The following is a 55916-nucleotide window of genomic DNA, read 5'->3' on the forward strand; positions in this document are numbered from 1 at the left end:
GTCGGGGCGCTCCTTGGCGATGATCTTCTCGACGTACTCGGGGGTGATCGGCTCGACGTAGGTGGCGTCGGCGAACTCGGGGTCCGTCATGATCGTCGCCGGGTTGCTGTTGACGAGGATCACGCGGAACCCCTCGTCGCGCAGCACGCGGCAAGCCTGGGTGCCGGAGTAGTCGAACTCGCACGCCTGTCCGATCACGATCGGCCCCGAGCCGATCACCAGGACGGACCTGATGTCATCACGCTTGGGCACGGCTCATGACCTCACAGAACTCGTCGAAAAGGTAGGCGGCGTCGTGGGGCCCGGCGGCGGCCTCCGGGTGGTACTGCACGCTGAAGGCGCGCCCGTCGAGCAGGCGCAGCCCTTCCACGCAGCGGTCGTTGAGGTTGACGTGGCTGACCTCGGCCCGGCCGTAGGGCGTGTCGAACGGCTCACCCAGCGGCGCCTCGACGGCGAAGCCGTGGTTGTGCGCGGAGATCTCCACTTTTCCGGTCCGTACGTCCTGGACCGGCTGGTTGACCCCGCGGTGCCCGTAACGCAGCTTGTACGTGGACAGCCCCAGGGCGCGGCCGAAGATCTGGTTGCCGAAGCAGATGCCGAAGAACGGCACCCGGGCCTCCAGCACCCGCCGCAGCGGCGTGACGTCGACGGTGGCCGGGTCGCCCGGCCCGTTGGACAGGAACACCCCGTCCGGCTCGACCGCCATGATCTGCTCGAACGTGGCGCCGGCCGGCAGCACGTGCACCTCGCAGCCGCGCTCGGCCATCCGGTGCGGCGTCATGCCCTTGATGCCCAGGTCGACAGCCGCGACCGTGAACCGCTTCTCGCCGATGGCGGGCACGACGTAGGGCTCGGTCGTGGCCACTTCGGCGGACAGGTCGGCGCCCTCCATGCGCGGCGCCTGTCGTACGCGCTCGACCAGGTCCTCGACCGGCTCCGCCGGAGCCGTGAAGATGCCGGCGCGCATGGCGCCGCGCTCGCGCAGGTGGCGGGTGAGCGCGCGGGTGCCGGGCATCGCGATGCCGACGACGCCCTGCTCCTTGAGGTAGTCGTCGAGCGAGCGGTTGGCCCGCCAGTTGGAGACCACGCGGGACGGCTCGCGTACGACGTAGCCGGCCACCCAGACGCGGCCCGACTCGGGGTCCTCGTCGTTGACGCCGGTGTTGCCGATGTGCGGGGCCGTCATCGCGACGATCTGCCGGTGGTAGGACGGGTCGGTGAGGGTCTCCTGGTAGCCGGTCATCCCGGTGTTGAAGACCATCTCGCCGAACGTCTCGCCCTCGGCGCCATAGGGGGTTCCGTGGAAGACGCGACCGTCTTCAAGAACGAGTAGCGCTGAAGTCACACCAGCTTCCCTTCAAGTACTGTCGGCTTGCCGCGCAGGAACGTCGCCACGACCCGGCCGGGCAGCGTCATCCCCTCGTACGGCGTGTTGCGGCTCTTCGACGCGAAGGCGGACGGATCCACCTCGGTGCGTACGGACGGGTCGTACAAGGTGAGGTTGGCCGGCACCCCCACCTCGATCGGCTGCCCGTGCCCCGACAGGCGGCCGATACGCGCGGGCACGATCGACATGCGATCGGCGACGCCCGCCCAGTCGAGCAGCCCGGTGTCCACCATGGCCTCCTGCACCACGCTGAGCGCGGTCTCCAGGCCGACCATGCCCATGGCCGCGGCCGACCACTCGGTCTCCTTGTCCTCGACCGGGTGGGGGGCGTGGTCGGTGGCGACGATGTCGATCGTGCCGTCGGCCAGCGCCGCGCGCAGGGCCTCGACGTCGGCGCGGGTGCGCAGCGGCGGGTTGACCTTGTAGATGGGGTTGTAGGCGCCGACCGGCGAGTCCTCGACGAGGTCGTCGGTGAGCAGCAGGTGGTGCGGGGTGACCTCGGCGGTGATGTTCCAGCCCTTGGACTTGGCCCAGCGCAGGATCTCCACCGAGCCGGCCGTGGAGACGTGGCAGACGTGCAGCCGGGAGCCGACGTGCGCGGCCAGCAGGCAGTCGCGGGCGATGATCGCCTCCTCGGCGACGGCCGGCCAGCCGGTCAGGCCGAGCCGGCCGGAGACGACGCCCTCGTTCATCTGCGCGCCGCCGGTCAGCCTGGGCTCCTGGGCGTGCTGGGCGATCACGCCGTCGAACGCCTTGACGTACTCCAGGGCGCGGCGCATCAGCACGGCGTCGTCGACGCACCTGCCGTCGTCGGAGAAGACGCGAACTCGGGCGGCGGAGTCGGCCATCGCGCCGAGCTCGGCCAGTTGCCGGCCCTCCAGGCCGACGGTGACCGCGCCGACCGGCTGGACGTCGCAGTGGGCGAACTCGCGGCCGAGCCGCCAGACCTGCTCGACCACTCCGGCGGTGTCGGCGACGGGCGAGGTGTTGGCCATGGCGTGCACGGCGGTGTAGCCGCCGCGGGCGGCCGACTGGGTGCCGGTCTGCACGGTCTCGGCGTCTTCGCGGCCGGGCTCGCGCAGGTGGGTGTGCAGGTCGACGAGGCCGGGCAGCACGATCGCGCCGCCGCCGTCGATCCCCGGCTCACCGGCGATCTCCGGCGCGATCTCGGCGATCACCCCGTCCTCGATCCGGATGTCGACGGGCTCTCCGCCGAGGATCCTGACGTTGCGAACGATCATGCGGTCTCTCCCCCGAGGAGCAGGTACAGGACGGCCATGCGGATGGTCACACCGTTGGCGACCTGCTCGACGATGGTCGAGCGCGGCGAGTCGGCCACTTCGGCGGCGATCTCCATGCCCCGGTTCATCGGGCCGGGGTGCATCACGATGGCCTCGTCGGGCATCTTGGCGAAGCGGTCCCGGTCGAGGCCGTAGCGGCGGGAGTATTCGCGCTCGCTCGGGAAGTAGGCGGCGTTCATCCGCTCCTTCTGCACCCGCAGCATCATCACCACGTCGGACTTGGGCAGCACCGCGTCGAGGTCGTAGGAGACCGCGCACGGCCAGGTGTCGACCGCGACCGGCAGCAGCGTGGGCGGCGCCACCAGGGTGACGTCGGCGCCGAGCGTGGCCAGGAGCAGCACGTTGGAGCGGGCGACCCTGCTGTGCAGCACGTCGCCGACGATCGTGACCGTGCGGCCGTCGAGGGCGCCCAGGCGGCGGCGCATCGAGAAGGCATCGAGCAGCGCCTGCGTGGGGTGCTCGTGGGTGCCGTCGCCGGCGTTGACGACGCTGCCGTGCACCCAGTTGGCCAGGCGGTGCGGCGCGCCGGAGGCGCCGTGGCGGATGACGACCGCGTCGGCGCCCATCGCCTCCAGCGTCAGCGCGGTGTCCTTCAGCGACTCACCCTTGGAGACGCTGGAGCCCTTGGCGGAGAAGTTGATCACGTCGGCCGACAGCCGCTTGGCCGCCGCCTCGAACGAGATGCGGGTCCGGGTGGAGTCCTCGAAGAACAGGTTGACCACCGTACGGCCGCGCAGCGTGGGCAGCTTCTTGATGGAACGTTCCGAGACCCTCGCCAGCTCCTCGGCCGTGTCGAGGATGAGCAGGGCGTCGTCCCTGCTGAGGTCGCCCGCGGAGATGAGGTGGCGGTTCACTTGGCGTCCTCCTTCATGAGGAGCACGGCGTCACGCCCGTCGGTCTCCTGCAGGTAGACCTTCACCTTCTCGCTCTTGGCGGTCGGTAGGTTCTTGCCGACGTAGTCGGCGCGGATGGGCAGCTCGCGGTGGCCGCGATCGACCAGCGTGGCCAGTTGTACGGCGGTCGGGCGGCCGAGGTCGTTGAGCGCGTCGAGCGCGGCGCGGACGGTGCGGCCGGAGTAGAGGACGTCGTCGACCAGGACGACGATCCTGCCGTCGATGCCGTCGGGCGGCAGCTCGGTGTGGCCGAGCGGCCTGGCGGGCTTGAGCCGGAGGTCGTCGCGGTACATCGTGATGTCGATCGAGCCGACGGGGATCTTGACGCCTTCGAAGCGCTCGATGCGGTCACCCAGCCGGCGGGCCAGGGTGGCGCCGCGGGTCGGGATGCCGAGGAGGACGACGCCGTCGGCGCCCTTGGTTCGTTCGAGGATCTCGTGCGCGATGCGGGTCAGCGCACGATGGATGTCCGGGCCCTCCAGGACGGCCCTTGAATGGGGCGTCTGGTCGGACGAGAAGTCGGACACGGCAGAGCTCACCACCTTTCCCGCCTCACGGGACGGGTCTTAAAAGGGTGTTGGTCGGGACACACAGTACCAGGGGCTACCAGCCAGAACTTGGGCGGGCCACTGCCCGTGGCGCCCCGCGATTCGGTAATTTCCCGCCCTTTTCCCGTGTTGGCACCGTCCGCGCGGGGCACGTCATCGGCATCGCGGGCGGTGCCGGCGCGTTGACGTCCGCCTGCTTCGAGGGGATACAGAGACAATGACCTTCCATGTCGACTCCGAGGTGGGCAAGCTCTACCAGGTGCTGCTGCACAAGCCTGACCTGGCGCTCAAGCGGCTCACCCCGACCAACAAGGACGCGTTCCTCTTCGACGACGTGCTGTGGGTGCAGCGCGCGATGGAGGAGCACGAGGAGTTCCAGCAGGTGCTGCGGGAGCGCGGCGTCAAGGTCCACATGCTCGCGGACCTGCTTCAAGAGACGATCGAGATCCCCGAGGCGCGCAAGCACATCCTCGACGGGATTCTCGACGAGCGCTTCATGGGCCCGCTGGCCGTCGACGACATCCGCAACACCCTCGACGCCATGGACTCCAAGACCCTGCAGCTCTACCTGACCGGCGGCATCACCAAGCGCGAGATGGTCGAGGCCGGCTGCGACCCGAAGTCGATGTCGTACCACGCGGCCGGCGACGACGACTTCATCCTGCCGCCCCTGCCGAACCACCTGTTCACCCGCGACACCTCCTGCTGGGTGTACGACGGCGTCTCGATCAACGCGATGAAGAAGAAAGCGCGGATGCGCGAGACGGTGAACATGGAGGCCGTCTACGAGTTCCACCCGACGTTCGCCGACGGGTTCGGCCGGCCGCAGAAGGACGGCTACCACGTGTGGCTGCCCGGCCAGTCGATCGCCCCGGCCACGCTGGAGGGCGGCGACGTGCTGGTCCTCGGGCGCGGCGTGGTGCTGATCGGGATGAGCGAGCGCACCCAGCCGCAGGCCATCGAGATGCTCGCGCAGCGGCTGTTCCAGGCCGGCTCCGCGCGGAAGATCATCGCCCTGAACGTGCCGAAGGCCCGCGCGTTCATGCACCTGGACACCGTGATGACGATGGTGGACGTGGGCGTGTTCACCAAGTACGCGGGGCTCGGCATGCTGGCCTCGTACACGATCGAGCCGGGTGACACCGACAAGGAGCTCAAGGTCACCGACCACCCGCCGGAGGACATGCACCGCGCCATCGCGCGGGCCCTGGAGCTGGACGACATCAAGGTCCTCACCCCCACGCAGGACGTCTCCGCCGCCGAGCGGGAGCAGTGGGACGACGGCTGCAACGCGCTCGCCGTCGAGCCGGGCGTGGTCATCGCCTACGAGCGCAACACCACGACCAACAACTTCCTGCGCGACAACGGCATCGAGGTCATCACGATCCGGGGCAGCGAGCTCGGCCGGGGCCGCGGCGGCCCGCGCTGCATGAGCTGCCCGCTTGAGCGAGACGGCATCTGACCGATGAGGGTCATCGTCGCTCTGGGAGGCAACGCGGTGCTGCGGCGCAGCCAGAAGGCCGACGCCGAGCCGCAGATCGCCAACGTCGCCAACGCGGCCAAGACGCTGGCCAAGCTCGCGGAGAAGCACGAGCTGATCATCACCCACGGAAACGGGCCGCAGGTGGGCCTGCTGGCGCTGGAGAGCGCCAACGACCCCCGCCTGACCAAGCCCTACCCGTTCGACACGCTCGGCGCCGAGACCCAGGGCATGATCGGCTACTGGATGCTGCAGGCCCTGCAGAACGCGCTGCCCGGCCGTCAGGTGCTGGCCATGGTGACCCAGACGCTCGTGTCGGCGGTCGATCCGGCCTTCGAGAACCCGACCAAGTTCGTCGGCCCCGTCTACGAACAGGACGAGGCCGCCAAGCTGGTCAAGGAGTACGGCTGGACGGTCGCGGCCGACGGCCGCTACTGGCGGCGCGTCGTCCCCTCCCCCACCCCGCAGCGCGTGGTGGAGACCCGGCTGATCAGCAAGATGGTCCGCGAGGGGGTCGTGGTGATCTGCGCGGGCGGCGGCGGCATCCCGGTCATCCGCGACGAGCACGGCCGCCTGTCCGGCGTCGAGGCGGTCATCGACAAGGACTCCACGGCGTCGATGCTGGCCGAGGCGCTCGAATGCGACGCGTTCCTCATCCTGACCGACGTGCCGCGCGTACTGAAGGACTTCGGCACCGCGCGGCAGAGCGAGATCGCGAACACCACCCCGCACGAACTACGCGCCCTCGACTTCCCAGCGGGCTCCATGGGGCCGAAAGTGGAAGCGGTCTGCCGTTTCGTGGAGACCACCGGCGACATGGCGGCCATCGGCGAACTCGGCCAGGCGGAGCAGATCCTGGACGGCTCCGCGGGCACGATCGTCACGCCGAACGCCCGCTGGCCGCTGACCAGCACGCTTTAGGGCTCAAGGAGGTCTCGAGTGGCACTCGCCCAACGGCTCTTCCGTACCAAGCCCACCGAACAGATCGTGGCCGAAGGCGGCCACGGCGAGGGCGGTGAGCTGCGCCGCACGATGACGCTGTGGCAGCTCACGCTGTTCAGCGTCGGCGCCACGCTCGGCACCGGCATCTTCGTCATCCTCGGCCAGGCCGTGCCGAAGGCGGGCCCCGCCGTCGTGCTGGCCTTCGTGCTGGCGGCGATCACCGCGCTGTTCTCCGCGCTGTCCTACGCGGAGCTGGCCGGCTCGATCCCGGTGTCCGGCTCGTCCTATTCCTACGCGTACGCGACGCTGGGCGAGCTCGTCGCCTGGATCTGCGGCTGGTGCCTCATGCTCGAGTACGCGGTGTCGGTCGCGGCGGTGTCCGTCGGCTGGGGCGAATATCTCAACTCGTTCCTGCACGGCCTGTTCGGCTGGTCGCTGCCCGATGCGATCACCCGCTCCCCCGGCCAGGACGGCGGCGTGGTCAACGTCACCGCGATCCTCATCGTGCTGCTGGCCACCTGGCTGCTGCTGCGCGGGGCCTCGGAGAGCGCCACGGCCAACGCCGTGTTCGTGCTCATCAAGATCGCCGTGCTGATCTTCTTCTGCGTGGTGGCCTTCAGCGCATTCAGGGCCGGGCACTTCTCGCCGTTCGCGCCCATGGGGGTCGCGGGCATCACGGCCGCCGCCTCGCAGGTGTTCTTCTCCTACATCGGCTTCGACGCGGCCTCCACCGCCGGCGAGGAGGCCAAGAACCCCAAGCGCGACCTGCCGCTGGCCATCATCCTGTCCCTGGCCATCGTCACGATCGTCTACGTCCTGGTGGCGGTGGCCGCGATCGGCGCCATGCCGTGGACCGACTTCGACCCCGAGCGCACCGAAGCCAGCCTCTCCTACATCGTGAACCTCGCCACCGGTGCCACCTGGCCGGGCCTGATCGTGTCCTTCGGCGCGGTCGTGGCGATCGCCAGCGTCGTCCTGACCGTCATCTACGGCCAGACCCGCATCCTGTTCGCGATGTCCCGCGACGGGCTCATCCCGCACATCTTCCAGAAGGTGAACCCGCGCCACCAGGTTCCGGTCGCCAACACCCTCATCGTGGCGGCGTTCATCTCGGTGCTGGCCGGGCTGGTGCCGCTGGGCCAGCTCGCCGAGGCCACGAGCATCGGGACGCTGTTCGCGTTCGCCATCGTCAACATCGGCGTGCTCGTACTCCGCTACCGCAGCCCCGACCTGCCGCGCAGCTTCCGCACGCCGTTCTTCCCCGCCACCCCGATCCTCGGCACGATCTTCTGCGTCATCGTGATGGCCGGTCTCGCCGGCGTCACCTGGCTCGCGTTCGGCCTCTGGATGCTGGTGGGCCTGATCTGTTACTTCCTGTACGGCTTTAGCCACTCGCGGTTGAACACCGAGGTGCCCAGATGAAGCTCGAAAGCGTACTGGTCGGTTTCATCCCCGAGCCGAGGGGGCGTGACGCACTGGCACTGGCCGTACTCCTCGCCAGGCAGGCCAAGGCGCGCCTGCTGGTGGCGACCGTGCAGCCGCCCGTGTGGACCACGCCGGGGCCCGCCCGTGCCGACCTGAGCGAGTGGCGCATGTACCTGAAGGAGCAGGCGGACGCCACACTCGAGCAGGCGCGGTCGCTCACCGGCGACGAGGCCGACTACGTCGTCCACACCCACAAGGGCAGCGGGCGCGGGCTGGTGGAGCTGGCCCGCCGGCGCGCGGCCGACGTCGTCGTGATCGGCTCCGCGCCGCGTGGCGGCAAAGGCCGCATCTCGGTCGGCAGCACCGCCGACCAGTTGCTGCACTCCTCGTCGGTGCCGGTCCTGCTGGCCCCGCGCGGCTACGCGGACGCGCCGACCTCGGCCTTCGAGCGGATCACCGTCGCCTACCGCCGGGGTCCCTGCGCCGACGCCGCCGTCAGGGACGCCGCCAAGGCGGCGGTCACCCTGGACGTGCCGCTGCGGCTGATCACGCTGGTGATCCGCGGCGTACGCCGCGCCAAGGTCGAGGAGGACATGCTGACACGGCTCCGCGACCAGGTGGCGGCCGACCTCACAGAGGCGGCCAGCGGGCAGCGGCCGCACATCCGGGCGGAGTTCGAGATCCTGGAGGGCCGCGACGTGGCACAGGCCATGGGGCAGACGTCATGGCTGCCGGGCGAACTGCTCATCTGCGCCTCCAGCAACGCGGGGCCGTTGCGGCGGGTGTTCCTGGGGGACACGTCGCTCAAGATCGTACGCGCTGCCACGTGCCCGGTCATGATCCTAACGCGCCAAGCCTGACCCCGGCACCACGCGCTTCGCCGCCCGTCGCCGCCCGTCGCGCCCGTCGCCTGTCGCCTGTCGCCTGTCGCCTGTCGCCCCGACGTCTGTCGGGCCCATCGGGTCTGTCCGACGTCCACCGTCGCGTGCCCGCCCGGCCGGGACGGCGCCTTTCCCACCCTGCCGCGCCCTCTTGGTCGCTCGCCGCCGACCCTCCTCTGCCCCCTCTCACCGCCCCTCACCTCGGCCTCTACGCGATCACTGACACGGGTTTCGAGGAGATTTCACCATGTATGTCACTGGGGCAAACAGTGACGAAGTATTGTTGCCAGTGGGACAAGAGGGGCGATTAAGTCGTTCCATCCCGGATCGGATTCGGCATCTTTTTTCCAATCAGCTTGACCTTAGGCGTCCACCCCTTTACCGTCACTGTGCGTAACCACACTGCGCGGCGTTATGGGGTAAACCCAGAGCCATGGCTACCGATGGTGCCGAGCCAGGCACCACACCCCCCGGTGGCCGGGGCATTCGCCGCAAGGGAGCACAATCTACTGAGAGCGCTACATACGAGAGCCGGGGGGCCACACGATGCCGTCTGAGTACGCAAAGTCGCTGGGTGCACGACTCCGCGCCATCCGCACCCAGCAGGGGCTTTCCCTGCATGGAGTCGAAGAGAAGTCGCGTGGCAGGTGGAAAGCCGTTGTCGTAGGTTCGTACGAGCGTGGCGACCGCGCTGTAACGGTTCAGAAGCTTGCCGAGCTTGCCGACTTCTACGGGGTGCCCGTCTCCGAGCTGCTGCCCGGCGGTGCCGCGCCCAGCCCGCTCGGCCCGACACCCAAGCTTGTGATCGACCTGGAACGCCTTGCGACGCTGCCGAAGGAGAAGGCCGGGGCACTCGCCCGTTACGCGGCCACCATCCAGAGCCAGCGTGGTGACTACAACGGGAAGGTCCTGTCGATCCGCCAGGAAGACCTGCGCTCCCTGGCCGTGATCTACGACAAGTCGCCTAGCGAACTGACGGAGGAGCTCATCAGCTGGGGCGTCCTCGACGCAGAGGCCCGCCGAGCCGTCGAGTCCTTCTGACCACTCCTGTTTTTCGGGGCGCGCCATGTGATCGGCGCGCCCCGCTTTCATGCCCTCTTTCGCATGAGCGACCTCTTGTACGGCGGCGCGAGAACCCCCACTTCACCCGGCAAGCCCGCGACCTCGCTGTGTAGGGGCCTCCAGCCTGCCTCCTCTGCGCTGCTGCGGAACCGACGTCAGCTCGGAACGGTTGCGGAAACGGGCATCAGCCGGATCCCCCCGCCCTCCCGGTGATGGCGTAGCAATGAGCTGCGGCGGGTGTCGTCCGCCATGCGCAGGGAAGACACCGCCGGCCCGTCGGTTGCTTGCGGTCGGCCATACAACCGATCGGCGGAGACAACACCGCACGAGCCCGCCGCACGGGCCCGCCGCATATCCCCGCCGCGCAGCCGCCTCACGCAGACACCCCGTGCAGACACCCCGCACAAGCCCGGCCACGCACACCCCCGGCGGCCCACCCTCGCGTCCTCGCGTCCTCGCAGCCCCGCAGCCCCGCAGCCCCGCAGCCCCGCAGTCCCGCAGGCTCGCGTCCCCGCAGCCTCGCGTGCCCGCGTCCCTGTCTCCACGTCAAGCCACGCCGCGCGCATCCACCCGCAGGTCCAATCGCGGGCCTCTCCCCCTTCACGGATCTGCCAACGCGCACATCCGCCCTCGCAAGGCCAGCCGCGCAAGTTCACCGCGTAGACGCAGCCACGTAGGTCCACCCGCGGCGCACGCCCAGTCGTCGCCCAACCGTGTCCACCCAGATCGGGAGAGGGAAGCGATCTCGCTAGCGATATCGAACTCCAGTTCGTATAATGGACCAATGCATCTCGACACGAAAGGCCTACCAGGATTGTGGCGACCGCCCATCGTCGAACATGCCGCGTCGATGTTCCCGACCACCGGCAGCGGTGAGGCGCGATACCTGCTGGCGTGGGGCGATGCGGAAGGAGAACGGTGGGGCTTCCTGCTCTGGCCCCCGCAGACGGTGAACACCGATGACGGCAGCGAGCACATGGGCCAAGCCCACTGGGTGCGCTGGCAAGACATCCGCCCAGTAGCCGGCGAGGACTACAGCACCGTACCGCTGTGCGATCCGATGTGAACGACCTCCCGCCGCGCCACCGAGGACACGCAGGCAGACCCGCCGGGACATCGCGTGTTGATCAAGTTGGGATTCGCACGCACGCGAGTCGAGACATGTAAGTCGGATCTGGACGAGCAGGACAAGCAGATCAGCGCGGCGACGAAGGCGGGACACGGGCTCGCTTTCGCCGCCGCGTGGCCGTATCTAGCATGTCGGGGCCGGCACGGTCACAGCGTCCAGGACATTCGACCTGGCCCGCGTCGGCACGTCCTGCACCCTCGAGGCCGCCCCGCTCCCCCTCTACCAGACTGATGTGGTCACCCATCTGCGGGACGTTCGGCCTCACCTGCCCTGGCGCTATCCGCGCACATGCGCTGGCGTCATCCGCGCATACTTGGGGCGTTCCGCTGCAAGGGGTTGCCGTGGTCATCGGCTCTCGGCCTCGCTGCGTACGTCGATCGCATGCGGGCTGAGGCGCTCAGTCCCGATTTGTGGCTTAGCGGTCACTCACGTTTGGAATCGGCACGCCCGCGTCGGCGCGTTCGCGCATGCTTGAGGCGTCTCGCTTGCCTCCTACCGGTTTGGCGTGGTCACCAACGTTCGGGACGTTGACGCTGGCGTGCGTCGGTGTGTTCGCGCACGCTTGGAACGTCTCGCTCCGCCTTTGCCGGTTTGGCGTGGTCGTACGTGGTCGGGGTGTTTGGTGGTCCCTCGCCTGCATCGGCGTGTTCGCTCGTGTTGGGGTTGTCCGGCTGCCCACTCGCCGCTGATGTCGGCGGCGCGAGCGGTGTGGTCAGCCGGCCAGGGGGACCTCGACCGGGAGTTGGGGTTGAGCGGGGACGCCCAGGATGTCCTGTACTACGGCGACAAAGGTGTCCGCCTCGGCCAGGAGTTCGTCCGCGTCGGCTGCGCTGACGCCACGGACCATGCCGGCCTCGGCGGCGGCGCGCTTGGCGGCGCTCACCGAGAAGTAGGCGGCCCACTCCGCGAGCCTGGGCTCCGCCTCTGGGAGCAGCTCCCACGCGCTGCGCAGGCGGCGCCTGCGGCCTTCCATGGGGCGGGGACGGGCGGCCAGGATCGCCGCCGCCGCTCGCAGAGCTGCCAGATGTGCTGCCACATATCGGGATGCCGGGGTGCGAGCGGTCGCCGCCTCCGCCAGGCAGGAACGTGAATCCGTCAGGTGTGCCCGAACCGCGGGCGACAGCCGGGGCCCCTGCGTATCGCCGAGCCGTTGTGCCATCTTGCGCGCCTCCTTGGAGTCATGGCGGCTCCCGGCGTCTCCGCCGGTGGAGTTAACGTTCGCAGACTCCACCGACAATTCCGCCGGGCTGGCTGGACGAGGAGCTTCCCCACTCCCCGTCCAGCCAGGACGCGCCCACTCGTCTCCGCCGACGACGAGGACACGCCCTTCGCCCTGGAGCCTGATCGCGGGTCTCGCTTGGGGGAAGCGAACGGCCCGCGACCAGGTCCTACGACGTGAGCCGCGAGCCTCACGCCACTAGGTCGAACATAATTTCGATCACGCTCGGTGTCAACCTGTTCTACGAACACAGATTCGATCAACATGGCGGGCGAAAGAGCATACGCCCTTCGACGTGCGGATCCGCCCTGGGAGGGGTCTCCGCCCTGGGCGGGGGCCGTGTTGGGTGGGGCCGCGTTGGGTGGGGGCCGCATTGGGGTTGGGACCGTGGTGGGTGGGGGCCGCATTGGGCGAGGGACGGTGGTGGGTGGGGGACCGCATTGCGAGGCGGCCGTGCGGGGTGGGGGCCGCCCTGAGAGGGTGCCGTCTCGAGAGGAGGACCGCGTTGGGCGAGGGACCGCGCTGAAAGCCGGGGGCCGCGTTGAGCGAGAGGCCGCGTTGGGGAGCTGGGGGGCCAGGTGTCGGCTCCGTGAAGCATGCAGGTGAGCAGAGGCAGAGCGAGTGGTCGAAGGCGCCAGGTCCGGCGCAGGGACATCGCGGGGTCGCGAGCCTGCGGCAGGGCACCGTGGCTAGATTGCCGCTGCCCACGAGTGACCGGCATGGAGGACCGCGGTGACCGTTGACGCTACGACGGCCGACCTGAGCGCCCGTGGAGCGTGGCCGCTCAGCGTAGGGCTGAAGGCCGTGAAACAGACGGACTCGGGGCGCACGGCCGAGGGGCCGTAGGGGCCGAGGGCGTGGGGGCCGAGGGCGTGGGGGCCGAGGGCGTGGGGCTCTGGAGCTATGGATCGAGGGGCTCTGGCTTGGGGGGCTCAGGGTGTGTGTCGTGGTGCCAGAGGTCGTGGGCGTGGGGTGAGGTGCAGGAGCCGCGGCGACGGCGGTGTGTCCCGGTCTGGCCAGATCGTCAGACAATGCGGTCTAGCCAGAACGTAAGACAAACGAGGACCCGCCGTCGGCGCGGGGATAACCGGCAAATCGCGATAAAGCATGAAAAACGTACTGAATGGTGTCTCAGACCACCGAGATGGCCCCGGACGGGCACAGTGTCACGGCGCGGCGGACGGCGTCTTCCAGTTCGGCAGGTGGGGTGGAGTCAAGGACCACCACCGTCCCCTCGTCCTCGCTCTGGTCGAATATCGCCGGCACCGTCAGCGCGCACATGCCCGCACCGATGCACACCGTCGTGTCTGCCTTGATCTCCATCATTGACCTACCAGGTGACAGGGAGGCGGTGCACTCCATAGATGCTCATGTCCGAGCGCATCGGCACCTCCTCCGGTGATACAGCCAAGCGTAGGCCGGGGAAGCGCCGCAGGAGCGCGGGGTAGCCGATGCGCATCTCGGCCCGGGCCAGTTGCTGGCCGAGGCACTGGTGGATGCCGTGGCCGAACGTGAGGTGGCCGGTGGCGGGCCTGGTGAGGTCGAGGTGCTCGCCGTCCGGGAAGCGGGACGGGTCGCGGTTGATCACCGGCAGGTGGAGCATGACCGATTCGCCGGCCTTGATGACCTGGCCCTCGATCTCGACGTCGGTCAGTGCGCTCCGGATCGGCCCGAGGTGGATGATCGTGAGGTAGCGCAGCAGTTCCTCGACGCCGTTCTCGACCGCGGACGGGTCGTCGCGCATGACGGCGAGCTGGGCGGGGTTGGTGAGCAGCGCGTAGGTGCCGAGGCCGAGCATGTTGGCGGTGGTCTCGTGTCCGGCCACCAGCAGCAGGAACGCGACGCCGGTGAGCTCCTCGTCGTTCAGCTCGCCGCTCTCGACGAGGCCGCTGAGCAGGTCGTCCGTCGGCTTGGCGCGCTTGCGCTGGATCAGCCCGTAGAGGTACGCGGAGATCCGGGTCATCGCGCCGACGGCGTCCTCGGCCTTGACCTCCAGGTTGACGAGCACCTTGGTGTCTTCCTGGAACTGCGCCCGATCCTCGTACGGCACGCCGAGCAGCTCGCAGATCACCAGCGACGGTATGGGCAGCGCGAACTCCTGCACCAGGTCCACCGGCTTGCCCGCGGCCTCCATGGCGTCGAGGCAGGCCTCGGCGATCTGCGCGATCCTCGGCTCCAGCTCCTTCATCCGGCGCACGGTGAACTGGCCGGTGAGGAGCTTGCGGTAGCGGGTGTGCTCGGGCGCGTCCATCCGCAGGAAGAACCCGGGCGGAACGCGGAAGCCCCCCTCCTGAGCGAGCGCCATCCGGGCCGGGATCGGCGGGTGCATGCGCTCGGGGCGGTTGCTGAAGCGCGCGTCGGCGAGCACGGCGCGCGCGGCGGAGTAGCCGGTCACGAGCCAGCCGAGGTGCCCGTCGGCGTAGGTCATGCGGTGGATCGCCGCTTTTGGCCGTAGCTCGGCGATTTCGTCGGGCGGATCGAAGGGGCGTTGGCGGGTGGTGGTGAGGGTCAGATCAGACATGCTGCGGTTCCTTTCTCATCGTCAACCTCCCCAGAAAACCTCATCCGTTGCAAAATTTCAATGGGTGCAACAAATGGAGATTGACGGTACAGTTCGCGACATGGTGGGACTGCGGGAGCGTAAGAAACAGCGCACGCGCCGGGCGCTGATCGAGGCGGCGCTCCGGCTGTTCGACGAGAAGGGCTTCGAGGAGACCACGCTGGCCGAGATCGCGGCCGCGGCCGAGGTGTCGACGCGGACGTTCTTCAGCTACTTCGCCAGCAAGGAGGACGTGCTGTTCTTCGACGGCGAGTCGCGCATGGCGATGGCCACGGAGCTGATCTCGTCCAGGATGCCCGGCGAGCACCTGGCGGACCTGCTGTTGCGGCTCGTACGCGCGAGCATGGGCTGGACCTCCGGCGACGACGGCTTCTCGGTGGAGGAGGTGCCCCTGCGGATGCGGCTGGTGATGACCGTCCCCTCGCTGCAGGCGCGGGCGCTGCACCTGCTGTTCGACAGCCAGCTCCGGCTGGCGCTGGCGCTGGAGGACGCCTTCCCCGACGAGCTCGACCACGTGGACGCGGCGGCGGCCGTGGGCGCGCTGATCGGCGCCACCAAGCTCGCGGTCATCTCCAGCATCAACCGGGGCGGATCACTGGAGCAGGCGGAGGAGGCGGCCATGCGCGCCGCCCAGCTCACCCTGCGCGGCCTGTCCTCCATCGGGTAATGAACCACGATCGAGCGCGCTCACCGAAGGCGTGCCCGGAGCGTCTTGAATTCCATACCCTGGATCGACGTGCCCTTCGAATCAATTCTTAACGAAGTTAATTAGTGTTACGATGCCCATCATGCCCGCACCGCTCACCACTCCCGCGGCGGCCACCGTGTTCACCATGGTCCTGACGCAGGGGCCGGTCTCCCGGGTGGAGATCGCCAGGCGGACGGGGCTGTCGTCCGCCGCCGTCACCAAGGCGGCCCGCCCGTTCATCGAGGCGGGCTATCTGGAAGAGCTGGAGGCCACCGACCGGCCGGGCCCCGGCGCGGGCCGCCCGGCCAGCCCGCTGGCCATCAAGCCGGACCGGGAGTTCTTCACCGGTGTGAAGATCACTGACGACGAGCTCATCGGCGTCGTCACCGACCTGCGCGCCCAGGTGCTCGTCGCCGCGCATCGCCCGCTGACGGCGATCTCGCCCGAGGGTGTGGTGGCGACGCTGGCCGATCTCGTGGCCGAGCTGCTCGCCGCCGACCCGGCGTACCGGCGGCGGTGTCACGCGCTGGGCCTGGCGGTGTCGGGCGACGTCGACAAGGCGCACGGCATGGTGCGCTACTCCCCCTTCCTCGGCTGGCGGCAGGTGCCGCTGGCCGAGCTGGCCGCCGAGGCGACGGGCCTGCGGGTCACGGTCGAGAACGACGTCAAGTCCCTCACCGTGGCCGAGCAGTGGTTCGGCGAGGGCATCGGCGCGTCGTCGTTCGCCCTGGTCACGGTGGGGGCGGGGATCGGCTGCGGGCTGGTGGTGAACGATCGGATCGTCGCCGGTTCGCACGGCGTCGCCGGGGAGATCGGGCACATCCCGGTCAGCGGCGAGGCGCCCGAGTGCCACTGCGGGGGACGCGGCTGCGCCGAGGCGATCGCCGGGACCGCGCCCATCGTCACCGCGGTCCGCGAGGCGCTCGGAGACGCGGAGCTGACCATCGACGCGGCCATCGATGCCGCCCACGCGGGCGACGTGGCGGCGCGCGAGGTGTTCGCCAGGGCCGGCAACGCGATCGGGCTGGCCATGGCGGCCATGGCGAACCTGATCGGGCCCGAGCGCATCATCGTGACCGGTGACGTGCAGGGGCTGGCGGCCTACGACCTGTTCGAGGAGCAGATCAGCCGGTCGTTCGCGAGCCAGGCGTTCGGGGCGGCGGCCGACTGCCGGATCTTCCTCCGCCCCCGGCCGTTCGAGCAGTGGGCGCGCGGCGCGGCCTCGGTCGCCATCCAGACCTTCTTCACCCTCCAGGAGCGCTGATGACCGCGGCGACCGGGATCTGGCAGCCGCACGACCGGGCCCCGGCGGAGACCCGCGAGGTGCGCGTCGTCGTAGGCGGGACGGAGCTGACGGCGACGGCCGCGGCCGAGCTCACCTGGACCGTCGCCGAGGACGCCGAGGGCGTCCACGAGGTGCGGATCACGCCCGACCGGCCCACCGCCGTCCGCGTGGCGTGGCGGGTGCCGTGCGTGGCCGCGACGGCGTTCTGGGCGCCCGACGGCGGCGAGCACAGGGGGCTGCCGCCGTTCTGGCGCAAGCCCCGGGTCGCCGCCCTGGAGAAGAACGCTCCCGTGGGGTGCCTGGTGGGCGCCGGGGACGTGTCGCTGTGCACGTACGCCGTCGGCGAGGTGGTCAGGCCGGTGCACCTCCGTACCGGGGTGGTGGAGGAGACCGGGGACTTCGGCTTCTGGGCCGAGCACGACGCAGGCCCCGGCGCCGGCCTGGTGCTGCGGCTGGATCTCACCGGACGGCACTTCGCCCGCACGCTCGCTGACGTGGCCGCGTGGTGGCGGGGCTCGGTGCGCGACGTTCCCGACGTGGCGCGGATGCCCGCCTACTCGACCTGGTACGCCATGCAGCAGCACGTCGACGCCGTGAGCGTGGAACGGCAGGCCGCTCCGGCGGCCGAGCTGGGCTGCGCGGCGATCATCGTGGACGACGGCTGGCACAGCGACGACCGCGGGCGCGGCTACGGGCACGTCGGCGAGTGGGAGCCGTCCGCCACGTCTTTTCCCGATATTTCCGGACACGTGGCGGCGGTCAAGCAGGCGGGGCTCGCCTACCTGCTCTGGTACGCGCTGCCGTTCGTCGGCCGCCACACCGCGCTCTGGGACCGCGTACAGCCGTACTCGCTGGCCTACAAGGAGCACATGAACGCGGTCATCGTCGACCCGCGCTACCCGTACATCCGCGAGCTCCTCGCCGGCCACCTGACCCGGGCGGTCCGGGAGTGGGGCATGGACGGCCTGAAGATCGACTTCATCGACCAGTTCGCCGTGGCGGACCCGCCCGAGCCGGGGCCCGAGGCCGACTGCGCGACGGTCAACGAGGGCGTGCGCAGGCTCCTGGCCCTGCTCCCCCGGGACTGCCTGGTGGAGCTGCGCCAGCCGTACGTGAGCCCGGGGCTGTGGCCGTACGCGACGATGGTCCGCGCCTCGGACTGCCCGCTCAGCCCCGCGCACAACCGGCAGCGCACGGTGGACCTGCGCCTGATCGCCGGGCCGCTGGCCGTGCACGCCGACATGCTGATGTGGCATCCGGAGGAGAGCCCCGAGCGGGTGGCGGCGCAGCTCGTCAACGTGCTGTTCGCGGTCCCGCAGATCTCGGTGGACCTCACCACGCAGACGCCCGCGCAACTGGAGGTGCTGCGGTTCTGGCTGGGCTTCGTCAAGGAGCACGCCGAGGTGCTGCAGCGCGGCGCGTTCGAGCCGGCCCGGCCCGACCTGGTATACCCGCAGGTCACGGCTCGCTCGGCGGGCACGGTGATCACGGCCCGCTACGCGCCGCTGCCGGTGGCGGTCCCGGAAGCGGGCACGTTGTGGGTGGCCAACGCCGACGACTCGGCCGACGTGCTGCTCCAGGCCGGCCACTCCGGTACGGCCCGCGCCAGGGTCCAGACCTGCCGGGGCCGTACGGTGAACGACATGACGCTGGAGCTGTCCCCCGGCATGCACACGATCACGGTGCCCACGGGCGGGCTGCTCCGGCTGGACCTGGGCTCAGAGGCCGCCACGTAGCCGGTCGAGGAACTGCGCCTCGTACAGCGAGGGCGGGAAGAGACCCGGTTGACCGGCGCCCTCGATGTACCCGGCGGGCTGCGGGAAGGGGCCGTCTCCAGTGACCGTGCCCAGGCAGCCGACCAGCCGTGCGAGCGGCGCCGCCGCCGCGATCGCCAGCGTGCCTCCCGCCACGAGTAATCCGCGCCTGCTGAAGTCGTATGCCATGGCCTGACCCCGTCCTAGGGGTACAGCCCGCGCCCGGCTGGGGGCGCGGGCCGTGCGGGCTCAGCTGATGACGATCTTGTCGAGCTCGGGACCCCTGGCCGTGAGGCTGAAGAACCGGATCGTGTTGACCCCGGCCACCAGGTCCACCGGCACGGTCGTGGTCGTCACCGTGTCCTTGGTCCCGGTCATCGGCACCTGGATCGAGTCGGCCCCGTTGACGCTGACCGCGAACGTCTGCGCGCCGTCCACCAGCGCGTGCACGGTCATCCGCCGGGTGCCGGCGATCTCCGACAGCACGCCCTTGACCACGGCGTAGTCGTAGACGTTGCCGCCGATGAGGATCACCTTCCGGCCGCCCGAGCAGACCGCGCAGTAGGCGGGCTCGGCCGCGCCCTCCCACACGTTGCCCACCCGCTCGGCCTCATAGGCGCCCGGGCTCCGGTCCGGCGCCGGCAGCTTGACCGGTGGAGTCGCGGAGCCGAGCTGCCATGCCTTCAGGTCCTTGACCAGCAGGTACGTCTCCTGCAGCCCGGCGCTCTTGATGCTGCGGTAGATGCCCCACTTGGGGCGGTTGTACTGCTCCTGAGTCCACCACAGGTCGATGTGCTCGACCTTCTGGTCGGCGATCGTCCGGCGGCCGTCCTCCAGGGTCCAGCGCATGTAGCCGTCGTCGCTCGACTTGAACTCCAGCGTGGTGGTGACCCACTTGTTCTGGATCGGCTCCAGGTCGGCGGTGGCGAAGTCGTGCGAGGCGTTGTCCGGAAGCGTCCAGTAGCGGGCCGCGATCTTCTGGACTCCCCCGATGACCGGCAGCGAGATCTGCGCGATCGGGGTGCCGACGTCGGAGTTCTTCAACTGCCAGATGTGGGTGAACGAGGTGGTCGCGTCGAGGGTGTCCGGGATGTACATGCGGTAGCTGATCCGCCAGGTCTCGTCCTTGCGGATCTCCAGCGGGGCGCCGTCGTGGTCGCGCATGCCGCGTACCTCGTTGCGCATGCGGTCGGAGCCGTCGCGGTCCTCCAGGTGAGCGGTGAACTTCCAGGCGTCCTTGTCGGTGAAGACGTGCGGCTGGCCCTCGGGGTGGGAGCCGCGCCGGTCGTCCTCCAGCGCCTCGAACGCCTTGACGCCGTCCTTCCTGACGCTCGGGTCCCAGCGCAGCTCCCAGCGCGGCGGCCGGGCCGTCTGGGACGGGGACGGCGTGGGCGCCGCGGCGGCGGGCGTGGCGGTCGCGATCAGGGCGAGCGCGGCGAGCGCGGCCGCCAGGCGAGTGATCTTCACGGGCGCTCCGCCACGTCGGTCTCGGCCGCGGCGGCCGTCTGCTGGTCGGCTCGCAGGTTCCTGATCAGCAGGTACGTGTTCTGCAGGCCGGAGCTGTTGATGCTGCGGTAGATGCCCCACTTGGGCCGGAGGTAGTCGGTGTCGGCGCGCCAGAGGTCGGTGTTGTCGAGGCGCTTGTCGACCAGCGTCGTGGAGCCGTCCTTGAGCGTCCAGCGCAGGTACCCGGTGTCCGAGGCCTTGAACTCGAAGGTGGTGTCGAGCCATTTGCCCTGGATCGGGGCCAGGTTCGTGGTGCCGACCTCGTGCGTCTGCTCGTCCTCGTCCCAGTAGCGGACGTTGATCTTCGGCGTGCCGCCCGAGATGGGCAGCGACATCGTGTAGAGGGGCGCGCCGGAGCCGGGCACCTTCATCTGCGCGATGTGGGTGAAGGAGCTGGTCGCGTCGAGCGAGGTCGGGATGTACAGCTGGTAGGAGATGCGCCAGACCTGGTTCTTCAGGATCTTGATGTACGCGCTGCTGCTCGTGCGCATGCCCTTGACCTCGTTGCGCTGCCGGTCGTCGCCGTCGCGGTCCTGGGTGTGCATGTCGAAGCGGTAGGCGTCGCCGGAGACGTAGATGTGGGTGACGCCGGGGTGGGAGTCGGAGCGGTCGTCCTCGATGCCCTCGAAAGCTTGGGCGACCGTCTGGTTGGCCGGGCTCGGGTTCCAGCGCTGCGTCCAGACGGGCGCCGCGGCCGAGGCGGGCGAGGTGGGTAACACGATGAGGGTGAGGGCGGCGAGGGTGCCGCTCAGGCGCTTGATCATGGGGTCTCTCTCCTCAGGTGGAGCGTGAACCCGCCGTTGGGGGATACGGCGAGGTCGAGCTTGCCCCCGGCGGAGACGGTCGCCGTCTCGGCGAGGAGGCCGTCGTCGGGGGCGTCCCGGTAGATCTCGGCCGCCCACTCCCCCGCGTCCAGGAAGTCGAGCGGCACGGTGAGCGTGCGCGCCTCGCCCGACACGCCCGCACCGACGTACCATTCGTCGCCGCTCCTCCTGGCCAGCAGGATGTGGTCGGCGGGGTCGCCGGACAGCAGCCGCGTGTCGTCCCATGCGGTGGGGACGCCGGACAGCAGCCGCAACGCCTCGGGCCTGGCCCGGTAGGACTCGATGCTGTCGGCGAAGTGCTGGACGCCCGATTCGAAGATCACCGACAGCGCGAGCTCGAATCCGGCGGAGATGGCGCGGACCGCGGTGAACGTGCACGGGGTGAAGTCCATCGGGCCCTGCACGTTGCGGGTGAACGCGAGCGACAGGTAGTGCCCGGGCGGATAGAGCGGCGGCTTGCCGGGCTTCGGCTTGATCCACTCGGCGCCCTTGACCGCCTCCGCGGTCATGAACTGCGGCCAGGTCCGCTCGGTGCCGCGCGGGATCGTGCCGCCGTGGAAGACGACCATGAGCTTCAGCCGGGCGGTGGCGGCCAGGATGGCGTCGAACCAGCGCATCCGGTCCTGGCCGTCGGACTCGGTGAAGTCGATCTTGACGCCGACGGCGCCCCATTCCTTCCAGAGCGCGAGCTTCTCGCGGTGTTCCAGCTCGGTGTCGACGTGCTGCCAGTGCGACCAGAGCCAGACGCCGACGTCCCTGGCCGCGGCGTAGGCGATCAGCTCGGGCATCCACTCCTTGTTCCATCCGGCGTCGGCCAGCACGTACGGCCAGCCGTGCGCGGCGGCGAAGTCGACCCAGCGCTTCTGCGCCTCCAGGTCCCGTGTGGACGGCCCGTCGGACCACCACGACCAGGCCGCGGCGCCGGGCCGGATCCACGAGGTGTCGGCCACCGCCGAAGGCGCGGCCAGGCTGGTCACCAGGTCGCTGGCCACGATCGTGGCCAGTTCGCCGATGATCATCGTGCGCCACGGCGTGACGAGCGGGCTGGCCGCCGTCACGTACGGGTCGGGCAGGTCGAGCCGGAAGGCGTGGCCGTCGAAGCGGAGCCGGGTGCCCGCGTAGCCGCTGTCCAGGTTCGACTCGGTGATGAACAGCCAGGTCTCGCCGATCTGGAAGAGCGACGGGTAGCCGTACAGGATGGGCTCGGCGTCGGCGACCTGGGTGTGCCGGTGGATTTCCTCGTAGTCGCAGCGCCCGTTCTCGTACGGCAGGAGCACCGCCCGAGCCTCCCCCGGCACCACATACTCCGAAATTTCGTCGATTACGGTCACCGGTCCGGTCCAGGGGACCACGTACCGATAGGCCACGCCGTGGCCGCCGATCCGCACCTCCAGGTCCAGCCGGTGCGTGCCCTTGGTGAACGACAGCGTCCACTCCCTGGCCGCATAGCGGTGCTCGCGCCGCTTGCCGGTCACCGTGTCATAGGACTCCGTCACCTGCCGGGACGACAGCCCGTCGAAGGCCAGGCCCGTGCTCAGGTCCTCGTGCGCGGCCCGCAGGCCCAGCCTGGAGGGCCGCACCACCACGCGACCGCCGCGCCGCACCTCCAGGGTCGGCTCGCCGTCGGCCGAGAGCGCGACCGCGACTTCCAGGTCTTCATCACTGAGCATCCAACTCGGCACAGGGCCCTCCAGAGCAGAGATAGGAGGACTCATCGGCAATCCGCTCGGGCTCGCCGGCTCGGACGAGCGGCGCGCACCGGCCCGCTGAGCTCCTCACAACGTGCCCGAGCCTAGGTTGCAACCGATTGCAATTCAATTCTTGACGAAGTTAATTGATAGGTCTACGGTACGGCCATGCCCCACGCATCGGATGATGACGGAGCAACACATCGGATCTCTCTCGCCCGGGCAGCGGGCGTCCGGACGTGGCCGTGCCGGTGATCGAGCCCTTCCTCTGAAAGGCCCCCCATGGAGATGAACCGTCGCCAGATGCTGGCCCTCGCGGTGGCGGCAGCGACCGTGCCCGTGCTGTCCGCCTGCGCGGGCGACACCCGTCAGCAGCGGCAGGCCGCGGCGCCCACGAAGTCCGGCGTGCCGACGCTGGACCCGAACCGGCCCGGCAACGACACCTGGCCGTTCGCGGAGGCGGAGCAGCTCAACAACTCACTGACGTGGCCGAAGACCGACGTGGCCGACCCGGCGTCGAAGGTGACGCTGACGGTGGCGATCACCGCGGACGTGATCGCCGAGGTACGCAACGCGCAGTTCGACTTCTTCTTCCACAAGCGCCACCCGAACATCGAGATCAAGCGCGAGACCTCACCGTTCGACGCCTACCTCACCAAGTACATGACCCAGGCGGCGGGCGGCTCCATGCCCGACGTGATCTACACGCACTACAGCTGGGCCCAGAACTTCATCGCCAACGACATCTTCCAGCCGCTGGACGAGTACATCGCCAAGACGCCCGAGTTCGACAAGCAGGACCTGCCGGTGAACGCGCTCGGCTACTACGAGCGGGACGGCAAGCTGTTCGGCCTGCCCACCGATATGGCGCCCAAGCTGCTCTTCTACAACAAGGACATCTTCGACAAGGCCGGCGAGAAGTACCCCGACGAGTCGTGGACCGTCGAGAAGATGATGGCGGTCGCCAAGAAGCTCACCAGCGGCTCGGGCGCCGAGAAGATCTACGGTTTCACCCCGATGCTGCTGCCCGAGCCCGACATCACGCCGCGCGCCCTCATGCAGTACGGCGGGCGCTACCTGAACGCCGACGAGTCGGCCTCCCTCATCTCCCAGCCCGAGGCGCAGAAGGTCATGGGCATGTGGCTCGACCTGCTGAACAAGGACAAGGCCGTACCGAGCCTGGCCGAGCTCAACCAGGTGCTGGCGAAGGTGGAGCCGTTCAAGGTCGGGCACGCGGCGATGACGATCAACGGCGCGTGGATCCTGACCGAGTTGGCCAAGCAGAAGGCGTTCACGTGGGGCGCCGCGCCCACGCCGAAGGGCCCGAAGGGCCGCTTCACGCCGGTCATCGGCAGCGCCCTGGCCATGTACGCCAAGTCGCCGCAGAAGGACGCGGCCTGGATCTACCTCAACGAGTACCTCTCCTCGACCGGGCAGCAGTTCCGCCGGATCAGCGCCCCGGCCAGGCAGTCGGCCTGGAAGCCGAACGCCGAGGCCCTCGGCATCCCCCAGGACGTCGTCGAGACCGTCAAGACCGCCATGAAGGAGTACGGCACCGGCGACGGCGTGCTGAAGCTGCCCGCCAACAAGAAGGTCGTCGAGACGGCCAAGCCCATCTGGGAGCGGGTCATGATCGGCAAGACCGACCTGGCGAGCGGTCTGAAGGAGATCACCGACAAGATCACGCCGCTGCTGGCCGAGAACAAGATCGCATGAGTGGTGTCGCCGCCGTCCTCTCGCGGCGGGGTCAGCACACGCTGGCCCGCCGCGAGGCCCGGCGCTTCCACCTGTTCGTCTCGCCATGGGTGATCGGGTTCGTGCTCTTCACCGGCGGGCCGATCCTCGCCTCGATCGCGATCAGCTTCACCCACTGGAACCTGCTGCGCAGCCCCACCTGGGCGGGCCTGGCCAACTACCAGAAGATGGTGAACGACCCGGAGTTCTGGGACTCGATCGGCAACACCTTCTACTTCGGCCTGGGCGCGGTGTCGCTGGGCGTCGTCTTCACCTTCGCGCTGGCCCTGCTGCTCAACCAGCCGCTGCGCTTCCAGGGGCTGTTCCGCACGGTGATGTACCTGCCGTCGGTGGTCTCGGGCGTGGCGACCGCGCTGCTGTGGCTGAACATCCTGCACCCCGACTTCGGCCTGATCAACAAGCTGCTGGCGCTGGTCGGCGTCTCGGGCCCGCCGTGGCTGGGCTCGACGGAGTGGGCGATGCCGGCCCTCATCCTGATGAGCGTCTGGGGCGCGGGCAACACCATCGTCATCTACCTGGCCGGCCTGCAGGGCATCCCGAAGACGCTGTACGAGGCCGCGGAGATCGACGGCGCCAGCTGGTGGCGCAGGTTCTGGAGCGTCACCGTGCCGATGATGTCGCCGGTGATCTTCTTCAACGTCGTGACGGGCTTCATCGCGAGCATCCAGGCGTACACGCTCATCCTCATCATGACCGAGGGCGGCCCGGCCAACTCCACCATGGTGCTCGGGCTCTACATCTACCGGCAGGCGTTCGTCTTCTTCGACATGGGCTACGCCGCCGCGCTGTCCTGGGCCATGTTCCTGATCGTCATCGTCGTCACCTTGATCCAGTTCGGCCTGGCCAGGCGCTGGGTTCACTACGAGTTCCACTGATCATTTTGAGAGGAGGGCCGGGATGCTCGTCGAGACGAAGGCCGCCCCCGACCTCCGGCGGCCCGGGCGCGCCACCATGACCTCCGGTCAGGCCGAGCGCGTCAGGCGGGCCCAGCGGGCGGGCGCGTACGTCCTGCTCATCGCGGCCACCGGGGTGTTCCTGCTGCCGTTCCTCTGGATGGTGACGACGTCGTTGAAGTCGGACGCGGAGAACCTGGCCTTCCCGCCTGAGTTCCTGCCCAGCTCCTTCCACTTCGAGAACTACGCCCGAGGCTGGAGCGGGAGCCTGCCCTTCACCCGGTTCCTGGTCAACACCATCGTGATCACGGCCCTGTCGATGGCGGGGAACCTGATCTCGTGCGTCCTGCCCGCCTACGCGTTCGCCAGGATGCGGGCGCGGCTGGGCGCCTTCCTGTTCGCGCTCATGCTGGGCACGATGATGATCCCGCGCGAGATCACCCTGGTGCCGAAGTACATCCTGTTCGCCAAGCTCGGCTGGGTGGACACGTACCTGCCGCTGATCGTGCCGGAGTTCTTCGGGGTGGCGCTGTACATCTTCCTGCTGCGCCAGTTCTTCACCACGATCCCGCAGGAGCTCATCGACGCGGCCCGGATCGACGGCGCGTCGGAGTGGCGGATCCTGTGGAAGATCATGCTGCCACTGTCGAAGCCCGCGCTGGCGGCGATCATGCTGTTCTCGTTCGTCGGCAACTGGAACCAGTATCTGGAGTCGGTCATCTACCTGCGGACCACCGAGAAGTTCACGATCCCGCTGGGGCTCGGGATGTTCTCCGGTCAGTACGCCACCCAGTACAACCAGATGATGGCGGTGTCGATCGTGGCGATGATGCCGATTGTCGTACTGTTCTTCATTGCCCAGAAAACGTTTATCCGGGGCGTGACGCTGACCGGAATAGCAGGAAGGTGAGCTGTTGAACTACGAACGCCAGCCGTACAGGAGATGTGGCCGGAGCGGTCTGCTCCTGCCCGCGGTCTCGCTGGGCCTGTGGCACAACTTCGGCGGCGGCAAGCCGCTCGACAGCCAGCGCGCGATCCTGCACAAGGCGCTCGACCTCGGCATCACCCACTTCGACATCGCCGACAGGTACGGCCCGCCGCTCGGGGCCGCCGAGTCGACGTTCGGCACGATCTTCCGCCAGGACCTGCGCGGGCACCGTGACGAGATCGTCGTCACCACCAAGGGCAGCAACCCCATGTGGGACGGCCCCTACGGCAAGGGCAACTCGCGCAAGCACCTGCTCGCCACGCTCGACCGCTCGCTGGACCGGCTCGGCCTCGACTTCGTGGACATCTTCTACCTGCACCGCGACGACGACACCACGCCGCTGGAAGAGCAGGTGAGCACGCTCGACCACATGGTGCGCACCGGCCGCGTCCTCTACGTCGGGGTCTCCAACTTCTCCCCCGAGCGTACGGCGGAGGCCGCCCGGCTGCTGCGCGACCTCGGCACCCCGCTGGTGGTGCACCAGCCGGTGTATTCGATGATCAAGCGGGGCATCGAGGAGTCGCTGCTGGGCGTGCTGGAGCGCGAGGGCATGGGCTGCGTCGTGTACTCGCCGCTGGCCCAGGGCCTGCTGACCGACCGCTACCTGAACGGCATCCCGGCGGACTCGCGGGCGGCCGAGGGCCGTTTCCTCACGGCCGACCGGGTCACGCCCGAGGTGCTGACGTTCGTCCGCGCGCTGGGCGACCTCGCCGCGGCCCGCGGGCAGTCGGTGGCCCAGCTCGCGCTGGCGTGGGCGCTGCGCGACCCGCGCATCACGTCGGTGCTGGTGGGCGCGTCGAGCCCCGAGCAGCTCGCGGCGAACGTCGCGGCCGTCGACCGGCTCGACTTCACCGCTGACGAGCTCACCCAGATCGACCGGGCCATCAAGGAGGCAGGTGTCGATGCGTAGCAGCACACGGTGACTCCCTCACTCGCCCTCCCCAGGGTGGGCCTGGGCGGCGGACCTCTGGGGAACTACCTCCAGCCCATCTCCGACGCCCAGGCCCAGGCCGTGATCGACACGGCCTGGGCGGCCGGGATCCGCTACTTCGACACCGCTCCCTTCTACGGCCTCGGCCTGGCGGAGCAGCGCCTGGGCCGGGCGCTGCGTGCCCGCCCCCGGTCCGCGTACCTCCTGTCGACCAAGGTCGGCCGGCTGGTCAAGCCCGGCTCCAACGGGTCGCGTGAGGCGAGCATCTTCGCGGTCCCCGACGATCACCACGTCGAGTGGGACTTCACCCGCGACGGCGTCCTGCGCAGTGTCTCGGACTCCCTGGACCGCCTCGGCCTGGACCGGATCGACATCCTGCTCATCCACGACCCCGACCGCCACTGGCCGCAGGCTCTGGACGAGGCGTACCCCGCTCTGGCGGACCTGCGCGCCGAGGGCGTGGTGCGGGCGATCGGCGTCGGCATGAACCAGTCGCGGATGCTCGTCGACTTCGTCAAGCACGCCGACCCCGACGTCCTGCTCGCCGCCGACCAGTGCACGCTCCTGCGCCGGTCGGCGTTCGAGGAGCTGTTACCCCTGTGCCAGGAGCGGGCCATCCCCGTCATCGCGGCCGGCCTCCTGCACCGCGGTCAACTGACCAGCCATCCCCCGGACGCCCCGGCGGACGTCCAGCGGATCGCCGCGGCGTGCCAGGACCACAACGTCCCCCTGACGGCAGCGGCCCTCCAGTTCCCCCTCCAGCACCCGGCGGTCCACTCCATCCTGGTGGGCGCCCACGAACCAGCCCAGATCACCACCAACCTGGCCGCCCTGGACCACCCCGTACCCGACGCCCTCTGGCATGCCCTCTAAGGAACGCGGTGCGGCTCCCGGTACACGAGCAGGTAGCGCCAGAACAGGAGCCGGCGGACCAAGGCTCCGGGCAGCAGCGTCGCCGTCTCCGCCTTGATCTCCGGCAACGTCATCATGGCCTTGGCGACCATCATCTCGCCATCTTCTGAACCGGCCTTCGACAGCAGGCGCGCGACCGCGTTCACCGGCACCGCGCACAAGCTCATCGCGAAATCCGCCGGTGTGCTCTCCCGGTAGCAGCCGAGGATCGCCAGCACCCCACCGGGCGCGAGCGATCCACGCAACAGGCGCACCGTCTCGAACGGCACATGGTGGATGCTCGCCAGGCACGAGACGAAGTCGTACCGGCCACGCGGCAGCTCGGCCACGGCGATGTCGGCCTGCTCGTACCGTACGGAGCCCGGGGTCGAGCGGGCCGCCTCGATGGCTGCCGCGGACGAATCGATCGCGTCGACCTCGAGCCCCCGCCCGGCCAGGCGACGAGCGAACCGGCCGGTCCCACAGCCCACATCCAGGGCGGTCGCGGCCCCTTCCGGAATCTGCTTGAGCAGAAGCGGATGATAGTGATCATTGTGATTGAACGACATGACACGCGAAGCTATCGCCCAGATCCACCCGGCCGCAGCGTGATCCTGCTCGCGGCGTACCGCTCCACCTGGGCGCGGCTGTACAGGAGCGGGAAGTACTCGCCCGACCTCCAGCGTTCCGCCAGATCCCGGTAGTGCGGGCTCCGCGGATCCCCGGACTGGCCGGGGGCGTTGACCGCGCGGGAGTTGTCCCACTGACCGACGTCGAGCACCATCTTGAACGACGCTCCGGACGACTGCTGGTAGGTGGCCGGGTTGTAGGTGGAGGCGTCCACCGTGTACGCCGAGCCGCCCCGGGGGAAGGGACCCACGTTCGCGCCGACGGGGCTGGTGAACTCGGTGTACTGCAGCGCCCCCCACTTCCACACGCGCGGGTCGGCACCGAGCCGCCCGGCGACCTCGCGGTAGGCGGTGGCCAGTGTCGTGGCCAGCAGTTCGTCCCGCGCGGCCGTCCCGCCGGACCCGAACCAGCGTTCCGGGTTCTCCAGCGCGTCGACCAGCAGGCGGGCATCGGTGACCGGGATGAAGTCCGCCACCGCCGGCGGCAGCACCGCGCGGCGGAAGGCCGGCACGAGATGGCGCGAGAACCACGGCTCGAACAGGGCCGCCTCCGGCGAGTCCGCGTCCGCCGCCCCGTCATAGGAGCGGAGCAGCTCCAGCGCCCGCGCGGTGTCCGGATCCGTGCTCGTCAGGCCGGCGAGCACGCGTACGATCCGCTGGGCGGGCTTGGACACCTTGTCGGCCTGCAGCCGGATCGAGTCCGCGACCGAACTGCGCGGCGTTGACGCGAGCACCTCGTCGATCCGCTGTTTGCGGTAGGGGGGATCCCACTCGAACCCCACCCGCACCGGGTGGTTCGCGGGAAGGTCGAACTCGTTCGCCGAGGTGACCAGCCCCCGGCGCGGATTGTAGGAGCGGGGCAGGCGGGCGCCGTCATAGAAGCCGTCCCATTCGTAGCGGCCGTCGCCCGGGACGGGCAGCAGGCCGTCGTAGCCGGTGCGCTTGGGAGTGAGGCCGCCGGGCACCCAGCCGATGTTGCCCGATTTATCGGCATAAACCTGGTTTTCGGGCGGCCCGCCCCAGGTGCTCATGGCCGCGGCGAACTGCGGGAAGTCGCGGGCGCCCATGTACGTCAGGCTGCCGAAGTAGGGCGACGTGCCGGGCTCCAGCCAGGTGGTGCGCAGGGCGTATGCGAGGTTGCGCTGCCGGTCGATCTTGAGCACGGGACCGTGCCTGGTGAAGGGCAACTCCACCTCGACCGGTGCGCCGCCCGCGACCGGCACCTGCTCGGTCGTCGTCCTGAAGCGCTCCCAGCCGTCGCCGTACCGGTACCTGCCCGGGTCATCGGGATCGAGCTGGTAGACGTAGAGGTCTTCCTGATCGGTGCCGAAGATGGTCAATCCGAACGCGACGGTGCCGTTGTGCCCTATCGAGATCCCTGGCAGCGCGGGTTCACCGGCCCCGATGACATCGAGCCCGGGCGCCGACAGATGGGCCAGGTAGCGCAGAGAGGGCGCGGTCAGGGACCGATGCGGGTCACTGGCCAGGATGGGCCGGCCCGTGGCGGACCGGCCCGGCGAGATAGCCCAGCTGTTGCTGCCCTCGGGGCCCGCCGGGTCTGCGGGGGCCAGGCGTAACGCGCCGTTCTCGACGACCACGCCCCGCGTGGCCAGGTCGTACGTCCGCAGCACGTCTACGGGCACGTCGCAGGGGTCGAGCCCTTGGGGCAGGGCGACGGTCCGTTCGGGCTCCAGGCGCCACAGGGATCCGGCGGCCTCGATGCCCCCCGCGCAGACGAGGAGCGATCGGAGTACCTCGCTGAAGACGTTCTTGGAGATGCCGTGGCTTCTGATCCGCACCACGTCCTCCGGCCGCCAGAGCGCGGGCGCGTAGCCGAGCTGCCGGAACTCAGGCGGCATGCTGTCCGGATTGCGGGCGAGCCACCGTACGTAGGCGTTGATGCCCTCGGTGAAACGGGTCGCGGCCTGTTTCGCTCCGGGGCCGTAGCTCGACCATTCCCGGTCCATGTCTCCGCGGTACAGGAACATCCTCGTCGCTTTGTCCTGCTCCACGTAGGCGGAGCCGAAGACCGCGGACAGCTCGCCCAGGCCGCGTCGCCGCCAGAGGTCGATCTGGAACAGCCGGTCCCTGGCGGCGTTGAATCCCTGGGCGAGGAAGAGGTCATCGGTGTTCTGCGCGTAGATGTGCGGCACGCCCCACTGGTCCACCAGCAGCTCGACCGGCTGCCTGAGCCCCGGCACGAACTGCTCCGTGGCCTGCCGCGACTGCGCCGCCACAGACGGCGCCGTCAGGCTCAGCACGAGTCCGGCCACCAGCGCCGCTCCGGCACGCGGGCGTCTCCGCATGGCACAGCACCTCTCGTTCCCCTCGGCGACTTCCATGACAGGACGCCTGCGGTGATTTCGGCCAGCGAATTCGGGATATTTAGGGGGCACGGCGCCGGAAAAACCCCATGACCCCCCTGCTCACCTCACCTGTAGGGGTGGGGTAGGGGTGCTAAGCGCACGTCTTCTGCGCGACGTCACACAGCTTGACTTCGGGGAAACGCGGTGACCGCTCGTTGAGCAGCGGCTGCGGCTTCGCGCGCAGGTGCTGGTCGAAGAACGCCGCCACGTAAGTGCGGGTGATCTCCATGGAGCGGGTAGGGGGCAGGTCGGTGTTCCGGTAGATGCCGATCTGTTCGCCCAGCACGGCGATGTCGGTGAACGAGACGTGCTCCGCCCCCGCCACCACGAGCCAGCGCTTCCACCCCGTCAGGTTCTGCCAGACGCCGTCCCACGAGACGTCCTTTCCGCCCGGGCTGTGCTTCGCCTGCGTGCCCAGGAAGAGGAACGGCCGCGACAACCCGCTCGCCGGAACCGGGACGAACGCGGTGCCGTCGATGTCGATCCCCGCGCGTACCCTCGGATCCTTGAGCATGGCACTCACGGCGCTCGCGCCGCCCGCCGAGTGGCCGGCCATCGCGATCTTGGCCGGGTTGATCAGCTCGGCGCCCTTCCACTTGGGGTGTGCGCGCGTCAGTTCGTCCAGCACGAAGGAGACGTCGGCCGCTCTAGTTGCCCCCACCTTGTCCCAGAATGTCTGGTCCTTCTCCTTGACCTCGCAGGCCACACAGGTGGTGATCCGTCCGCCGGGGAAACTCGTGGCGGTCTCGTACGTGTGGCTGATGGAGACCACCGCGTACCCTCTGCTCGCCAGGTCCTCGGCCAGTGCGGTGAGCGAGCTCCGGGGCTCGGTGAAGCCGGGAGAGAGCACCACCAGCGGCAGTCCGCGCCGCTGACCCGCGGGCTTCGCGTCGATGGTCGCGATGGTCCGCGTCTTGCTGAGCAGGTCGAGCGGCAGATCGGTTATTTCACCGTCTTTCATCAGAAGTTCTGATTCCTTGGGAGTCATGTACGGAGCCGACTTCCCGCCGCGGGATTTCGCCGGGTACCACAGGGAGACCATGAGCTCCCTCGCCTTCACGCTGGGAACCCAGGGGTCGGCGCGGGAGGTGTCCTTGAGGTACAAGGACGTGGTGCCGACCGGCTGGGAGCCGGTCGGTTTCGGGAGGTGCGGCGTGCCGCTCCGGACGGACGCCAGAGCGGCGGAGGCGGGCCTGGGGGAGGCCGGCCGGGTGGAGGTGGACGACGGCGTCCGCGAGGGACCGTCGGACCGGGCCGGCTCGGCTGCGGACGCGGCGGCGCAGGAGGTGGCGGCCACGAAGGCGAGCAGAGCCGCGACGGCGGTGACGCCTCGGCGCGCTGTCTTCCGAGCAATCACATGACCCATGAACTGTTGTCCTTCCTGATCGGATCGGCCGCCTCGATGGAATCTCCACGGGCGGCCGATGGCAGCAAGCAAGCTATGCGCGGAGGAGATGGGCCCGCGTCGGCTGTCATGCCGATATCGGGCCCCTCATTGAGGACGACCCCCAGCGGTGTCATCCCTGCGATGTACTCCTGGGGGACGTCAGGCCCGGTCACCGAGGCTGACGCGGGACGTACCGTGCAGTCGGGACAATGCATAAGTGACAGTGAGCGAACGACGTGGATGGTGGCAGCTCGGGCTGGATGTGCTGCGCCCTGAGCAGGCACCCGCCCGGCCCTCGCGCCGATCCCTTCTCGCCGACCTGCTGCTCGCGATCGTCCTGACCGCTGTCGCGGTGGCCGCGACGGCGAGCACGACAGACGGTGGTCTCCACCGCCTCGACGTGCGACAACACTCCCTGATGGAGCCCTTGCAACTGCGGCCGACTCCGCAGCCACGAAGCGGCGAGGTCCGGCCCGACACTCTGGTGCGGCCGGTCAATCCCCCCGCCGGCGACTCGGCCGGTTCGGGCCCGCTTCCGCTCCTGGTGGTCCTGACCGCGTTGCCGTTGGCGGTGCGGCGGCTGTATCCGCTGATCACCTTCTGGGTGGTGCTGGTCGCGGCGGTGGCCACCTCCGACGACGCGACCTGGATCACCGTGCTGACGTTCGCCATCGCCGCCTATGGCGCCGTGGCCTACAGCCGTCACCGGGCGCTGGCGATGGGCGGCCTCGTCCTCGCGACCGTCGTGGCCGGCGCGGCCTTCCAGGACTCCGTACCGCCGTTGCCGAGCTGGCTGGGCCCGTTCGTGGTGCTGCTGAGCGCTGGGGTCGCCGCGAGTTTCGGCCGGTTCTGGAGGCAGCGGCTCGACACCGGCCGACGCCGCTTCGCCGCACTGCAGCAGGCTCAGGAGGAGGCCATGCGCCGGGCCGTCGAGGTGGAGCGCTCCCGGATCGCCGGCGAACTCCACGACGTCGTCACCCACAATGTGAACGTGATGGTGATCCAGGCCGGAGCGGCGCGCAAGGTCATGGACGCGGCCCCGGCCCAGTCGAAGCAGGCCATGCTGGCGGTCGAAGCCAGCGGCCGGGCCGCCATGGCCGAACTCCGCCACGTCATGGGCCTGCTCGCCGGTCCGGAAAGCGCGCGGGCGGCGAGCAGCGCCGACGGGCTCGAACCACAACCGGGACTCGACCAGCTCGACTCCTTGATCAAACGGGTTCGCGAAGCCGGAGTACCGGTCAGCGTCGAGGTCTCTCCACCGCCCGGCCCGCTGCCGCCGGGGGTGGACCTGGCCGCGTACCGCGTCGTACAGGAGGCCTTGACCAACACGATCAAGCACGCGGCCGGCGCCGCGGCGTCCGTCACGATCGGCCACAGCGGCGACTGGCTGGAGATCGAGGTCACCGACACCGGCGGCCGGCAGGCGATGCGCGCCGGAGACGGCCAGGGCAGGGGCCTGATCGGGCTACGCGAGCGGCTCGCGCTCTACGGCGGCACCCTCCAGGCGGGACCCATGAGCGGCGGCGGCTACCAGATCAAGGCGAGGGTTCCATGGACCAGCACGTGAACCGGCCACTGCGCGTGGTCATCGCCGACGACCAGGCGCTGGTACGCAGCGGGTTCGGCATGATCCTCGCCGCCGACGGCATCGAGGTGGCGGCCGAGGCGGCCAACGGTGCCGAAGCCGTCGCCGCCGTCCGGCGCACCCGACCCGACGTCGTGCTCATGGACATCCGGATGCCGGAGATGGACGGCCTCGAAGCCACCCGGCAGATCACGGCGAACGCCGCGGACGAGACCCGCGTCCTCATCCTGACCACCTACGACCTCGATCACTATGTCTATGCCGCGCTCACCATGGGGGCCAGCGCGTTCCTGCTCAAGGACGTCACGCCCGAGCACCTGGTAGCCGCGGTGCGCCTGGTCCGCGCGGGCGACGCCCTGCTCGCCCCGTCGATCACCCGCCGCCTGGTCGAACGGTTCGCCCGCCGCGACGAGGCCCGGGCGGCCGTTCACCGCGACCTGTCGGAGCTGACACCCCGGGAGCTGGAGGTGTTGCGCCTGCTCGCCACCGGACTGAGCAACGCCGAACTCGCCGAACGCCTGAGCCTCAGCCCGACGACGGTGAAGACCCACGTCGCGCGCATCCTGTCCAAACTCGGCCTCAGGGACCGGGTTCAGGCGGTCGTGCTCGCGTACGAAACCGGGTTGATCACTCCGGGCTCACCCACCGACCCGCCGCCAGGGAGTGCGCGGGGGCCGTTGTAGCCATCAAACGCCGTGCAATTCCTCAACCATGATCGACGAATCGAACTGCCCGCCCCGCACTCCGTCCAGGAAAGCGTCCCATTCCGAGATCGTGAACACCTGCGGCTCACGATCCCGATTCTTGGTGTCACGAACGAGAACGACGAACTCCTCGCCGGCCTTGTTGGCGACCCCTGCGTCACAGCCACGCATGACAGCGACCTCGACGCAGTCGCCGCCGTTGTTGCCGCTCCGAGTGCTCTTGCGCCAGATTGCGGCGGTTAGGTCCACGATGGGCCCTTCCCTCACTGCCGGTCATCACGTCAACTCTGCCCGCACTGCGCGGAGCTCGGCGATCGTCTCTCCAGGACCGAGCGCTCGAGCGCGTAGATCATCGAGCATCAGCCTGTACCGCTCCACTTCGTGCGTCTTCTGCAGGTAGATACCCCCGATTTGTTGCTCTAGATACACCTTGTCGGGATCATCGGGCGCCGGAAACTTCAAGAGGTTGAACGAGCCGTGCATGGCGCTGTGCTCACCGCTCTTGAAGGGAAGGACTTGAAGGGTCACGTTACGGAGTTGGGCAATCTTGATCAGATGCTCGACCTGTTCACGCATGACAGCGGGCCCACCTACGGTGCGCCGGATAACGGCCTCGTTCAGCACAAGCCAGACATTGAGCGGGCTCTTCTCTGTGAGTCGGGCTTGGCGGTTCACTCGAACCTGGACCTGGCTATCGATCTCGACGTCGGAGTCAGGCTCGGGCGCGGTGGACATGATCGATCGCACGTAGCCCTCGGTCTGCAGGATCCCGGGAACGAGTTCCGACTGGTAGCCGAAGACATGTGAGGCAGAAGCCTCCAGCACCACATAGACCTGGAACCACTCCGGAATCGCCCCCGAGTACTGATGCCACCAGTCAGGCTCGCCCGCGAGGCGACCAAGCTCGGCGATCACCTCCGCTTGCTTCTCCTCAGTCCCATAAAGCTTGAGGAGGCGCTTAACATCGCGCTGCAGGACGCGGCTTTTGTCGTTCTCGATCCGATATAGCTTGCTTTCCGCCCAGCCCATCTCTTCGGCTACGGCCTCTTGACTCATTCCCGCATTGTCACGCTGAGTCCGAAGCTCCCTGGCCAGACGCGTACTGGCAACGGTGGGGATGTGCTTGCCTCGCGCCACCCATACGTCCTTTGTCGCAATTAGGCGGAATCGTCCTGCCCGCCAAAGGGAGATAGCCCGAAATCCGCAGAAAGGGCCTTGCATGCCGTATTACGAACACGAACAGCAACGAAGCGGGCAGTTCCTGGGCGAGATCGTGTTGCCGGGAGTGGAGCGTTCGGTGTCGCTTGCTCGTCGGTGTATCGCGGAGATCCTGACGGCCGCAGGGCACGTGGACACCGACGATGTGCGGCTGGTGGTCAGCGAGCTGACCACGAACGCCGTGGCGCACACCGCGTCCGGCCACCCTGGTGGCGTGGTCACCTTGAACATCGCCACCGTCGATGCCGCGACGCTCTGCATCGAGGTGATCGACGAGGGCGCGACGACGGTCCCGGAGGTGCGAGAGGCCGAGGTCGGTGAGTGCGGCGGGCGCGGGTTGTGGCTGGTCGAGGCGTTCGCGACTCGGTGGGGCGTACGAGATGGGGGCTCGGGGCAGCAGGTGGTGTGGGTGGAGATGTCGGCCAAAGACGGAGCTTCGATGGGGACGGTCAGCGAATAACGCCCTTCCAGGTGCCCCGCCATACGCGAATGACCCCGCTGGGCGTGATGGAGACGCGAGCGCCGTACAACGGCAGTGACCCGCTGGCCAGCCAATGGAACCGAATATCGTCGAAGATGTCCCACAACCTGCGAGGCCCCGCCTGATGCACGGTCGGACAGTCCATCCCCTGCGCACTGGCCCGAGCCCACGACCCGTCCTCGTGCAGAAGCCAGGCCGTCCGACGACCATCCTCCCCCTGTTCGTACCGGTCCTCGACCCCCGGGGCCATGACCTCCAGCATTGACCGCAACTCCCACCCGGCTCCGACGTCGACGACGGGATACCGCCCCTGCCCGACGTCCTCGCCGGACTGATCCCGGATCGCCTCGTACATGTCGGCAAGCCCCGACCCGTACGCTCCGCTCCCGGAACGGGTGGGCATGAACATCGCCCAATCACGCTCGATCTGCCCGCGCGCCCAACCGTCGTCGGTCTTGTTCGCCGTAACGATCAGCGAGGTGTTGGCGATGCAGGTGACCAGCCGCCCTCCGGGGCGCAGGGCTTCCAGCCAACTCGCGGGTATCGGCCGTACCGCGACCATCGACACGATCCGGTCGTACCGGCCGGGCAGCGGGCCGTTCCCATCGCAGGTGACGACCTTGGGGTGCAGACCGACGCGATCGAGCCGCTCGGCGGCGGCCTCGGTCAGATAGAGGTCTACGTCGATGCTGGTGACGTGCGCATCGCCCAGCGACCGAGACAGCAGCGCGGCACTGTAGCCCGAGCCCGTAGCCAGGTCGAGCACGTCCGCGCCGTCGTAGATCTCCCCGTGCCGCAGCATACGAACAACCAGACCAGGCAGTGTGGAGCTGGAGGTCGGCCGCCCGGCGAGGACCTGTCCGGGGGTGGCATGATCGGCGTGCACGCCCGCCACCTGCGTGATCAGACTCTCGTCACGGTAGCCCGTCGCCAGCCACTCCTGCTCGTCAGCAAGCCCGTCGCGTAGTTGCCACGTGCCGAACGAGGCGCCAGTTGGGGTATCCCACCACCGGGGAACGAACAGGTGGCGGGGAGTGGTCGTGACGGGCTCGCGCCACCGTGACCCACGCGAAGTCACGCTGGCGGCGAGCCGAGCGGCGTGTTCGTGCCAGGTCACTGATGGAGTCCTCAGGAGTCGGGATCGCAGTACGAAGGATCACATACCTCGGTCTCCGCGGGTGCGCAGTCTGATCCGTCTCCTGTGCCCGGTTTGCACTCGGGATTGCACATGTTAGTGAGGCTACGGGCTGCCGGGATCGTTGAACTGAATCTGGGGAATGCCAAGCGCGACACCCTGATCAATGACCGAAATCCAATCGTCGTTGATCATCGTGCCAGGTGTCCCCGCGGGACCCGAATCGGCGTAGCAGTGGACGCATTGAAGGGCGCACCTGCCGGTCAGCTCAAGTTCTAGGGTGCTTATGATCATCCCGCTATGGGACGTCCCCACGGGATCTGGGTGGGGGTTGCTCATCAGCGATCGACTCCTCTCGAAGCGGCCCGTCGATACGCACACGGTAAGTGAGACCACGCTCCGTGACGGCGCTTTTCGAGAGTTGTCGAACGATCATCTGCAGCGCCCAGGATGCCGAAAGGCCCGCGAACTCCGGGACGAGAACTTCCCGAAGCTCGCGGGCCTGTTGCCGGCGAAAGCTAGCGTCGCACGTGCACCGGTACGCCCTTGCCGAGCAGTCCGGGCAGCTCGACCGCCACGTTCATCGGCATCCGTACGCACCCGTGAGACGCCGGGTACAGCGGCACCGACAGCGCACCGTGGAACGCGATGCCGCCGTTGAAGAAGATCGGGTTGTACAGCTGGCCCAGGTACGACCGGTGCCAGCCCTTCGCGCGCCACGTCGTCTTGAAGTCGCCCGTGGGCGTGCTGGCCGAGCCGCAGAAGCGCTGGGTCTTGCCCTGCCACGTCGCCGTCTCGCAGTAGGGGACGCCGCTGCCGGACGAGATGTGGGTGATCAGCTTCACCTGGCCGCCGACGTACAGGACCATGATCTGCTTGGTCAGGTTGACCTCGGCGCGGGTCGGCCGGCCGTTCTTGACCAGGACCTTGGGGGTCCTGGGGTTCTCCAGCGCGGTCCATGTGCGCTTGGCGATCGTGCTGGTCGGCCTGATGCCGTTGACCTTCTGGAACGCCCATACGGCCGTCAGCGTCGATCCGCCGTACCGGCCGTCTGCCTTGCCCGGACGGTAACCGAGCTCTCTGAGCCGGTTCTGCAGCCACATGACCGCTTCGCCCTTGGCACCCAGCTTGAGCTGTTTCTTCGGCGCGGCGACCGCGCTCGGTCCCGCTGCGGCGCCCGCGGGAGGCGTCGCACTGGGCGAGGCCGCGGTCGGTGTTGTCGTGATGGAAGTGATGGCGGGCGCGGCGGCCAGCCGCACCTGGGTCGCGGACGTGCCGCACCCCGTCAGGAGTACTGCACCAACCGTCAAGAGAGCAGCCACGCCGGGTAGCCGTCGGTCCCCCACCCCGTACCACCTCTCATACCATGAACATTCGAATCAAAGGACCCTACACCACCACCATGTCCAGGTAATGCAATGGTCAATCTGTTTAGAGTGTGCCCATGTCTGAGAAGTTGCCGGCTAACGCCGTTCTGGTGGAAACCGCCCTCCGCGCGCTGGGCGCCAAGGGAGAGATCATCGTCTTGCCGGAAAAAGCGCCCACTGCGGCCACCGCCGCCGCGCAGGTCGGCTGCGAGGTCGGCGCCATCGCCAACAGCCTCATCTTCGACGCGGACGGCGCGCCGCTCCTCGTGCTGACCAGCGGTGCGCACCGCGTCGACGTCGAGTTGATCGCCCGCACGGCGGGGGTTCATAAAGTACGGCGGGCGACGCCGGAGTTCGTCAGGGCGGCGACGGGCCAGCCGATCGGCGGCGTCGCGCCCGTGGGGCATCCGGCCCCGGTGCGGACCCTGGTGGACAACTGGCTGGACAAGCACGAGGTCGTATGGGCGGCGGGCGGGCACCCGCTCACTGTCTTTCCCACCACATTCGATGAGCTGGTGCGGATCACCGGTGGTACCGCCGTCGACGTCGAGTAGTGTGCGACGCGTGATCGAGTTTCGCGGGGCGGGTCAGGCGGAGTTCACCGAACGCCTGGACACGGTGATCGACATCTATATCGCCGCCATGCGCCCGCCCACGGACCAGATCACCGGCCGCAAGGCCATCATGCGAAATCACGGCACATATCCCTATTTCCAGTGCTACTTCGCTGAGTTGCGTGGGGGCCCGGAGACTCCGGACGCGCCTTCGGCCTTCGCCGAGGTTCCGGGCGAGGTTCCGACGCTGAGCGAACGCAGGCGGTGGTTCACCGCCTCGACGCCGGACACCCCACCGAACAGCGGGATGGACGCAGCGCGGGGCGCCGCTGGAACGCGACACCCCGGCGGCGCGACCGGCCCGAAGATCGTCGGCTTCGCCTACGGCTTCCGGGGCGCCCCGGGCCAGTGGTGGCACGACGTCGTGTTCCGCGCGCTGGAGAGCCGCGCGGGCAGGGAGGCCGCCGAAGCCTGGCTGGGCAACGCGTTCGAACTGGCCGAGATCCACATGCACCCCGACTACCAGGGCAAGGGCATCGGCCGGGCCATGATCACCACGCTGTGCGCGGGCCGCCCCGAGCGTTCGGCGGTCCTGTCCACGCACGACCGTCCCACCATGGCCCGCCACCTGTACGCCAGCATGGGCTTCACCGATCTGCTGAGCCCGTTCCTGTTTCCTGGCGGTTACGAGCAGTACGCGATCTTGGGCAGCCGTCTCCCTCTGACCTGATCCATGATCAGGCCGACCGGCCAAGAACAGTCGTGGCTGTTGCCGGGTCGATCGCCAGGCCCGGCAACCGTCATGCCTGCGTGGCCGAATTTAGACAAACTCCAGCGGTCTGCATGCGGACGTCAGCCGGCTGAAAGCGCATTACAGGCGGCCCGCCTATCAATGGTGATGCAAGCCCCTCAACGGGCCCGCACGGTTCACGCCATCACCTAGGAGATCCCGATGAACCGCACCATCCGCAGCCTGCTCGGAGTCACCGCCACCGCCGGCCTTCTCGCCCTGGGCGTCCCAGCCCTCGGCGCCGCCGCGAACGCGTCGACCACATCCACCGCGGGCATCACCAGCGCGACCTTCGACGGTCTCCGGCAGGCCCAGCCCTTCCTGTTCACTTACACCTTCAACGGCCATCTCAAGGTCGCCGGCGGCAATTTCACCGTCAACCGCCGTGTCTACCTGGCCGTCAAGTTCACCACCGGCCGGGTGGCGTTCGCCAAGTGGGAGATCGCTCGGCCGCACCCCATCACCCCCGGCGGGGCCATCTATGTGGAGACGACGATCGCCGCTCCCTGCTCCGGGTTCAAGAACGGCTACGCTCGCGCGTACGACGAGGCCACCAAGACGTGGTCTCCTCAGCTGCCGGTGGAAATCTGCCAGCGGATCGACTGATCCCCTGGAACGACCGGGGCAGCGCGCAGACCACTTAGACGGTCAACAAGGCGCACGTCACGGCGGCCGGCCGGGGAACCTCGTAACCGTTCCCCTGGACAGGCCCCAGCCCCGGTCGGCGGTTGGGGCCCACCGGGCTTAGCCGTACAGAAAACTGCTTTTCATGGGAAAGCCGGCGTCACGCGGACAGCGCCTCCACCACGGACAGCCGCTCGAACACCTCTCGCGTCGCGCTCGACCGGTTGAAGGTGATGAAGTGGATGCCCGGCGCGCCCTCATTGAGCAGCCGCTGGCAGAGCTCCACCCCGTGATCGATCCCCAGCCGCCGCACGGCCGCCGGGTCGTCGGCCACCTCCTCGAAGCGGGCCGCCAGCTCCGCCGGGAACGGCGCCCCCGACAACTGCTCCGACCTGGCGATCGTGCTCATCTGGGTGACTGGCATGATGCACGGGATGATCGGCGTGTCGCAGCCCTGCGCCGCCACCCGGTCGCGCAGCCGCAGGTAGTCGTCCGCCTGGAAGAACATCTGGGTGATCGCGTAGTCGGCCCCGGCCCGGCACTTGCGGACGAAGAAGTCGGTGTCGGACTCGATCGACGGCGAGCGCGGGTGTTTGTACGGGAACGCCGCCACGCCCACGCAGAAGTCGCCCACCTGCCGGATCAGCCGCACGAGCTCCTCGGCGTAGAGGACGCCTTCGGGATGCTGGACCCACTCCCCCGTCGGGTCGCCCGGAGGGTCGCCCCGCACGGCGAGGATGTTGCGCACGCCCGCGTCCGCGAAGCGGCCGATCAGGTGGCGCAGCTCGCGGATCGAGTGGTTGACGGCGGTGAAATGCGCCACAGGAGTGAGCGTGGTGTCGTGGGCCAGCCGTTCGACGATGTCCACCGTGCGGTCACGGCTGGAGCCCCCCGCGCCGTACGTCACGGACACGAACGTCGGCCGCAGCGACTCCAGCTCCCTGATCGCCCGCCACAGCTGCCGCTCCCCCTCGTCGGTCTTCGGCGGGAAGAACTCGAAGGAGAACGACCGTGCACCGGAGGCGAGAAGCTCGCGGACGGTGGGGACACGATCGGGCAGGATGGAGGATCGACCAAGCGCCATGTGAACCAGGCTACCGCCACATGCCCCGTCCCTGGAGATCCGCCTTGGCTGCCCGGCCACTAGTCTCAGTGCTATGACCACTGACGCCGCGAGCCTGGACGCACTGCGTACCGAGGTGGACGCCGCGCTGCGGAAGTTCGTCGAACGGCAGCTGCCCGCCCCCGGCGACACCGAACTCGAACCGCTCCGCTCGGCCGCCGACGACCTGCTGTCCGGCGGCAAGCGGCTGCGCCCGGCCTTCTGCTACTGGGGCTGGCGTGGCGCGGGCGGCACCGACGTGCCCGAGATCTTCACCGCCGCCGCGTCGCTGGAGCTCCTCCAGGCCAGCGCCCTGGTGCACGACGACGTGATGGACAAGAGCGACCTGCGCAGAGGCATGCCGTCCGCGCACCGCCGCTTCGAGGCGATCCATGAGAAGTCGGGCTGGCACGGCTCGGCGGAGCAGTTCGGCGAGGGCGCGGCGATCCTGCTGGGCAACCTGCTGCTGATCTGGTCCGGCGAGATGTGGCGCAGCAGCGGCCTGCCGCCCGAGTCGCTCGCGGCGGCGCAGCCGGTGCACGACCACATGCGTACCGAGCTGATGTGCGGCCAATACCTCGACCTGCTGGAGCAGGCGCACGGCGAGAACACCTTCGAGTCCGCCCTGCGCGTCGCCCTCTACAAGAGCGGCAAATACTCCGTCGAACAACCGCTCCGCCTCGGCCTGGTGCTCGCCGCCGGCGGGCTGGCGCCGTGGATGGACGAGCTCTGTATGGAGTACGGCCGGCGCGTCGGCATCGCGTTCCAGTTGCGCGACGACATCCTGGGCGTGTTCGGCGACCCGGCGCAGACCGGTAAACCGGCGGGCGACGACCTGCGCGAGGGCAAGCGGACGATGCTGGTCGCCAGGACGCTGGCCGCGGCCTCGCCCGGCGACGCCGAGACCGTGCGCGCCCTGCTCGGCGACCCGGGGCTCGACGAGCACGGGGTGAGGGTGCTGCGGGGCATCATCGAGGGCACCGGGGCGCTGCGGGCGTGTGAGGACATGATCGGCGACTACCTCGGCGAGGCACTGACGTTCCTCGGCAAGGCGCCCATCACGCCGGAGGCCCGCGCGGCCCTGTCAAGCCTGGCGGTGGCCGCCACCTCACGCACCACCTGAGCCCCGGCGACCACACCTCGACACGCGGCTTCCTCCTAGGCGGTCCTGCGGGCGAAGTCGGGGGCGTGTTCCGGGCGGGGGCCGAAGCCCACGAACCGGGCGGGAATCATCCGGAGCTTGGGGAAAGCGCGGGTGAGGAAGAGCAGGAACGGGGGCGGCCCGGAACGCTTGCCCGCGAACTGCTTCTCGAACATGACGCGCTGGAGTATCCGCTGGCCGGTCTGGACGATCACGGTGGGGCGATACCTGCGCCGTTGCACGGCCGCCAGGTCGGCAAGGGTGACGGCGTGCCGCCGCAGAGGGCCGGCCAGGATGGTGGCGGTGGCCACGGCATCCTGGATGGCGAGGTTGATGCCCACCCCGCCGGCGGGGGACATGGCGTGCGCGGCGTCGCCGATGAGCAGCAGCCCGTCGAGATACCAGCGCTTGAGCCGGTTGAGCCGCACATCGAGGACGAACACCTCGTCCATGTCGGCCAGGTGCTCCACCGGGCCGGCGAAGTCGGGACGCAGGCGGGCGATGCGCTCGCGGAACCGTTGGATCCCCTCGGCCCGCAGCCGCGCGTCGGAGCCCTTGGCGGTGAAGTAGGCCACCTGGTAGTAGTCGTCACGGGCGAGGGAGATCATGGCCTCGGCACCTTGCGCGACCGGCGTCACGCCGGCGGGCGCTTCCGTGTCGCGAATCGATCGAGGCAGGCGGAACCACCAGACGTCGAACGGCACCCGGAACTCCTTGGGCACCAGCCCCGCCTCCCGGCGCAGCGTGGAGTGCCTGCCGTCGCACCCCACCGTCAGCTCGGCGTGAATCTCCCCTTCATGGCCGTCCGACGTGCGATATCTGACCCCGACGATCTTTTCGCCGTCTCTGACCAGCTCGGTCGCTTCGGTGTTCATGCGAAGGGAGAACCCGGGCTCCTGACCCGCCGCCTTGGCGAGGAAGGAGAGCAGGTCCCATTGGGGCACCATCGCGATGTAGTTGTAGGGCGCGGGCAGCGCTTCGAAGTCGCCCAGGGTCACCAGGCTCCCGTCGGGGGCGGGCAGCGACAGGTTGCCCAGGCGGCTCTGCGGCAGAGCGCGGAAGCCCTCGCCGAGTCCGAGCTCGTCCATGAGGCGGACGGTGGCGGGATGCACGGTGTCTCCCCTGAAGTCGCGCAGGAAGTCGCCGTGCTTCTCCAGTACGGTGACCTCGATCCCCGCGCGGGCCAGCAGCAGGCCCAGCATCACGCCGGCCGGGCCTCCGCCGCATACCAGGACTCCGGTGTTGTCGGTGGTCATGTCAGCCTCTTCTGGCGCAGGCCGTAGTGGGTGAACAGAGCGATGACCGCCAGCCGCAGCGCCACGTTCGCCCAGATCGCGGCGTGGACGCCGCCGGTGAAGGCGTAGGCCTCGACGGCGGCGGTGCAACCGTGGAACACGATCACGGTCCAGGCGACCAGGCGCACCCCGTCCGGTTGGCGGAAGGTTCTGCCCGCGAACGACAGGAACGCCACGGCCAGCTCGGCGGCTCCCAGCAGGTAGCACACCAGATAGGCGTCCTCGGGGATGCGTATGCCGACGGCGCCGGGAACCAGGCCGGGCGCGGCGATGAGCACCACGCCCGCTGCCAAGGTGACCAGGCCGTGGAGGGTCAGCAGGATGCGGAGATTCACCGGTCCGCCACCCCTCGCAGGCGGGTCTGGGCGGACTGCCGGTCGTTGAGGCGCGGGTACGGCTGGTCCGGCACGGGCACGCCCAGGAAGTCGCAGAGCGGCTGCCAGTCCTGCCCGCTCTGGTAGATCAGGACCCGGTCGGCGGGCAGTGCGTCGGTGACCTCGGCCGTGTGGCGCTGGAACACCTCCACGGCGTGGCGCTCCTCGGGCATCGCGTCGTCCAATGTCGTGCCGAACGTGTCGCGCCAGATGTGCTCCAGCAGCGGCCGCATGCCGGTGACCACGGGGTGGAACTCGGGCGGCACCGCGCCGGGGTTGTGCAGCAGCGCGAAGACGGTGTCGCGGAGGCTGGCGTACCAGGCGTGCGGGTCACGAACGGTCATGTGGTGACAGGGGCCGAAGCCGAGCCGCTCTAACGCCGCCTTCAGCGACGTGGTCCCGGTACGCGGCAGTCCCGCGCCGATCACGTTGATCATCCGTGCACCTCCTAATTCATCAGAGGATGAGTCTCTGATGGAGACGATACACAGATAAGGTTCACACCGGAAGCGGTACCATGACACGTCGTGGACCAAGACCTCGTGGCGGCCGCGCTGGCGGCCGCCGAGCAGCACGGCAAAGACGTGGCCGACGTGCCGCTGAGCGCCATCGCCACCGCCGCGGGCATCTCCCGCAGCACTCTGATCAGAAGACTCCGCGGATCACGGGCCCGGCTGGACGAGGCGGTCCGGCAGGCCGGGATCGATCCCGGCGGGCGCCCGCCGGTCCGGGAACGGGCCATCGAGGCCGCGGCCACACTGATCGCCCGCGACGGGCTCGGCGCGGTCACCATGGAGGCCGTCGCGGCCGCCGCGCACTGCTCGCCGACCAGCCTGCACGCGGTCTTCGGCAGCCGCGACGGCCTGCTCGCCACCATGTTCGACCGGTACGTCCCCGTGCCCGACCTGGAGGCGCTGGCCGCCGATCCCCCCGAACGCATCGAGGACATGGTCCACGCCGTCTACGCCGCGCTGGCGGAGGCGTTCGCCCGCGAGCCACGGGTGCTGCCGGCCATCTTCGGCGACCTGCTCACCCGCCCCGACGGCACCGCCGCCCGGATGCTCAAGGCCAACCTGCCCAGAATGTTCGCCAGCCTCGGCACCCTGCTGACCACACAGATCCAAGCCGGCCGGCTACGACCCCTCCCCCTTCCGCTCCTCATCCAGCTCATGATCGGCCCCATGGCAGGGCACATGCTGCTGCGTCCTGTACTACAAGACGGGTTGGGGAACGTCCTGCCCCCGGTTGAAGCGGTCGCGCGGACATTCGCCGAGGCGTTCATACGCGCCACCGCCCCCTGAGCCTGGCGCCGCTCCACCGGCCACCGACGACTCGGATCGTCGTGCGCGCCGCCAGCCCGGACGGCGGCGTCTTCATGCGAGGGTGTCAGGAGCAGGTGGTGGTGGCGGGCTCGCTGTGGAAGCGGTCGGCGGTCCAGGCGACAGGCGGATCACGCGTTGCTACCGCCGGCAGGATGACCTGAAGCGCCGACCTATCGCGAAGCTCGCGCCGAAAGCGACCGCGCTCAAGGAACAGCCCTACATGCCCGACGGGCAACGGACGCGCGGGAGCACCACACGGTCAAAGCACCGCACGCCCGTCAGTTGGCCAGGCGTTTGGCGAACTCCGCTGCCGCGGCGCCCGGGTCGTCGGCGTCCGTGATGGCGCGTACCACCACGACCCGTTCAACCCCGTACGACCGGACCTGGTCGAGGTTGGCCAGGTCGATCCCGCCGATCCCGAACCACGGCCGCCCGCCACCGAGCGACGCCGCGTGCCGGAGCAGCGACGGCCCCGGCGCGTGGCGGCCCGGCTTGGTCGGCGTGGGCCACACGGGGCCGCAGCAGAAGTAGTCGACGCCCTCCTCCACGGCCGCGGCGGACGCCTCGGCGGTGGAGTGGGTGGACCGTCCGATGAAGATGTCGTCGCCGAGTATCTCTCGCGCGACCTTCACCGGAAGATCGTCCTGCCCCAGGTGGAGCACGTCGGGCCGGGCGGCGTACGCGATGTCGGCCCGGTCGTTGACCGCCAGCAGCCTGCCGTGCCGATCGCAGGCGTCGCGGAAGACCTCGAGGAGCGCGAGCTCTTCGCGTGCCTCGAGTCCCTTCTCCCGCAGCTGGACGATGTCCACGCCGGCGGCCAGCACCGCGTCGAGGAAGTCCGCCAGATCACCGCGTTCGCGGCGGCCGTCTGTGCAGAGGTAGAGGCGGGCGTCAGAAAGCGAGGGCTTGGGCACGCCGCTTGACCTCGGTATGGCGACCGGCCCTGATGGCGTCGACGGGCGAGCCAGGCAGGGAGTCGTCGGGGGTGAAGAGCCACCGGAGCGACTCGACATCGTCGTAACCGGAGTCCCGCAGCACCGAGAGGGTGCCAGGCAGGCCCTTCATCACGTCCTTTCCATCAAGGAACACCGCGGGCACTTGTGGCCCGCCACCACCCCGGCGTACACCCAGCAGCTTGCGGTCCTTGAGGAGTTGCTTGGCCCGCCCCAGCGAGAGGTCGAGGCGCGCGGCCACTTCGGGGAGAGTGAGCCACTCGGCAACGAGTTGGTCGGTCTCCCGGTCGATCTGCGCAACAGAAAGCGTCACGAAACCACAACTACCACATGCCGTGCTTGCTCAAACAACACAATCCCGTAGGGAGACGTCGGGATCTACCAGGCATTCGGCGTCGACGCGGTGGCCGCCTTCGATGATTCTGCGGCCCTGTACGAGATCTCGTGGCCGATCCACGGCGAGTACCGCGGCCAGGGTGTCGTCCGAATTGAGCCAGCAGGCCGACCATTTGCCTTCGAGCTCGCCTCGGTAGAGGAGGCGGTCTCCGGCCGGGTGGTGGCCCGCGTACTGGACCATGTGGCCGAACTGCTCGGACCAGAAATAGGGCACCGGGTCGTAAACCGAGTCCCCGCCCAGCAGCGTGGCGGCGGCCACCTCGGGTGAGTTGAGCGCGGCGTCCCAGTGCTCGACCCTGAGCCGGGTCTGGAAGCGGCGCGACCACCAGGCGGCGCAGTCGCCCACCGCCACGACGTTCGGCAGGGAGGTGCGCATGTGCTCGTCGGCGACGACGCCGTTGTCCAGGTCGATGCCGGAGCCGGCCAGCCAGCCGACGGTCGGGCGCACCCCGACGCCGGTGACGACGACGTGCGCCTCGATGAAAGCGCCGTCGGCCAGCGTGATGCCGCCCTCGTCCACGGAGCCGACCAGGGTGTCGAGCCGCAGGTCGATGCCCTCGTACCAGCCCTGGGTGCGGGCGCCGATCTCGGGCCCGACCGCCTGGGCGAGCGGGGTCGGGCCGGCCTCGATCACGGTCACCTCGCAGCCGGCCCGGCGGGCGGCGGTGGCCACCTCGGCGCCGATCCAGCCGGCGCCGATGATCACCACGCGGGCGCCCTTGACGAGCCGGGCGCGCAGCTCCAGCGCGTCGTCCAGGGTGCGTAGCACGTGCTGCTGGCCGTCGCCGGGCAGCGTGATCGGCTCGGCTCCGGTGGCGATGACCAGACCGTCAAAACCGAGCTCGCCCTCGGAGGTATCGACGACGCCAGGGCGCAGCGACTTGGCCGAGACACCCGGCCAGAAGTCCACCTCCAGCACCGCGAGATCGGCGTCGACGAAGCTGGAGTCACTGCTGCCGGTCAGGACCGCCTTCGACAGGGGCGGGCGGTCGTACGGCCGGTGCCGTTCCTGCCCAATGAGGGTGATCCTGCCGTCGAACCCTCTCGCGCGGAGCGCCTCGACACTACGTACGCCGGCCAGACCGGCGCCTGCCACCACGACATGATTCACGTCCAAGACCATAACGGGGGCCGTGCCGGATCGTCGCGCCGAGGCCGTAGGCTGGGGTCGTAAGACGCGCGGGAGTCCGGCCGTTTACCGGGCTGAGAGGAAGGCTGCACCGGGCCTTCGACCGCAAGACACCTGATCCGGATCATGCCGGCGAAGGGAGCGGATGTGGACATCGTCGTAGGCGGCGGGATCGTCGGGCTGTCCATCGCCTGGCGCCTGGCCCGCTCCGGACGGCCGGTCACGGTGGTCGACCCCGCTCCGGCCTCGGGGGCCTCGCACGCGGCGGCAGGCATGCTGGCACCGGTGAGCGAGGTCACGTACACGGAGCAGCCACTGCTCCGGCTGGGCCTCGCCGGACTGCGCCGCTGGCCGTCCTTCGCCTCCGAACTCGCCGCTGACGCCGGCCTTGGGGCTGATACGGGACTCGCCGCCGACATTGGCCGTGGAGTCGGTACGGGACTTCGGGCTGGTACGGGACTTGGGGCCGGTACAGGAGTCGCCGCCGACACCGGCCGCGGGGCCTACACGGAACTCGCCACCGTCACCCGCGTCGACAGACCCGGCGCGGATGGCAACGGGCCCGGTGGGTCGAAGGCTGACGGCAGCGGGCCCGGCGGGTCGGAGGCCGAGGGCAGCGGGCCAGGGGCATCTGAGGAGGCCGTGAGTGGGGTCAGCGACGCGGCGCGGGCCGGGCTGGACTTCCGGGACGATGGGACGCTCGCTGTGGCGTTCGGGGCCGACGATCTGGCGGCGCTCGGGGAGCTGGCCGCGTTCATGGAGAAGTTGGGGCTACCGGTCGAACGGCTGACTGGGCGCGAATGCCGCCGCCTGGAGCCCATGCTGGCGCCCTCCGTCCGTGGCGGCCTGCTGGCCCGGGGTGACGCGTGGGTGGACCCCCGCCGCGTCACCACCGCACTCCTGGCTGCCCTCGAGCGCCTCGGCGTCCCGCTCGTACGGGCTCGCGTGAGCGAACTGCTCCGCGACGGCGACCAGGTCGTAGGCGTACGCCTCGCACCCCCGGACCGGACACCCACCCCGGACCAGGACCTGGCACGACGCACGCCCCGCGCCCACCGGCCCTCGGGCGAGGACCCCGTGCGACCTGCACCTCCGGTCGGTGAGCCCGCCGTAGCGGCGGGCGGCCTCATCCAGACGCACGTGCCCGAGGAAACCCGGGGCGACCAGATCACCCAGGCGGACCTACCCGACGAGATCCGGGGTGAGCGGGTCATCCTGGCGGCCGGGGCGTGGAGTGCTGGGCTGGTCGATGTGCCGGTGCGGCCGGTCAAGGGGCAGATCATGCGGCTGCGTTCGCCCCAGCCGCTGCTTGGCAGGTGCGTGCGCGGGACGGTGCACGGGGCGTCCGTCTACCTGGTGCCTAGGGGTGATGGCGAGCTGGTGGTCGGGGCGACGCAGGAGGAGCTGGGGTTCGACACGAGGGTGACGGCGGGCGGGCTGTACGAGCTGTTGCGGGACGCCCGCGAGCTGGTGCCGGGCGTCACCGAGTTGGAGGTGGCCGACGTGGTGGCGGGGTTGCGACCGGGCACGCCGGACAACGTGCCGCTCATCGGGCCCAGCGGTACGCCGGGACTGGTGCTGGCCACCGGGCATCACCGGGGCGGGGTGCTGCTGGCGCCTCTCACGGCGGCCATTCTGCTGGGCGAGGAAGGCGAGATGGCAGAGCTGTGCTCGCCGCTGAGGTATCGGGATATTTCATGAATGTGACCATCAACGGGGCCGCGCATGAGGTGCCCGACGGCACCACCGTGGCGCAGGCCATACTCACTCTGACGGCGGCCACGACCGGCGTGGCCGTGGCCGTCAACGACGAGGTGGTGACGCGGAGTGCCTGGGAGACGACGGCGCTCGGCGACAGCGACCGCATGGAGGTTCTGACGGCGGTGCAAGGTGGATGATCTGCTGATCGCCGGGGAGAAGTTCTCCTCCCGGCTCATCATGGGCACCGGCGGCGCGCCATCGCTGGAGGTGCTCGACCAGGCGCTGGTCGCGTCCGGCACCGAGCTGACGACCGTCGCCATGCGGCGGCTCGACCCCGGTGCGCCCGGCTCGGTGCTCGACGTACTGCGCGAGCGCGGCATCAAGGTCCTCCCCAACACCGCCGGCTGCTTCACCGCCGGCGAGGCCGTGCTGACCGCCCGGCTGGCCAGGGAGGCGCTCGGCACGAACTGGGTCAAGCTCGAGGTCATCGCCGACGAGCGGACGCTGCTGCCGGATCCGATCGAGACGTTCGACGCGGCGGAGCGGCTGGTGGCCGACGGGTTCGTGGTGCTGCCGTACATCGGGGACGATCCGGCGCTGGCGCGCCGCCTGGAGCTGGCCGGGTGTGCGGCGGTGATGCCGCTCGGCGCGCCGATCGGCTCGGGCCTCGGCATCCGCAACCCGCACAACATCGAGCTCATCGTGGAGGCGGCCTCGGTGCCGGTGATCCTCGACGCGGGCATCGGTACGGCCAGCGACGCCGCCCTGGCCATGGAGCTGGGCTGCGACGCCGTACTCCTGGCCACGGCCGTCACCAGAGCACAGCGGCCGGACCTGATGGCGACGGCCATGAGAGCGGCGGTCCAGGCAGGCCGGCTCGCCCGCCAGGCGGGCCGCATCCCCCGCCGCCGCTACGCGGAGGCCTCCTCCCCGACAGGCCCGTAGCCCGGGGCCACAGACCGCAGGCCCCCAGACCGAGTGGGGGTAGCGGGACGTCGGTGGCTTATGTCCAGTTGCGTACTAAATGGGCGCGTTCAAACGAGCACGGCTCGGCATCGGTTTCGGATGGTCAGGCCTTGCCAGTGGCAAAACGCCCGTAAACTCAGCGGGGTGGACACGACGACTGCGGACCCCCTGGTCGGCCGGCTGCTCGATGGGCGCTATCGCATCGAGTCCCGGATCGCGCGGGGTGGTATGGCGACCGTCTACCTGGCGCTCGACGTCCGGCTTGACCGCACGGTCGCGCTGAAGGTCATGCATCGCTCGCTCGCCGAGGACCCGGCGTTCGTGCGGCGATTCATCGGCGAGGCCAAGTCTGTGGCCAGCCTCTCTCACCCCAACGTGGTGCACGTCTTCGACCAAGGCACCGACACCGACGTGGTCTATCTGTCGATGGAGTACGTCCCCGGCAAGACGCTCCGCGACACCCTGCGCGACCGGGGCAGGCTCCCCGCCCGCGAGGCGCTGGAGATCATGATACCGGTGCTCGCGGCATTGGGCGCGGCCCATCAGGCCGGGATGGTGCACCGCGACGTCAAGCCCGAGAACGTGCTGCTCACCGACGACGGCCGAGTCAAGGTGGTGGACTTCGGCCTGGCGCGGGCGATCGAGGCGACCAACCAGACCCGTACCGGCGTGATGATCGGCACAATCGGCTACATGTCGCCCGAGCAGGTCATGACGGGCGGTGCCGACGTGCGGAGCGACGTCTACGCGGCGGGCATCATGCTGTTCGAGCTGGTGACCGGCCAGCAGCCCTACGACGGCGAGACGCCGATGTCGGTGGCCTACCGCCACGTCCATGACACCGTGCCGCCGCCGTCGTCGGTGGTGCCGGAGGTGCCGCCGCTGATCGACACGCTGGTGAGGCACGCCACGGCGCGCGCCCCCGACGACCGTCCCGCCGACGCGACCGCGATGCTGGTGGCGGCCGTGGACGCGCACCGCATGCTGCCCCGTACGACGACGCCGCCGACGCACACGAGGACGTCCCAGGCGCACTCCATGCCCTACTCGGCACCGGGCTCCCGAACCGGCACCGCGCCGCACTCGATGCCGCAGGCGGCGCCGAACCACACGTTGATCCAGCCGCGCGAGGAGGTCCCCGCGCGGCGCGCCGGTTTCCGGCCCAACTGGTTCCTGGTCGCGCTCGCCGTCGTCATGGTGGTGGCGGTGGCGCTGACGGGCTGGTACTTCTCGCAGGCCACATACGTACCGGTGCCCAACCTGGTCGGCAAGGACCTGGCGGTCGCCGAGAAGCTCGCCGCCGGCAGTGGCTTCAAGGTGAAGACGGCCGCCGGCCAGTACGACGAGAAGATCGGCGAGGGCCTCGTGCTGCGCACCGACCCGGCATGGAACGTCGAGCTCAAGCGCGGCGACTTCCTCACGCTGGTGCCCTCGCTGGGGCCGAAGCGGGTGCTGGTGCCCAACGTCGAGGGCATGTCCGAGCCCGAGGCCCGCACCGCGGTCGCCAAGGTCGGGCTCGACGTCAATCGCGTCAGCCGGCTGGCCAACCAGGAGGTCGAGCGCGGCAAGGTGATCCGCACCTCCCCCGAGGTGGGCGAGAAGGTCAAGGAAGGCTCGAAGGTCAACATCTACATCAGCGCGGGGCTGGTGATGCCCGACGTCGGTGGCATGCCCAAGGACGAGGCGGCCAACTACCTCCAGACCCAGGGCTTCAATGTGCAGGTCAACGAGGTCGACGACGACGCCGAGCCGTGCACGGTGATCGCGCAGGCGCCGAAGGCCAAGTCCGAGGTCGACAAGGGCGCACAGGCCATGATCACGGTGGCCCGGTGCCAGACCGACTTCTGGGACTGGTTCAAGGGGGACAACGAGGCGCGTGACGACCAGGAGTTCCAGCTCGTCCCGTCGGTGGTGGGGAAGAACACCAACGACGCCCGGAACGAGTTACGGGGGCTCGGCTTCAAGGTGCAGGTCCGCAAGCTCTCGAACGATGGAGTCGTCCGGTTCCAGCGCCCGGCGGGCAACAGCGAGCGCCCGCCCGGCGCGGTGGTCGTCCTCTGGCAGTGACCTCGCCTGCCGGTCAGGCGAGGTTGCCGTGGAGCCGGACCCTTGCCAGCCCTCCGTCGGGGTAGATGTCGACGCGCACCCGCGTGACCGGCTCGTCGCCCTCCAGACGGAACCGGTGCGGGGTGTCGGGCTGCAACCGCGTCCTGGCCAGCAGCCCGACCTCACGGTCACCGTCGTACCCGGTCAGTGACACCCATCCGGGCGCGTTGAACAGCAGATTCGTGGTGTCGATCTCGGCGAGCCGGATGAGGCCCCGCGCGGCGAGCCGGATGACCAGCCACTCGTTCCCCTCCTCGCGCCGCCGCGCGGTCTCCCAGCCCTCCACCTGGTGGCGGGCCAGCCCGGGGGCCAGGACGTTGTCGGGAGCCGAGTAGAACTCGTTGGAGCAGGCGACGACCCGGCCCCCGTTCGCCAGGGCGGCCAGGTCGAGGCTGAGCCCGTAATACAGGGACAGATCCGGCCGGACCTCACCGTGCACGCGCAGCCGCGCGATGCCGCCGTCGGGGTACATGTTCAGCCGGACGTGCGTGTAACGGGAGTCGTCGGTTACCTCGAAAGCGTGCTCGGCGTCGCCTTTGAGGTCGCTCCTGGGCACGATCTCCACCCACGCGGCGTCGGCGAGCTCGGCGGGCGACGGGTAACCGTCTACGGCCACCGCCTCGATCGACGCGTGGGGCGGGTAGTTGCCCTTGAACCAGGCCGTGTCGATCACCACGCCGCGGACGACACCCGGCAGGCCGAGCCGGACGATCGCCCAGTCGTGGCCGGGCTCGCGGCGACGGCGGGTCTCCCAGCCGTCGTAGACCTGGCCCTTGTTGCCGAACGTCTCGGCCTGGAAGCCGGGCCGTCCCGGCCGGATCAGGCTCTCCTTCTCGGCGAACGACTCGTCGCTGGCGGCGACGACCGACCCGCCGAGGGTACGGAGCGCGAGGTCGGGCAGCGAGGTGAAGCTGGGCATCTACTGCTCTCCAAACAGGAAGGTTCCGTGCGGTACGCCGTCGGCGGGCCGGCCGCGGAGCCAGGTGGTGAGGACGGCGCCCTTGAGGAGGTGGCCGTGGTACGGCGTCACCGGGTTCTTGTGGTGCAGCCGGGCCGCGTCGACCGCGTTGACGCCGGTGGGATCGAAAGCCACCAGATCAGCGTCATTGCCCACCTTTATCGCGCCTTTTCCAGAAATATGGGCCATTGCCGCTGGTTGGGTGGACATCCAGCGCACCACGTCCGCCAGCCCATGACCGCGACGCGACGCCTCGGTCCACACGGCCGGCAGGCCGAGCTGGAGCGAGGCGATGCCGCCCCAGGCCGCCGCGAACGAGGGCACCTTGAGGTCGGCCGGAGAGGGCGAGTGGTCGGAGACGACGCAGCTCAGCACGCCGCTCGCCAGCCCCTCCCAGAGCCGGTCGCGGTTGGCGGCGGAGCGGATCGGCGGGCAGCACTTGTAGGCGGTGTCGCCTTCGGGCACCTGTTCGGCGGCCAGCGTCAGGTAGTGGGGACAGGTCTCGGCCGTGACGCGTACCCCTTCGGCCTGGGCGGCGGCCAGCGGCTCCAGGCAGTCGGCGCTGGAGACGTGCAGGATGTGCACCCTGGCGCCGGTCTCCCTGGCCAGCCGGATCACCTGCTCGACCGCGCTGCGCTCGGCCGCGCCCGGCCGGGAGTCCACGAACTCCCGGTACGTCGGGCCCACCGGCTCGGCGAGCAGCGCCGGGTCTTCGGCGTGTACGACCATGAGGCCGTCGAACCCGGCGAGCTCCGCGAGCGCCGACCGTACCTCCGAAGGACTCAACGGCGGGAACTCGTCCACACCCGACGGCGACAGGAAGCACTTGAAGCCGTAGACACCGCGGTCGTGCAGCGGACGCAGGTCCTTGACGTTGCCGGGGATCGCCCCGCCCCAGAAGCCGACGTCCACGTGGCACTGCCCGGCGGCGGCGCGCAGCTTGGCGTCGAGCGCGTCCACCGTGACGGTGGGCGGGAGCGAGTTGAGCGGCATGTCCACGATCGTGGTGACCCCGCCCGCCGCGGCCGCCCTGGTCGCCGACGCGAACCCTTCCCAATGGGTGCGGCCCGGCTCGTTGACGTGCACGTGGGTGTCGACCAGGCCGGGCAGCAGCGCGAGGTCGCGCAGGTCGATGTCCTCGGCCGCCCCGAGCGCGTCGCCGTAGTCGCCGATCGCGACGATCCGGCCGTCGCGAACGGCCACCGAAGCGGCCCGCTCGCCGTCGGAGGTGACGGTCCTGCGCGAGCGGACCACGAGGTCGTAGCCGGTCATGTGCGCCCCTTCCTGGTCAAAGGTCCTGGCCGGTCACAGGCGGTCGGCGGCGAGCTTGGCGGCCAGGCGTTCGAGGAGCGCGCCGGCGTCGGCCATGCAGCGGACCGGGTCGGGCTCCAGATCGGTGAGCGCGTAGGCGGCCTCGATGCCGGCCGCCTGGAGCTCGGCGTCGGACAGGGTACGGCGGCCGCAGACGGCGACCACCGGCACCCCTGCCCGGGCGGCCGCCTGGGCGACGCCGATCGGGGCCTTGCCACGCAGCGACTGCTCGTCCAGCGAACCCTCACCGGTGACCACCAGACGAGCACCCTTGATCTGCTCCCCGAACCCG

56 protein-coding genes, 1 pseudogene and 1 riboswitch (2 of these 58 only partly in view) are annotated in these 55916 nt (G+C 69.5%); of the genes and pseudogenes, 28 read left to right on the forward strand and 29 right to left on the reverse strand.

Annotation, left to right across the window (positions count from 1 at the left end):
• The 5 genes in view from carB to pyrR are tightly spaced (each overlapping or abutting the next) and all read right to left on the reverse strand, a layout consistent with a single transcriptional unit that may run on beyond the window.
• Positions 1–252, reverse strand: the beginning of a protein-coding gene (gene carB / locus KLK06_RS23460; protein WP_214637715.1) for a carbamoyl-phosphate synthase large subunit. It extends 3045 nt beyond the left edge of the window; the window shows 252 of its 3297 coding nt (coding positions 1–252); the start codon lies at positions 250–252; the stop codon falls past the left edge of the window.
• Positions 239–1345 (reverse strand): glutamine-hydrolyzing carbamoyl-phosphate synthase small subunit, encoded by a 1107-nt coding sequence (gene carA / locus KLK06_RS23465; RefSeq protein WP_214637716.1) that lies wholly within the window; start codon positions 1343–1345, stop codon positions 239–241. Before carA ends, carB begins: the two co-directional genes overlap by 14 nt.
• Complete coding sequence (locus KLK06_RS23470; RefSeq protein ID WP_214637717.1) at positions 1342–2628, reverse strand: dihydroorotase; 1287 nt, start codon at positions 2626–2628, stop codon at positions 1342–1344. Before KLK06_RS23470 ends, carA begins: the two co-directional genes overlap by 4 nt.
• Positions 2625–3542 carry an aspartate carbamoyltransferase catalytic subunit gene (locus KLK06_RS23475; RefSeq protein ID WP_214637718.1) on the reverse strand — a complete coding sequence of 306 codons (918 nt, stop codon included), beginning with the start codon at positions 3540–3542 and terminating at the stop codon, positions 2625–2627. The genes KLK06_RS23470 and KLK06_RS23475 overlap by 4 nt, the downstream gene beginning before the upstream one ends.
• A complete protein-coding gene (gene pyrR / locus KLK06_RS23480; protein WP_308168406.1) occupies positions 3539–4120 on the reverse strand; it encodes a bifunctional pyr operon transcriptional regulator/uracil phosphoribosyltransferase PyrR in 582 nt (193 codons plus the stop codon). Before pyrR ends, KLK06_RS23475 begins: the two co-directional genes overlap by 4 nt.
• A gap of 226 nt (positions 4121–4346) precedes the next feature.
• On the opposite strand from pyrR, the gene KLK06_RS23485 reads away from it, so the two are divergent.
• From KLK06_RS23485 to KLK06_RS23510, 6 genes are all read left to right on the forward strand, one after another.
• Positions 4347–5591, forward strand: a complete 1245-nt coding sequence (locus tag KLK06_RS23485; RefSeq protein ID WP_214637719.1) for an arginine deiminase — start codon at positions 4347–4349, stop codon at positions 5589–5591.
• A gap of 3 nt (positions 5592–5594) precedes the next feature.
• Complete coding sequence (gene arcC / locus KLK06_RS23490; protein ID WP_214637720.1) at positions 5595–6530, forward strand: carbamate kinase; 936 nt, start codon at positions 5595–5597, stop codon at positions 6528–6530.
• A gap of 18 nt (positions 6531–6548) precedes the next feature.
• Entirely contained in the window at positions 6549–7973 is a 1425-nt protein-coding gene (locus KLK06_RS23495) for an amino acid permease (protein WP_214637721.1), read from the forward strand.
• Complete coding sequence (locus KLK06_RS23500) at positions 7970–8836, forward strand: universal stress protein (RefSeq protein ID WP_214637722.1); 867 nt, start codon at positions 7970–7972, stop codon at positions 8834–8836. Before KLK06_RS23495 ends, KLK06_RS23500 begins: the two co-directional genes overlap by 4 nt.
• Before the next feature lie 567 nt (positions 8837–9403).
• Positions 9404–9898 (forward strand): transcriptional regulator, encoded by a 495-nt coding sequence (locus tag KLK06_RS23505; RefSeq protein WP_026214021.1) that lies wholly within the window; start codon positions 9404–9406, stop codon positions 9896–9898.
• Positions 9899–10703: 805 nt separating this feature from the next.
• Positions 10704–10985, forward strand: coding sequence for a hypothetical protein (locus tag KLK06_RS23510; protein WP_214637723.1), 282 nt, complete (start codon positions 10704–10706; stop codon positions 10983–10985).
• A gap of 775 nt (positions 10986–11760) precedes the next feature.
• Here KLK06_RS23510 and KLK06_RS23515 read toward each other — a convergent pair.
• The 3 genes from KLK06_RS23515 to KLK06_RS23525 form a co-directional block, all read right to left on the reverse strand.
• Complete coding sequence (locus KLK06_RS23515; RefSeq protein WP_214637724.1) at positions 11761–12207, reverse strand: SAV_6107 family HEPN domain-containing protein; 447 nt, start codon at positions 12205–12207, stop codon at positions 11761–11763.
• A gap of 1191 nt (positions 12208–13398) precedes the next feature.
• Positions 13399–13593, reverse strand: a complete 195-nt coding sequence (locus KLK06_RS23520) for a ferredoxin (protein ID WP_372454968.1) — start codon at positions 13591–13593, stop codon at positions 13399–13401.
• Positions 13594–13597: 4 nt separating this feature from the next.
• A complete protein-coding gene (locus KLK06_RS23525) occupies positions 13598–14788 on the reverse strand; it encodes a cytochrome P450 (RefSeq protein WP_214637725.1) in 1191 nt (396 codons plus the stop codon).
• Between the two features lie 100 nt (positions 14789–14888).
• Between KLK06_RS23525 and KLK06_RS23530 the strand changes: the two genes are divergently transcribed.
• The 3 genes from KLK06_RS23530 to KLK06_RS23540 all read left to right on the forward strand — a co-directional run bounded on the left by KLK06_RS23530 (position 14889) and on the right by KLK06_RS23540 (position 18536).
• Positions 14889–15494 carry a TetR/AcrR family transcriptional regulator gene (locus KLK06_RS23530; RefSeq protein ID WP_250905882.1) on the forward strand — a complete coding sequence of 202 codons (606 nt, stop codon included), beginning with the start codon at positions 14889–14891 and terminating at the stop codon, positions 15492–15494.
• Between the two features lie 121 nt (positions 15495–15615).
• A complete protein-coding gene (locus KLK06_RS23535; RefSeq protein ID WP_214637726.1) occupies positions 15616–16779 on the forward strand; it encodes an ROK family transcriptional regulator in 1164 nt (387 codons plus the stop codon).
• Positions 16779–18536 (forward strand): glycoside hydrolase family 36 protein, encoded by a 1758-nt coding sequence (locus tag KLK06_RS23540; protein WP_214637727.1) that lies wholly within the window; start codon positions 16779–16781, stop codon positions 18534–18536. The genes KLK06_RS23535 and KLK06_RS23540 overlap by 1 nt, the downstream gene beginning before the upstream one ends.
• Here KLK06_RS23540 and KLK06_RS23545 read toward each other — a convergent pair.
• The 4 genes from KLK06_RS23545 to KLK06_RS23560 are packed head-to-tail and all read right to left on the reverse strand — an operon-like array spanning position 18519 to position 22554.
• Entirely contained in the window at positions 18519–18743 is a 225-nt protein-coding gene (locus tag KLK06_RS23545) for a hypothetical protein (RefSeq protein ID WP_214637728.1), read from the reverse strand. The genes KLK06_RS23540 and KLK06_RS23545 overlap by 18 nt on opposite strands.
• 60 nt (positions 18744–18803) lie before the next feature.
• Positions 18804–20021: a heparin lyase I family protein gene (locus KLK06_RS23550; RefSeq protein ID WP_214637729.1), complete on the reverse strand. Its 1218-nt coding sequence runs from the start codon at positions 20019–20021 to the stop codon at positions 18804–18806.
• Positions 20018–20824 carry a hypothetical protein gene (locus KLK06_RS23555; RefSeq protein ID WP_214637730.1) on the reverse strand — a complete coding sequence of 269 codons (807 nt, stop codon included), beginning with the start codon at positions 20822–20824 and terminating at the stop codon, positions 20018–20020. Before KLK06_RS23555 ends, KLK06_RS23550 begins: the two co-directional genes overlap by 4 nt.
• Positions 20821–22554: a glycoside hydrolase family 97 protein gene (locus KLK06_RS23560; protein ID WP_214637731.1), complete on the reverse strand. Its 1734-nt coding sequence runs from the start codon at positions 22552–22554 to the stop codon at positions 20821–20823. The genes KLK06_RS23555 and KLK06_RS23560 overlap by 4 nt, the downstream gene beginning before the upstream one ends.
• A gap of 306 nt (positions 22555–22860) precedes the next feature.
• On the opposite strand from KLK06_RS23560, the gene KLK06_RS23565 reads away from it, so the two are divergent.
• Genes KLK06_RS23565 through KLK06_RS23585 form a run of 5 tightly spaced genes read left to right on the forward strand, consistent with a single transcriptional unit; the run spans position 22861 to position 28012 of the window.
• The gene (locus tag KLK06_RS23565; RefSeq protein WP_214637732.1) at positions 22861–24288 is read left to right on the forward strand and encodes a sugar ABC transporter substrate-binding protein; all 1428 of its coding nucleotides are present in this window, start codon (positions 22861–22863) and stop codon (positions 24286–24288) included.
• Positions 24285–25202, forward strand: a complete 918-nt coding sequence (locus tag KLK06_RS23570; RefSeq protein ID WP_214637733.1) for a carbohydrate ABC transporter permease — start codon at positions 24285–24287, stop codon at positions 25200–25202. Before KLK06_RS23565 ends, KLK06_RS23570 begins: the two co-directional genes overlap by 4 nt.
• A gap of 22 nt (positions 25203–25224) precedes the next feature.
• Positions 25225–26130, forward strand: a complete 906-nt coding sequence (locus tag KLK06_RS23575) for a carbohydrate ABC transporter permease (protein ID WP_214637734.1) — start codon at positions 25225–25227, stop codon at positions 26128–26130.
• Positions 26131–26134: 4 nt separating this feature from the next.
• Positions 26135–27118, forward strand: coding sequence for an aldo/keto reductase (locus KLK06_RS23580; RefSeq protein ID WP_214637735.1), 984 nt, complete (start codon positions 26135–26137; stop codon positions 27116–27118).
• A gap of 9 nt (positions 27119–27127) precedes the next feature.
• Positions 27128–28012 (forward strand): aldo/keto reductase, encoded by an 885-nt coding sequence (locus KLK06_RS23585; protein ID WP_214637736.1) that lies wholly within the window; start codon positions 27128–27130, stop codon positions 28010–28012.
• On the opposite strand, the gene KLK06_RS23590 is transcribed toward KLK06_RS23585, so the two are convergent.
• The 3 genes from KLK06_RS23590 to KLK06_RS23600 form a co-directional block, all read right to left on the reverse strand.
• Positions 28009–28599, reverse strand: a complete 591-nt coding sequence (locus KLK06_RS23590; protein ID WP_214637737.1) for a bifunctional 2-polyprenyl-6-hydroxyphenol methylase/3-demethylubiquinol 3-O-methyltransferase UbiG — start codon at positions 28597–28599, stop codon at positions 28009–28011. The two genes, KLK06_RS23585 and KLK06_RS23590, sit on opposite strands and share 4 nt — an antisense overlap.
• A gap of 11 nt (positions 28600–28610) precedes the next feature.
• Positions 28611–30965 (reverse strand): penicillin acylase family protein, encoded by a 2355-nt coding sequence (locus KLK06_RS23595; RefSeq protein ID WP_214637738.1) that lies wholly within the window; start codon positions 30963–30965, stop codon positions 28611–28613.
• A 151-nt stretch (positions 30966–31116) separates the two neighbouring features.
• Positions 31117–32130, reverse strand: a complete 1014-nt coding sequence (locus tag KLK06_RS23600) for an alpha/beta hydrolase family protein (protein ID WP_374197149.1) — start codon at positions 32128–32130, stop codon at positions 31117–31119.
• On the opposite strand from KLK06_RS23600, the gene KLK06_RS60060 reads away from it, so the two are divergent.
• From KLK06_RS60060 to KLK06_RS23610, 3 genes are all read left to right on the forward strand, one after another.
• Positions 32066–32386, forward strand: coding sequence for a hypothetical protein (locus KLK06_RS60060; RefSeq protein ID WP_250905884.1), 321 nt, complete (start codon positions 32066–32068; stop codon positions 32384–32386). The two genes, KLK06_RS23600 and KLK06_RS60060, sit on opposite strands and share 65 nt — an antisense overlap.
• A gap of 249 nt (positions 32387–32635) precedes the next feature.
• The gene (locus KLK06_RS62410) at positions 32636–33979 is read left to right on the forward strand and encodes a histidine kinase (protein ID WP_308168407.1); all 1344 of its coding nucleotides are present in this window, start codon (positions 32636–32638) and stop codon (positions 33977–33979) included.
• A complete protein-coding gene (locus tag KLK06_RS23610; RefSeq protein WP_214637740.1) occupies positions 33964–34680 on the forward strand; it encodes a response regulator transcription factor in 717 nt (238 codons plus the stop codon). Before KLK06_RS62410 ends, KLK06_RS23610 begins: the two co-directional genes overlap by 16 nt.
• Before the next feature lie 3 nt (positions 34681–34683).
• Here the strand turns inward: KLK06_RS23610 and KLK06_RS23615 are convergent, their stop codons facing one another.
• On the reverse strand, positions 34684–34950 hold the full coding sequence (locus tag KLK06_RS23615) for a DUF397 domain-containing protein (RefSeq protein WP_214637741.1): 267 nt from the start codon (positions 34948–34950) through the stop codon (positions 34684–34686).
• Positions 34951–34977: 27 nt separating this feature from the next.
• Positions 34978–35922 (reverse strand): helix-turn-helix transcriptional regulator, encoded by a 945-nt coding sequence (locus tag KLK06_RS23620; RefSeq protein WP_284735094.1) that lies wholly within the window; start codon positions 35920–35922, stop codon positions 34978–34980.
• Between KLK06_RS23620 and KLK06_RS23625 the strand changes: the two genes are divergently transcribed.
• On the forward strand, positions 35921–36379 hold the full coding sequence (locus KLK06_RS23625; RefSeq protein WP_214637743.1) for an ATP-binding protein: 459 nt from the start codon (positions 35921–35923) through the stop codon (positions 36377–36379). The two genes, KLK06_RS23620 and KLK06_RS23625, sit on opposite strands and share 2 nt — an antisense overlap.
• On the opposite strand, the gene KLK06_RS23630 is transcribed toward KLK06_RS23625, so the two are convergent.
• Together KLK06_RS23630 and KLK06_RS23635 are read right to left on the reverse strand one after the other, a co-directional pair.
• Positions 36369–37517, reverse strand: a complete 1149-nt coding sequence (locus tag KLK06_RS23630; RefSeq protein WP_214637744.1) for a methyltransferase domain-containing protein — start codon at positions 37515–37517, stop codon at positions 36369–36371. The two genes, KLK06_RS23625 and KLK06_RS23630, sit on opposite strands and share 11 nt — an antisense overlap.
• Positions 37518–38053: 536 nt before the next feature.
• Positions 38054–38845 carry a L,D-transpeptidase family protein gene (locus KLK06_RS23635; RefSeq protein ID WP_250905886.1) on the reverse strand — a complete coding sequence of 264 codons (792 nt, stop codon included), beginning with the start codon at positions 38843–38845 and terminating at the stop codon, positions 38054–38056.
• Between the two features lie 134 nt (positions 38846–38979).
• On the opposite strand from KLK06_RS23635, the gene KLK06_RS23640 reads away from it, so the two are divergent.
• The 3 genes from KLK06_RS23640 to KLK06_RS23650 all read left to right on the forward strand — a co-directional run bounded on the left by KLK06_RS23640 (position 38980) and on the right by KLK06_RS23650 (position 40852).
• Positions 38980–39456, forward strand: a complete 477-nt coding sequence (locus tag KLK06_RS23640; protein WP_214637746.1) for a YbaK/EbsC family protein — start codon at positions 38980–38982, stop codon at positions 39454–39456.
• A gap of 10 nt (positions 39457–39466) precedes the next feature.
• Complete coding sequence (locus KLK06_RS23645) at positions 39467–40186, forward strand: GNAT family N-acetyltransferase (RefSeq protein WP_308168408.1); 720 nt, start codon at positions 39467–39469, stop codon at positions 40184–40186.
• Between the two features lie 222 nt (positions 40187–40408).
• Positions 40409–40852 carry a hypothetical protein gene (locus KLK06_RS23650; RefSeq protein WP_214637747.1) on the forward strand — a complete coding sequence of 148 codons (444 nt, stop codon included), beginning with the start codon at positions 40409–40411 and terminating at the stop codon, positions 40850–40852.
• A 178-nt stretch (positions 40853–41030) separates the two neighbouring features.
• Here KLK06_RS23650 and metF read toward each other — a convergent pair whose 3' ends face one another.
• Positions 41031–41954 (reverse strand): methylenetetrahydrofolate reductase [NAD(P)H], encoded by a 924-nt coding sequence (metF, locus tag KLK06_RS23655; protein WP_214637748.1) that lies wholly within the window; start codon positions 41952–41954, stop codon positions 41031–41033.
• Positions 41955–42027: 73 nt separating this feature from the next.
• Here metF and KLK06_RS23660 point away from each other — a divergent pair, with 73 nt between their 5' ends.
• The gene (locus KLK06_RS23660; protein WP_214637749.1) at positions 42028–43095 is read left to right on the forward strand and encodes a polyprenyl synthetase family protein; all 1068 of its coding nucleotides are present in this window, start codon (positions 42028–42030) and stop codon (positions 43093–43095) included.
• 35 nt (positions 43096–43130) lie between these two features.
• Here the strand turns inward: KLK06_RS23660 and KLK06_RS23665 are convergent, their stop codons facing one another.
• From KLK06_RS23665 to KLK06_RS23675, 3 genes are read right to left on the reverse strand one after another with little or no spacing between them, the layout of a single operon-like run.
• Positions 43131–44369 carry an FAD-dependent oxidoreductase gene (locus tag KLK06_RS23665; RefSeq protein ID WP_214637750.1) on the reverse strand — a complete coding sequence of 413 codons (1239 nt, stop codon included), beginning with the start codon at positions 44367–44369 and terminating at the stop codon, positions 43131–43133.
• A complete protein-coding gene (locus KLK06_RS23670) occupies positions 44366–44743 on the reverse strand; it encodes a hypothetical protein (protein ID WP_214637751.1) in 378 nt (125 codons plus the stop codon). Before KLK06_RS23670 ends, KLK06_RS23665 begins: the two co-directional genes overlap by 4 nt.
• Entirely contained in the window at positions 44740–45219 is a 480-nt protein-coding gene (locus tag KLK06_RS23675) for a sulfotransferase family protein (RefSeq protein ID WP_214637752.1), read from the reverse strand. The genes KLK06_RS23670 and KLK06_RS23675 overlap by 4 nt, the downstream gene beginning before the upstream one ends.
• Positions 45220–45309: 90 nt before the next feature.
• On the opposite strand from KLK06_RS23675, the gene KLK06_RS23680 reads away from it, so the two are divergent.
• Positions 45310–46083 carry a TetR/AcrR family transcriptional regulator gene (locus KLK06_RS23680; protein WP_308168409.1) on the forward strand — a complete coding sequence of 258 codons (774 nt, stop codon included), beginning with the start codon at positions 45310–45312 and terminating at the stop codon, positions 46081–46083.
• A gap of 299 nt (positions 46084–46382) precedes the next feature.
• On the opposite strand, the gene thiE is transcribed toward KLK06_RS23680, so the two are convergent.
• From thiE to KLK06_RS23695, 3 genes are read right to left on the reverse strand one after another with little or no spacing between them, the layout of a single operon-like run.
• Positions 46383–47018 (reverse strand): thiamine phosphate synthase, encoded by a 636-nt coding sequence (gene thiE / locus KLK06_RS23685; RefSeq protein WP_214637753.1) that lies wholly within the window; start codon positions 47016–47018, stop codon positions 46383–46385.
• The gene (locus tag KLK06_RS23690; RefSeq protein WP_214637754.1) at positions 46996–47370 is read right to left on the reverse strand and encodes an Rv2175c family DNA-binding protein; all 375 of its coding nucleotides are present in this window, start codon (positions 47368–47370) and stop codon (positions 46996–46998) included. The genes thiE and KLK06_RS23690 overlap by 23 nt, the downstream gene beginning before the upstream one ends.
• A 30-nt stretch (positions 47371–47400) precedes the next feature.
• Positions 47401–48564: an FAD-dependent oxidoreductase gene (locus KLK06_RS23695; RefSeq protein ID WP_308168410.1), complete on the reverse strand. Its 1164-nt coding sequence runs from the start codon at positions 48562–48564 to the stop codon at positions 47401–47403.
• A gap of 58 nt (positions 48565–48622) precedes the next feature.
• A riboswitch (TPP riboswitch) is annotated at positions 48623–48740 on the forward strand.
• Here KLK06_RS23695 and KLK06_RS61565 point away from each other — a divergent pair.
• The 5 genes and pseudogenes from KLK06_RS61565 to pknB form a co-directional block, all read left to right on the forward strand.
• Positions 48709–48957: pseudogene (locus KLK06_RS61565) on the forward strand (FAD-dependent oxidoreductase); the annotation flags it as partial. Its footprint overlaps the riboswitch before it by 32 nt.
• A gap of 267 nt (positions 48958–49224) precedes the next feature.
• Complete coding sequence (locus tag KLK06_RS60070; protein ID WP_308168432.1) at positions 49225–50283, forward strand: FAD-dependent oxidoreductase; 1059 nt, start codon at positions 49225–49227, stop codon at positions 50281–50283.
• Complete coding sequence (thiS, locus tag KLK06_RS23715) at positions 50280–50480, forward strand: sulfur carrier protein ThiS (RefSeq protein ID WP_214637756.1); 201 nt, start codon at positions 50280–50282, stop codon at positions 50478–50480. The genes KLK06_RS60070 and thiS overlap by 4 nt, the downstream gene beginning before the upstream one ends.
• A complete protein-coding gene (locus KLK06_RS23720; RefSeq protein WP_214637757.1) occupies positions 50473–51228 on the forward strand; it encodes a thiazole synthase in 756 nt (251 codons plus the stop codon). The genes thiS and KLK06_RS23720 overlap by 8 nt, the downstream gene beginning before the upstream one ends.
• A 165-nt stretch (positions 51229–51393) precedes the next feature.
• On the forward strand, positions 51394–53316 hold the full coding sequence (pknB, locus tag KLK06_RS23725) for a Stk1 family PASTA domain-containing Ser/Thr kinase (RefSeq protein ID WP_214637758.1): 1923 nt from the start codon (positions 51394–51396) through the stop codon (positions 53314–53316).
• Positions 53317–53329: 13 nt separating this feature from the next.
• Here the strand turns inward: pknB and alc are convergent, their stop codons facing one another.
• The 3 genes in view from alc to KLK06_RS23740 are tightly spaced (at most 33 nt apart) and all read right to left on the reverse strand, a layout consistent with a single transcriptional unit that may run on beyond the window.
• On the reverse strand, positions 53330–54274 hold the full coding sequence (gene alc / locus KLK06_RS23730; RefSeq protein ID WP_214637759.1) for an allantoicase: 945 nt from the start codon (positions 54272–54274) through the stop codon (positions 53330–53332).
• Positions 54275–55585: an allantoinase AllB gene (allB, locus tag KLK06_RS23735; protein WP_214637760.1), complete on the reverse strand. Its 1311-nt coding sequence runs from the start codon at positions 55583–55585 to the stop codon at positions 54275–54277.
• A gap of 33 nt (positions 55586–55618) precedes the next feature.
• A protein-coding gene (locus tag KLK06_RS23740; RefSeq protein ID WP_308168411.1) for a glycerate kinase crosses the window boundary here: on the reverse strand, positions 55619–55916 show its 3' end. It continues 842 nt past the right edge of the window; the window shows 298 of its 1140 coding nt (coding positions 843–1140); the start codon falls outside the window, past its right edge; the stop codon is at positions 55619–55621.

It is taken from the genome of Nonomuraea sp. NEAU-A123, assembly GCF_018603905.1.
GTDB lineage: Bacteria > Actinomycetota > Actinomycetes > Streptosporangiales > Streptosporangiaceae > Nonomuraea.

Bases quoted from the DNA above. Each gene is read 5' to 3' on its own strand.
- KLK06_RS23590 (WP_214637737.1), bottom strand. From the start codon at position 28,599: ATGTCGTTCAATCACAATGATCACTATCATCCGCTTCTGCTCAAGCAG.
- KLK06_RS23650 (WP_214637747.1), top strand. From the start codon at position 40,409: ATGAACCGCACCATCCGCAGCCTGCTCGGAGTCACCGCCACCGCCGGC.
- KLK06_RS23505 (WP_026214021.1), top strand. From the start codon at position 9,404: ATGCCGTCTGAGTACGCAAAGTCGCTGGGTGCACGACTCCGCGCCATC.
- arcC (WP_214637720.1), top strand. From the start codon at position 5,595: ATGAGGGTCATCGTCGCTCTGGGAGGCAACGCGGTGCTGCGGCGCAGC.
- KLK06_RS23625 (WP_214637743.1), top strand. From the start codon at position 35,921: ATGCCGTATTACGAACACGAACAGCAACGAAGCGGGCAGTTCCTGGGC.
- KLK06_RS23485 (WP_214637719.1), top strand. From the start codon at position 4,347: ATGACCTTCCATGTCGACTCCGAGGTGGGCAAGCTCTACCAGGTGCTG.
- KLK06_RS23535 (WP_214637726.1), top strand. From the start codon at position 15,616: ATGCCCGCACCGCTCACCACTCCCGCGGCGGCCACCGTGTTCACCATG.
- KLK06_RS60060 (WP_250905884.1), top strand. From the start codon at position 32,066: ATGAGCTCCCTCGCCTTCACGCTGGGAACCCAGGGGTCGGCGCGGGAG.
- thiS (WP_214637756.1), top strand. From the start codon at position 50,280: ATGAATGTGACCATCAACGGGGCCGCGCATGAGGTGCCCGACGGCACC.
- KLK06_RS23540 (WP_214637727.1), top strand. From the start codon at position 16,779: ATGACCGCGGCGACCGGGATCTGGCAGCCGCACGACCGGGCCCCGGCG.
- KLK06_RS23520 (WP_372454968.1), bottom strand. From the start codon at position 13,593: ATGATGGAGATCAAGGCAGACACGACGGTGTGCATCGGTGCGGGCATG.
- KLK06_RS23515 (WP_214637724.1), bottom strand. From the start codon at position 12,207: ATGGCACAACGGCTCGGCGATACGCAGGGGCCCCGGCTGTCGCCCGCG.
- KLK06_RS23525 (WP_214637725.1), bottom strand. From the start codon at position 14,788: ATGTCTGATCTGACCCTCACCACCACCCGCCAACGCCCCTTCGATCCG.
- KLK06_RS23640 (WP_214637746.1), top strand. From the start codon at position 38,980: ATGTCTGAGAAGTTGCCGGCTAACGCCGTTCTGGTGGAAACCGCCCTC.
- KLK06_RS23545 (WP_214637728.1), bottom strand. From the start codon at position 18,743: ATGGCATACGACTTCAGCAGGCGCGGATTACTCGTGGCGGGAGGCACG.
- KLK06_RS23675 (WP_214637752.1), bottom strand. From the start codon at position 45,219: ATGATCAACGTGATCGGCGCGGGACTGCCGCGTACCGGGACCACGTCG.
- KLK06_RS23530 (WP_250905882.1), top strand. From the start codon at position 14,889: ATGGTGGGACTGCGGGAGCGTAAGAAACAGCGCACGCGCCGGGCGCTG.
- metF (WP_214637748.1), bottom strand. From the start codon at position 41,954: ATGGCGCTTGGTCGATCCTCCATCCTGCCCGATCGTGTCCCCACCGTC.
- alc (WP_214637759.1), bottom strand. From the start codon at position 54,274: ATGCCCAGCTTCACCTCGCTGCCCGACCTCGCGCTCCGTACCCTCGGC.
- KLK06_RS23555 (WP_214637730.1), bottom strand. From the start codon at position 20,824: ATGATCAAGCGCCTGAGCGGCACCCTCGCCGCCCTCACCCTCATCGTG.
- KLK06_RS23500 (WP_214637722.1), top strand. From the start codon at position 7,970: ATGAAGCTCGAAAGCGTACTGGTCGGTTTCATCCCCGAGCCGAGGGGG.
- KLK06_RS23570 (WP_214637733.1), top strand. From the start codon at position 24,285: ATGAGTGGTGTCGCCGCCGTCCTCTCGCGGCGGGGTCAGCACACGCTG.
- KLK06_RS23510 (WP_214637723.1), top strand. From the start codon at position 10,704: ATGCATCTCGACACGAAAGGCCTACCAGGATTGTGGCGACCGCCCATC.
- KLK06_RS23575 (WP_214637734.1), top strand. From the start codon at position 25,225: ATGCTCGTCGAGACGAAGGCCGCCCCCGACCTCCGGCGGCCCGGGCGC.
- KLK06_RS23595 (WP_214637738.1), bottom strand. From the start codon at position 30,965: ATGCGGAGACGCCCGCGTGCCGGAGCGGCGCTGGTGGCCGGACTCGTG.
- KLK06_RS23620 (WP_284735094.1), bottom strand. From the start codon at position 35,922: ATGCAAGGCCCTTTCTGCGGATTTCGGGCTATCTCCCTTTGGCGGGCA.
- KLK06_RS23665 (WP_214637750.1), bottom strand. From the start codon at position 44,369: ATGACCACCGACAACACCGGAGTCCTGGTATGCGGCGGAGGCCCGGCC.
- KLK06_RS23660 (WP_214637749.1), top strand. From the start codon at position 42,028: ATGACCACTGACGCCGCGAGCCTGGACGCACTGCGTACCGAGGTGGAC.
- allB (WP_214637760.1), bottom strand. From the start codon at position 55,585: ATGACCGGCTACGACCTCGTGGTCCGCTCGCGCAGGACCGTCACCTCC.
- KLK06_RS23470 (WP_214637717.1), bottom strand. From the start codon at position 2,628: ATGATCGTTCGCAACGTCAGGATCCTCGGCGGAGAGCCCGTCGACATC.
- KLK06_RS23565 (WP_214637732.1), top strand. From the start codon at position 22,861: ATGAACCGTCGCCAGATGCTGGCCCTCGCGGTGGCGGCAGCGACCGTG.
- KLK06_RS23610 (WP_214637740.1), top strand. From the start codon at position 33,964: ATGGACCAGCACGTGAACCGGCCACTGCGCGTGGTCATCGCCGACGAC.
- KLK06_RS23560 (WP_214637731.1), bottom strand. From the start codon at position 22,554: ATGCTCAGTGATGAAGACCTGGAAGTCGCGGTCGCGCTCTCGGCCGAC.